Genomic DNA, 57671 nt, shown 5'->3' on the forward strand with positions numbered 1-57671 from the left:
TTGGCGCTGGACTAAACAAAGGCCCCCTTTTAGGGGGCTCACACAAAGCCACCTTCTTTAGAAGGTGGTAATTTACTGTGAAGAGTGTTTTCCAATAATTGCTTACTGAGTAAAGTCTTTTTCCTATTGTGAATCAATTCACTCTTTATTCATTCACTTTCCTAGTCATATTTTCCTTCCTATAAATAGCTTCAAACCAGCACGTAACACTTAGAAAACCAAATTCCAACAATACAATCTAACGAAATTATTTATTAAATTATTATTTGTCTCAGATCATGCAAGCCCCATATTTGTCTCGTGCCACAGCTAAGAATTCTGTAAATTCCTTGTCATAAACTGAAACAGTTTCTTTCTTTTTTACATAACATTCGGAGATCCCTATGTTAGAGCTCTTAATTGGCTTAGTGGTTACCATTGCGGTGGGTTACTTTATTGTCAAAGGCTATAAAGCTGCAGGCGTGTTACTGACAGCTGGTATTGCTTTACTTCTTATGACTGGCGTTTTGGGGCACGACGTGCTGCCGTCAAAAATCACCTCAACTGGTAACATGGTGACAGATGCGCTTGAATACGTGAAATACATGCTTCAATACCGCGGTGGCGGTCTTGGTATGCAAATCATGCTGCTTTGTGGTTTTGCGTCATACATGACTCATATCGGCGCGAACAACGTGGTAGTGAAACAGTTCTCTAAACCGCTTTCTGTCATCAAGTCTCCTTACGTCCTTTTGGTAGCGGCTTACATTGTGGCGTGTTTAATGTCTCTTGCGGTAAGTTCTGCAACAGGCCTTGGCGTACTATTAATGGCGACATTATTCCCAATGATGGTCGCGATGGGCATTTCTCGTCCAGCAGCCGTTGCAGTGTGTGCCTCTCCAGCGGCAATCATCCTTTCTCCTACTTCTGGTGATGTTGTTATCGCAGCAGAAAAGTCTGGTTTAGAGCTTGATGTGTTTGCGGTACAAACTGTGTTGCCTGTTTCTATTTGCGCAATCATCGTCATGGCAGCGGCAGCGTTCTTCTGGAACAAATACTTAGATAAGAAAGAAAATACACCAATGGAAAAAATTGATGTATCAGAGATCAAAGCTGACGCACCAGCGTTTTATGCAGCTCTTCCTTTTCTACCTATCATCGGCGTTTTCCTATTCAACGGTCGTACCATTCCAGGACTTAGTCTAGACATCTACACTATTGTGGTTGGTTCGATTTTCCTTGGAGCTCTGATCCATTATGTTGTAAATAAGTTCGATGGTAAGAAATCACTAGAAGATTTAGATTCTTGCTACGCAGGCATGGCTGACGCGTTCAAAGGCGTTGTGATGCTTTTGGTTGCCGCTGGGGTTTTTGCACAAGGTCTGATGTCTATCGGTGCTATCGATAACCTACTTCATCTAGCAGATAATGCTGGTGCAGGCGGCGTTGCTTTAATGCTTATTCTAACTGCATTGACAGTTGCAGCAGCAATTGCAACGGGTTCGGGTAACGCGCCTTTTTATGCGTTCGTGGAGTTAGCACCATCTTTGGCTGCGAAAATGGGATTAAACCCTGCTTTCCTAATTATCCCGATGCTTCAAGCATCAAACCTAGGCCGTACTATCTCACCAGTATCTGGCGTAATCGTTGCGACATCAGGTATGGCAAACATCAGCCCGTTTGAGGTTGTAAAACGCACATCCGTTCCAGTTCTAGCAGGCCTTATCACGGTGATTATTGGTACTATGGTGCTTGTTCCAATGAGTGCCTAACGGTATTGCCACGATCAAACTAAAAGCAATATCCGAACAAAATTACGTTTAATTAAAAACGCCAGCAAATGTGCTGGCGTTTTTTTTATTCTAATGTGTTGATTTACGCTGACTTAAATCGGTCAGGAATCTTAGTGATGCTCTCTCTGTAGCTAAACCATAAGTAGGTAACGGCAAGCGAAAAGAATAAATATGAAAGTGCGAATACGATTGGAGACGTGATTAATTCCGCGGACATTCCCCACATCACACCGACTACGGTTATCGTCAACTTAGAAAGCATACCGCAAATGAGTAGGAATAAAGCAAGCTGTGGAAAGCGCGAGCTGCGAAATGCGAAGAAATAACAGCTACCTACCGCTAAAGAAGCAATAGATAAGCCCAACATAAATGAATGGATGTGGTCTGCTGATGCGATACCAGCGGATACCGAAGCCATGAGTAATAGGAACAGTTTCATAAGTCACCTCACAACAAATCTAAAAAGCATCCCTTCATAAATGAAAACTCATTTTTCACTATATTCTGCGCCTAAAATCAGCAATTACAAGTTACTTTTTTGCTCACTTAATGAACACAAAAGCTAATCAGCTTCAATTATTACAAAAGGTTAACAATTAAAAATTAAGAAACCCTTTGCATCTGATACTTACGACAGTTAGATGATAAATTCGCCATTTTTGTTACAGATGGTTAACATGGAAACATTTTGAAATTTTTTATTTGAAATGTGAACTGTGCACTCAACAGCGTAAAACCTCTCTGTCTTGACTCATCATTCGTTATTAGCGAACAAAAAATATCACTTTTTTACAACGTTCTTACTACATACAAAACCATGAATTCACATCCACTTTTAATGTTGCAAATTATTTTATCAGTAACCGTAAAAAGAGATTCCAATCACATATTTATTGGTTATAATCCGCGCTCATTGCGTTAAACGTTGAAAAACGCAAACTAATTTTGAGAAAAAACATCTTTAAACCAACCTTCTTTGCGGCATTGCCAATAAGAGGAAAAACTGAGAATAAAAATGAGCAAGATTGATAAAGCTATGCGCATCCTGTTAGCAGGGTTCTGTATCAACCTTTGTCTTGGCATCCTGTATGCTTGGAGTGTATTCAACAAGGCACTGGTAACTGAATCAGGCTGGAGTGCTGCAGAAGCTTCTGCACCTTACGCAACTGCAACCATCACTTTCTCTATCTGTCTTCTTATTGCAGGTATTCTTCAAGACCGCATGGGCCCTCGAATGATCCTTATCCTAGGTACTGTTCTTACAGGTCTGGGCATGATCGCTTCTGGCTTTGTTGACACTCCACTCATGCTGAACATTACCTTCGGTGTGATCACAGGTGCAGGTATCGGTTTTGGTTACGCATGCCTATCACCTTCTGCGATGAAGTGGTTCCACGCTTCCAAGAAAGGTATGGTTAACGGCATTATTGCGGCAGGTTTTGGTCTAGCGGCTATTTACCTTGCGCCAGTAACTTCTGCGCTAATAGACAGCATGGGCATTCAAACTAGCTTTATGGTTCTTGGTGTTGGTATCCTAGCGATTGCAGTTCCTCTTGCAGCAACCATCAACAACCCACCAGCAGACTACACACCTGCGGAGCCTAAAGTAAAAGAAGGCCAAGCACCTAAAGCGGTGAAAAAGTCAGATGACTTAACTTGGAAAGCAATGTTGAAAACGCCACAGTTCTACTCTCTATGGATCATGTACGCGTTTGCAGCTTCTGTTGGTCTAATGATCATCGGTAACATCACGACAATCGCAAGCGTTCAAGCAAACTTGCCAAACGCGGTTTACCTAGCGTCTATTCTTGCTGTATTTAACTCTGGCGGTCGTGTTGCCGCGGGTATGCTTGCAGATAAAATCGGCGGTGTTCGTACGCTTCTACTTGCGTTCGTTCTACAAGGCGTAAACATGGTGCTGTTCGCGACGTTCGACTCTGAGTTTACACTGATCATCGGTACAGCAATCGCAGCGGTAGGTTACGGCACACTTCTAGCGGTATTCCCTACTCTAACGGCTGAGTTCTACGGTCTGAAAAACTACGGCACTAACTACGGCGTGCTTTACACAGCATGGGGTATCGGTGGTGCAATCGGCGCAGCGGTTGTTGGTTGCTCGATGACAAATGGCGACGGCTACACCTTGGCTTACACAATTTCTTCAGCAATGATGGCAGTATGTATCGTACTAGCGTTCATCACTAAGCCATTGTCTGAAGCGAAAGTAGCACAGCTAAAAAACGCATAATTGCGAATTGATTTGATAGCAAAAAGGCTTAACCTATGGGTTAAGCCTTTTTTGTTATCGGTCGTTTATGGAAAGCCCTATCGAACTTGCACCAGACTACTATCTAGAGAACTTCTTTAAGCTGACTCATCACGCAGTAACTTGGTACAGCAATTTACTGACCAAGGAAGAACACGCATGGCTTTGCTCGTTTGATTCTTTGAGCAAACACGCCCAGTGCCTTTTGGTACGTTTATACAGCCGAAAGGGATGTTGGTTTCGAAGTGATAAGCTGAGTTATCCAGAAATACCTTCTATCAATGAAGCACTGGCAGAATTGAGTCAACATGAGTTTGTAGCCCTTTCCCCACCCCTTTCTCATCAAGGGTTAGCGGCTAATTTACTGACCAAGCCAGAAATCTCCACGCTTTATCCCGAACTGCCGAAATCACTCAAGAAAGACGCCCTTGTCGAACGTTTGAGTAATGCGGAATTTGATCGTATAGAGCGGCTTGAGTTTACGATCGTCAAACTCAATTCTGCTCATATGATTGACGTGTTACTCACTCTGTTTTTTGCCAACACCCATCAAGACTTAAGTCAGTTTGTGCTTGATGACTTAGGTTTGCATCAGTTCGAGCAATATCAATTGAGTAAAGTGCGCCGTTTCTTTGATTCACGTGAGCAAATAGACCGCTTAATTGAACTGAGCCAGTTGGCCAACCTGTACTGGCAATTTGACCGAAAAGACAAAGCCAATCTCGACTTATTAATTGAGGCAATGCCTCAGCCCGTTAAACACCGTTACGTAGATCGTAAACGCGAGCACATGTTGAATGACATAGCACGTGATTACGAACGGCTTAATGATCTAGAGACCGCCCTATCTCTATTTGGCCAAACTCAACTCACACCGAGCCGAGAACGACGCGCACGTATCTATGACAAATTAAACCATGATGATTTATTTTGTGACATTGTCACAGATATGCTTAACTCACCGATCGATGTGTCTGAGCTCGAAGTTGCACAAAAACTTGAGCAACGGTTAAAACGAAAACAAGGCGAGAAAGTGCCAAGAGTGACGAAGCCAACCTGTACGGAATACCGCCTTGAACTGGATTTATCTCAACAGAGAGTCGAACTCGCCAGCAAAACGTATTTTGAGTCCTTAGGCTGGACTGTATTTTACGCCGAAAATGCACTGCTTAATGCATTACTTGGTCTCACTTTTTGGGATGCGATTTTTGCTCCTATTGAAGGGGCATTCATTAACGCTTATCAACACCGTCCTTTAGATTTATATCACTCGGATTTTGTTACCAAGCGCCAAGCTTTGATAGACACCGCTTTTGCCGAACTAGAAGCGGGCAACACCCAGATGTTATTGACAAAATACGATGAGAAGTTTGGCATCAGTAATCCATTTGTACATTGGAACTTAATAAGTAAAGAGCTACTCGAAACAGCACTCAACACTATCCCAACTAACATGTTGATGGCGCTATTTAAAATACAATTGAGTGACCTAAAGCTTTACCGCAATGGGATGCCGGATCTGATTGCTTTTAAAGGAAACGAGTTCGAATGGATTGAAGTGAAAGGCCCTGGCGATAAACTCCAAGACAACCAATGGCGTTGGATTAAAGAGTTTACTCGCCTTAATGTCCCGTTTGCGGTGTGTTACGTCGCAGCAACTTAACTTACTCTATATAAAGAGCTTGGTGTTTGTTCACTCAAACCGCCCCTCGGTTATCGCCCCTTGCTCTTTTTTCTAAACATTTTTTCGTTTCTTCACGATCGCTTCACGCTTCTTCACACAAAATGCGCTTCTACTCACTAAGTTGATTTGAAGAGGCAAAATAAAATGAACAAAACACTTCTTGCGTTACTTGTTACCTGCTCAGTTTCGGTATCTGCGGCTCCTTATGTAGGTCTGGAATATGGACTAGGCACCACTGACCATGATTTGGAACCTCACTTTTCAACTGACAACGTAACACTCAACCCTGAGCTTGAAGACGGTATTTTCTCAGGCTTTGTCGGTTACGCATTTAATGACAACTGGGCATTGGAACTGGGTTACAGCCAGTTTGACCTTGATGATAGTCGTTCAAAAAACCTAGGTATCAAGTCAATCGATGGCAAAGATTACCATCATGAAATGGATTGGGATGCGTCAATCAAAGCCAAGCAAGTGTCGTTGGCTCCTGTGTTTAACTATGCATTAAATGATAAATGGACAACAAAATTCAAAGCGGGTTTAACTTACACGCAATACGATGCCAAGGTTTCTAAACATCAAGAATACGAACTTGTCACGAACGACGATGTGGAAATGACCAACACGCTTTTCCATAGCGCGGAGAAAAACAACGAGTTAGGCGCAATGTTCTCTGTGGGCGCGGAATACCAAGTGTTGCCAAAGCTCACCATTGGCGCAAACGCTAAATACCAACTAGACAGCTACGCAAACACTGCATCCTTTAACGTAGGCACAACTTATTACTTCTAATATAAGGAGATGATAATGAAAAGAGTATTGTTAACATCCATGCTTGCCCTACTTTCAAGCTCGGCTTTCGCAGCGTTTAATGGTCCAGAAGTCAGTGCAATCAATACGGTGAAAGAGGCGCGCAACGCAACCGACGACAGCGCTGTAGTGCTAACCGGGCATATTGTTCAATCATTTGGTAACGAGACTTACTTGTTCAGAGACAACACTGGTGAGATCGAAGTAGAGATCGACAACGAAGATTGGATGGGTCAAGAAGTGACACCAAAAGATACCGTAATGATTCGAGGAGAGGTTGACTCAGATTGGACAACTACGCAGATAGACGTTGAGACCATTCAAAAACGTTAAGAAGTTGACGATACCTCAACACAAGCAACACAGCCACATTTTAGTGGCTGTGTTAAGCAATAATCATGGAGAACGCTCGTTTAGCTAGTCAAGCAAGGACAATCTTGCGGTACGACTAATCGTATACTCTTAGGCTGAACATCAAATCTAATGGTTCTCGAATGATAGGGTTCTCCATCTAAATTAAGAGGTAATGGATTCGGGAAGTCTATCTCCAACCAGCTTGCTCTTGTGTACTTCACAAACTCTCCTTTCTCACTCGGGTTATTGATCTCGTCGATTACTTTAGGCAGCTCATGAGGTAAAAATGGGCGCACCAATGTTAGATCCATCAGCCCATCATTAATCATCGCTTTTGGAGCTAACTCTTGCCCACCTCCAGCAAGGCGCCCATTACAAAACGCACCGAGCAACATTTCTCCCTGATACGCACCACCTTCAATCGTTATTGTTCCGTCATATGGTTTAAAGCCAAGTGCTTTTACAACACCAGTTAGCGTGTAAGCTCCACCGCCAAGAAAGTTTTTGAGTTCAACAGGCGTTTCTGCTGTAACTTCTGCGCCAAACCCTGCTGTTGCCACGTTAATAAAGCAGCGATCGTTCGCTTTGACGCAATCGACCAAAGCGGACTGCCCCTCAACAGCAAGAGATAAAGACGCCTTAATGGAATTAGGTACTTGAATAGCGGTAGCAAAGTCATTGGCAGTACCAAGGGGAATAATGGCTAACTCAGGGCGTTTTACTTCGTCAATTTGAATAATCGCAGAAGCCGCCTCATTGACAGTCCCATCGCCACCAGCGACAACAATACGTTCAATGCCTTCAGCAACCGCTTCTTTCACTAGCCGCGGCATGTCTTGAGATTCCCACGTCACACGCACCTGTACGTCGATGCCTTTTTCTCTCATTTTCATGATTGCATCTCTTAACTCTGAATTCCCAGCTTTTTTTCCGTTAAGGATGGCACGTATTGTCTTTTTCATTGCACTTCCTATTGGTTGATGACTTTTCCTGCTTGCTTAATCTGTGAACGCAACCACTGATGGGCGCTGTCGTTTGTGCGACTAGGATGCCAGATTGTGCAAAGCTCATACATTTGTTCATCAAATGGCATTGATAAAGATTTAACATGATAGGTGTTATTGAACAAGTTGATCATCGACTCTGGCATTAAACCAATGTATTCACTACCACAAATAATTGGGAGCATTTCTAGTACGCCTGAGGCTCGATACTTAATCTTTCTCTTATCCAAGTCGACAATGTCATCGGCGTTTAACAAGCTCTTACGACTCTGCCACTGCGAAACCACTACGTGTTCTTCTTCAAAAAATTGTTCAGCCGTAATCTCGTCATTCAGGCGTGGATGCGCTTCGCTACATACCACCACCAAACGCTCCGTAAGTACAGTTTCCAGTTTTAGCACCGTTCTTGCTCTTGGTGTGATATCAATGATCAAATCGTATCGTTGTAACCGCAGATCACTTTCAAAATCTTCCGTAAAAAGCGGATGTACTTCTAATGCAACATTTGGCGCCGACACACGGATTTGTTTCATGACTTGAGGTAGCAACTCAAAACTTGCAACGGACACACAGGCAATAGAAAACACTCTATTCGACACTTTAGGGTCAAACTCACTAGAGGCCGATAATGTCGAAGTGAAATTTTGTACTGAAGCTAGAAGAGCAGGATAAATATCCATCGCAAACGAGGTAGGCTCGACACCTTTAACGCAACGATGAAACAATGGATCATCGTAGATATCACGTAGCCTTGCTAGCGCTTTACTCACCGCAGGCTGGGTGATGTTTAAACGCGCCGCCGCCCGAGACAAGTTACGCTCTTCATAGATGGCAGTGAAAATGGGAATAAGATTAAGGTCGGTCGGTTTCATGCTATTAAATTTTTCAAAAGTCACTTTCTCTATTTTAATCTAACAGCATGATCCTTCACGTAGCCAAGTGCAATAAATGGGCGGTATCGCTTGTTTTAATGAGTTTTAACTCAATTTTGACGCACTTCATTCACCACATAAACTGGCACCATAGTGCAACGTAAAGCTTGGATTAGGCTTTGCCTAGGTAAGGGGTAAGAAACTCGCTGACTTCCTCGCCGCATAAACCAGTTTCTACCTCTATACCTGCTTGTTTTAGAATCTCGATACCTCGACCACTGTTGCGTGGGTCGGGGTCCAATATGGCTACGACGACTTTGCTTATGCCGGATTTGACTAATGTCACCGCGCAAGCTGGCGTGCGACCAACAAACGAACACGGTTCCAGCGTAACGTATGCCGTCACCGATTCTAACGAGCCTTGATACGCATTCAGCGCTTCCACTTCCGCGTGATTGCCACCAATCGCTTGAGTATGACCTTCAGAAACGATTTGATTGTCTTTCACTAACACGCAGCCAACCGGCGGGTTGGGTTGACATTCAGGAAGCGCATTTTTGGACACTTCCAATGCGCGGCGCATAAACTCTTGGCTCATTTGAACTCTATTCTCTAATAAAAACGAGGCGCTATATTAGCGCCCCGTTTTATTCATTGCCATCTCTTCCAATGACTTTGTCCAGTTCTGGTAACGCTCGCGGAATACGGAATTTAAAGCGTTTTTGTTTGGTCTGGATTTTGCGCCACATCGACTTCAGTAAATGAGCGCTATTTTCACCATTTTGCATTCGCGACGCACTTTTTTGCCACGATTCACTCGTATCGGCTTTGGTCATTTCTAGCTCGGCCGTATTTAAACGCAATTGTTTGTACAATATGGTCCTTGCTTCAGACCAACGTTTAGCCTTTAACAAACGGTGAAACGTCAGCCATGCTGGTGTCGGTCTGTTGCGGTAGTAACGTTTAATGGCTACCAATGAAATAATCACAAAACCCAGCAACACAAGCGTGGAAACAATCCATTCAAAGTACGTTCTGATGAAGGACTTCAACGTGTGCTTCGCGGCAAAAGTTTTGCCCTCTAACATCACCGTTTCCACTTGCTGAGTCTTACTGTTCCACCAACGGAACTCATAATCCGGCAGGGTTAATTCACCACCTTGTTGAATCACGTACACGCTCTCTTCTGTGCGTGTTGACTGGTAATCACCACGTGTTTGCGTATCTGTCAAACGGTGGGGTTGAGGATATGCTTGATAACGGGTTGTTGATTCTCCTTTCAACAAGTCTGGTAGCAATACAGATAGTGAATCTTGAGCCAAAATGGTGATTTTACGCGTGATTGCATCCCCAACTTTGAGTGACTCAGTGGAGGTTTCCCACTCTTGTTTTACGTCTACGTGCGTTGCAGAAAACCAAGGCGTATCACCGCTCAACAATCCCGATGGCAAGACAGTTTTGAACTTAATCGGCTGCGTATAAAGTGTGCCTGACACCTTCTCGCCATCCGGCGCCGACACCTGAACGCCCACAGCGACAGGTGGAATCACAAAATCACCAGATGCTTGTGGATACAAAGTCACTTCCCAGCGTTGACGCGACCAAGTTTGTCCCTCTTTTTGCTCAGTAAAGTTGGTTGCTAGTTGATTACGTTGTTTGGCGATAACATTGGGTATTTCAATATTGCCAATTCTCGTACCACCCGTAAACCAACGCGGCGTTGCCACTTCGATGGTTAAAATAACTTGCTCATTGACGCTAAAACTTGGTGTTTTACGCTTCTCTCCAGCCGTTGGTTGTTTACCAACCCACGCTTGTAACTCAACACCATGCTTTCGTTGAACGTCACGAATATCTTGAGCCAACACACTACTGCTCAGGAGGAAACCGAAACAGATAACTAACCACAAGGGTAAAGCAAAGTGCGTAAAACGGTGGCTTTTCATCATTGCACCGCCTCCTCTGTATTTTCGTTCGCAGTAGAGGTTGATTCTCCGGTTTCTATTGAACGCAATTGAATCTGAAACTTCGCATTTAAGAAGTATTTAGGATCCGCTTCGACTCGCTTTAACCATTTGTCGGCTAATTCTTGGCTACCTAAGATGTCGTCTGCACTTAACGTCTCTTTAATCATCAACTCCGCTGACGTTTTTTCATCCGCCCCTTCTGCGGTTTGAGGGTTATCGCCTAGCTCGGTTGATGCTTCTTGCTCCGTTCCTACCTGACTCTCACTCATCCGGTTGATGTCCTCTACAATACCACCAATCACTTTCAAGTTATGCTCAACATCCGGTCTTAGCCTCTCGCTCAACGTTGGCTTGTTGGCTAGGGATTTTAACAAGTCACGTGCAGCCAAATATTCACGCTGACGCGCCAATGCACTCGCCGCATTATAAAGACCGTAATCTCGAACCTCTTCGGACGGGTCGTTTTGCATTTCCAAAAACGCGCTGTGCGCGAGCTCAAACTCGCTTGCGTAGTAGTACGCCGTGCCTTTGCGTAATGGATCGACAAAGTGTTTTGCAGCTTCTAAATACGCTTGTTGGTTGAACAAACGCTGTCCTTGTTGGTCTGGCGTCAGCCACAAATCCCACCACCATTGCGCCACCTTGTCGAAAGCCGTCACTTTTTGCACAACTTGTGGCTGCTCGGCTTTAACAGAAATGTTCTCCGCCATTGCACTGGTCGGCATCAACAGTGTACCGCTCATCATTACAATCACGCACCACTGCACTAACCACCCTTTTCTAAACCACAGCATCATGATCAACGCGATTGGAAACAGAAGTTGATAACCCATGTCTTTCCAAGGCATTGAAGATTCGCCATTAAGCTGCATATTGCGCTCAACGTATCGGTTCAGTTGCTCGATATCACTGTTATCGACGGTCACTTCCACCAATCGACCGTTGGTCTGGCTGGCCAGTTTTTGTAGAGAATCCAAATCCATTGGGTTGTTACTCACAATGTCAGCGTTCCCTGCCGCAAGAATTAACAGTTGATAAGGTTTGCCCGAGAAATACGCTTGGTATTGCTCAATCGTGGCCGGGTTCACGCCGTCGCTCACCAACAGAACGGTGGAGCCTGGTTGACCTTGCAATTGCAGATCAATTAACGGCAAGGCTTTTTCGGCAAGCTTACCTTGCACGGGCATAATTTCTGGCGTAATGGCCGCCAAAAATGGGTCAAATACTTTGCTGTCTTGAGTTATAGGCATCGCCACATGAGCACTGCCCGCGAACACGACTAAACCCGTTTTTCCGCCTTTTCGCGCGGCTAATAAATCGCGTATTTTCTGTTTGGAACGCTCAAGGCGGCTTGGTGGGAGATCTTTTTGCAGCATCGAGTCGCTGTTATCAAGCACCACAAGCATAGAGGCTTTATCTTCGCCAAAGGGAGAAGATTCTCGTTGCCACGTTGGGCCTGCACAAACCACAATGGCGATGAACACAATCAGCATCAAGAGCTTAAGCGGCAGTTGCTTACGCCAGCCTCGCTCACCTATCGTCAAAGCATTGCGTAAATGTTCGGGCAGAATATCCTTCCAGCTTGGCTTGCTTTCTTCTCGCCAGCGTAACCACACCAAGAAAAACATGGGGATCAAAGCCAGTAACCACAGTGGTCGAATAAAATGAAACTGCGTAAAGAATTGCGTCCAACTAAGAGAATCAAACATCGCTATCTCCTAATGATGATCGTGTAACAGCCCTTCTTTTGAGTGTTGCGACGCTGAACGCGAGCAAATGCATGATGACCACTAACGCCATCAAGTAATGATGAAGGCTTTGTTTTGGGCGGTATGTGGTGCTTTCGTAAAGTTGAGGTTCCAGTTTGCCAATTTCGTCGTAGGCAGCCGATAGTTCATCACGGTTGAGTGCTTCAAACGCTTCACCGCCGGATTCTTTCGCAATGCGATGAATTGTGTCCATATCCAACGCGGTTTCACCTATCGTTTCCGGATCACCCATCGCAATCACGTGCACTCTCACGCCTTTGGCTTTCGCAACTTTCGCCGCATCAATCGGTTCAACAAAACTGCCCGTGTCGTTACCATCGGTTAATACAATCGCGACTTTTTCACGGTTTTGGTCTTGTTCTAAAGCACCACGCGACTTATCGCTTTGCTCAAAAACTTTAATCGCTAAGCCAATCGCATCACCAAGATGGGTACTCTGCCCTGCCATTGCCACATCGGTTTGGTTAAGCAGTTCGAGCCACACTTTTTGGTCTGCGGTAAATGGCGTTTGCACGAAAGCAGCATCACCAAAAAGCACCAAGCCTAATCGGTCACCTTTACGAGACTGAACAAACTCCGACAGCACTTCTTTTGCCGCATCAAGACGAGAAATTTTTTCGCCTGTACGTGAGGTGAAATCTGGCTCGGCCATGGAGCCCGAAAGATCCACCACCACCATCACATCGCGACCTAAACTCTCGCGAACTTGAGGCTCGCCTAACACGGTGGGTTTTGCCATCGCACACACCACCAAAAGCCATGAGAGAATTAACGTTGCTCGTTGCCACCAACTCGGGGTCAACTGGCTTGCACCTTCTGATGGCGTCTCACCAATCGCTTCCACCAGCTGACTAAAAAACGGCACTTTGATCGCCATTTGCTTAGTGCGATATGCAGGCACCAAGTAGTACACCACCAACGGCAAGGGCAAAACCAGAAACCACATTGGGTGAGCAAATTCAAAACCAGACAAACCAGTTATCGATGCAAGAAGATCATTCATGTTGACCTCCCTGATGTGATTTGCGTTTCAATCGTGGTGATTTCTTTGCCGCGCTTTTTTGAGCATCACCACGGTGTTCACTCACCCAGTTTTTCGCACGAGCAATTAGCGTTACACGATCTTCGTTGGTTAGCGTAACGCTTGGGTCGACAATACTTTGTAGCCAGCGCTTTGAAAGCTCATCGTTAAAGACCACAAGCGAGTTTGCTTGAGAATCTTCGGTTTGCGGATACAGCGCATCGAGCTTGCGCAGAAAGGCGGTATCAAACAATTTCGCGTTGCGGCTATCAATATGAATCAGCACTACTTTAAGCACAGAGAACAATACTTTTGGCATGTCTTTGTCGCTCGATTTGATTTGCGAAATCGCCAGTAGAGCTTCTTTTCGGTAACGATTATGCCACCATTGCCGAGCCAATCGATATACGACATACACCAATGCAATGAGCACAACCGCCGCTAAAATTTTCCAGCCAATAGTTTGCGGGTACCAACTCACGCTGGGTGGTACAGCCACATCATGCAGCTCTCTGAGTATGTAGGTACTCGGAGGCGTAGGAAGATCACTCATTTAACGCCCTCCTACCAGTTTTTGGAATTGTTTAATGTGCTCACCTGTCGTATCGAGTTCGATGTGCGGAAGGTGTTTCATCGCCATAAGTTGAGAGAGTGATTGACGCTGTAAGCTAGTTCGAGCCTCAAGCTTTGCGCTCGCAGCTTCTACCTTTGCTTTGCTATCTAAATTGAGTTGATACTGCCCATCACCAACCACCCATTTCGATTTTGCCAAATCGTCTGGTAGCGCTTGTTCTAATGGGTCACTGACCATCACTGCAAGAACATCGTTGTGCTGTTGTAGCTGTTTAAGGTGATCAAGGTGGTGCTCCTCGCAGTCGCTCCAGTCGCTGATAAAAATCAAAGTGGATTGCTTGAGCTTCATGCGTTTAATAAGCTCAATCCATTGACTGAACGTTACTTTTTCGGAATTGCGGGAGTCCACATTGAGCGATTGATTGGCTTTAGCGAGACGTTTAAGTTGCGCCAGAAGATCGTTTTGCGAACGCTGTGCCTTGCTGTGAAACAACGCCTGCTGGGATGCGATGACAAAACCGACTCGGTCGCCATCTTTTAATACTCGCCACCCACACATCGCTGCGATCTCTGCCGCGACAACTGATTTCATTACTTGCGTCGAAGCAAAAAACATTGTGCTTCTCTGGTCGACACACACGATTACGTTGCGATCTTTTTCTTCTGTATAACTGCGTACATGCGGCTTACCCGTACGCATCGTAACTTTCCAATCAAGGTTACGAATATCGTCACCCAATTGGTAATGGCGCAGCTCTTCGAAGTTCAATCCACGACCGCGAAACAACGAATTGTGTCGGCCAGAGAGTACGCTACCCGTCTTTAGGTGAGGAAGTAAACTGAATGATTCTGCTTGTGCTTGCAGACGTACTAAACGAGCGTAATCGCAGTACAAACGGGGATCCATCCCCTGTGATTTTGGCGCAAGAGTTGGCTTAGCCATAATGCCTCCCACTTACCCAATTTCTACACAATCTAGCAGCTCTTGTACGACTCGTTGATGATCGACCCCATCTGCCAGTGCATCGTAGGTCAAAGAAAAACGGTGGCCCAATACAGACGGAACCATGGCACGCACATCGTCAGGAGTCACATGGTCACGTCCTTGCATCCACGCATACGCACGAGCGCATTTGTCGAGTGCGATGGAAGCACGAGGACTAGAGCCAATCTCAATCCATTTTGCTAAGTTTGAATCGGCATAACGCTCTGGCTTACGAGTCGCCATCACTAACGCAACGATGTAGTTTTCCACTAGGTCCGATACCACGATGTTTGGTAACTGACGGCGCGCTTCTAGCACCACGTCTGGCTCGATGTGTTTTGGCGTAATAATTTCGCTGCTGGTTTCCGCACCCAATTCTTCACTGCGCACCAAACGAATGATGTCACGTTCGGCGTCATCTTCTGGATAATCGACGGTAACCTTCATGATAAAGCGGTCCATTTGCGCTTCTGGCAGCGGGTACGTGCCCTCTTGCTCTACAGGGTTTTGCGTTGCAAGCACCATAAATAAGTCTGGCAATACGTGAGTTTTATCGCCTACCGTTATTGTGCCTTCGGCCATGGCTTCAAGCAGTGCCGCTTGTACTTTGGCTGGTGCACGGTTGACCTCATCAGCAAGTACAATGCTGTTAAAAATTGGCCCTGGCTGAAAATGGAGTTGCGGCTTACCATCCAGCTCTTGATAAACCTCAGTACCCGTCACGTCAGATGGTAAAAGATCCGGCGTAAACTGGATTCGACCAAAACTGGTGTTTAACAAGTTCGCCAAAGATTTTACGGAACGTGTTTTTGCCGTTCCCGGTAAACCTTCTAGCAGAATATGCCCATTTGTTAATAACCCGATGACTAAAGCTCGAACCACGTGGCTTTGTCCAATGACGCTTTTTTCTGTTTGTTCGATGAGTTCTTTTATCGCTTGTTGTGCGTGGTTCATAGGATACCTTTTCAATGGTTTAAGCCGTCTTTTCGATAGTTAAGTATAAGAACAAATGAAATAACTTAAGGTTATATTCACTATGTTATCTTTGCGGTTCTTGAGATTGGAGAAGTTGTGCAAGACCAACCAACATCGGTAACGCATAATCAAAGAACATTTTGATTCCCGAACACAAATAGTTTAGACCACTCTCACCATTCGGCGTTTTGATCAAACGGTTTTTTGGGCACTCACCCCAACAATAAGGCAAGTAAGGGCATTGCTTACAATACGTCGGCAATGAATCGCGTTTTGCCATGCCAAAAGTATATTGTCTTGTAGAGAAGGCCATTTCATTCAGTGAGTGTTCATGAATGTTGGCGAGTTTGTATTCTGGATACACATAGTGGTCGCAACTGAACACGTCGCCATTGTGCTCAATCGCCAACCCTTTGCCACAAAACTCCGCCGTCACGCAAAGCTGAGACGGTTTCCCCATTACTTGCGCCACCGCGGTTTCAAACAGATTAACCAGCACACGGCCAAGATCGTTATTCACCCACTCTTCAAAGGTCGCCATTAAAAAGCGTCCCCAGTCTTCAGGATCGACTGACCAATCCGTTACAATCGACATTGGATGCCCCGGTTTAGCCAGATCACTGCCTTTGGTTGGGATCATCTGTTCGTTCCAAAACTGCGGCGCGGTTGTTTGGAAGTTGTTGGCTTCTACCACCGGCGCAAACTGAATATAAGTCACACCCAATTCTTGGGTTAAAAATCGATATACTTCGAGCGGGTATTTCGCATTGTGACGATTCACCGTGACCAACGCGTTGAATTTCACGCCATGCGCTTTGAGCTTATCTACCGCTTTCATCACGAGATCAAACGTTGGCTTACCGCTGCGGGTTTTGCGATATTTGTCGTGCAGTTCTCGTGGTCCATCAATCGACAAGCCAACTAGGAAGTTGTGCTCTTTTAAAAACGCACACCACTCATCGTTTAGCAAAATGCCGTTGGTCTGAAGGTCGTTTTCAATGCGAACGCCTTTCGGCTGATATTTCTTTTGCAAAGCTACGACATTGCGGAAATAGTCCAACCCAAGCAGCGTCGGCTCCCCGCCCTGCCATGAGAATACAATTTCTTCGCCATCCTGACTTTCGATATAGCTTTTCACGAACGCTTCCAGTGTTGCGTCGTCCATTTTTGGCTGCTTTTCTTGGTGCAGTAGATTTTCTTTATGCAGATAAAAGCAGTACTGACAATCGATGTTGCACTTTGCTCCGCCTGGCTTTGCCATCACATGGAATCGACGGTCATACGCGCCCAGAACAGGCGCTTTAGACGCCGTTTTAAGAGGAACAATAGGCATAGTAGTAGAATGGCGAGGGGAAATCTTACTCATACGTTTCTCACTATTACATATACCCAAATAACCTCGTGAGCGCTGTACAGCAAAAGTGAAGCTATTTGGGTATATAGCGCTCCAAAAAGCGCTATATAATCTTAATTTACTTAGAAGACTTAGGTACGAACGAACCTGCTTCCATACGAGGCGGGAATTCTTTGAATGTACCCATCACCTCTTTCACTGTATCCATTGCTGGCATCATTAAGAATGAACGCTCGTACATCCAACGAGAATAACCCATGCCTTGATCGCCTCGTTCAAATGGATCAATGCTCAAGTCAAAGATCAGTGGCACACGAAGTTTAGTGAACGGCTTACGCCATACATCCATACCCGTTTCATTCTCTTGAATCATAAAGTGGAACTTGTACTTTCCTTGGCGCAATGCCACAAGATCGCCGTCGTCGCTCCAGTAAACGAACTCATTTCGTGCGGATTTGTCTGACTTACCCGTTAAATATGGCAGTTGGTTGTAACCGTCTAGGTGAACTTTGTAGTCCATATCGCCAACTTTTTTGCCTTTTAGTAATTCGTCTTTAACTTTGGTATCACCTGCCGCAGCAACTAGTGTCGGGAAAAAGTCCTCTAATGACATCATGCCGTTGAATGTTTTACCTGCCTCAATTTTTCCAGGCCATTTAATTAACATTGGCACACGGAAACTCCCTTCCCAACCAGTGTTTTTCTCTGAGCGGAACGGTGTCATCCCTGCATCCGGCCACAAATCAACCATAGGGCCGTTGTCAGTGGTGTAAACAATGATTGTATTGTCATCCACACCTAACTCTTTGATCTTGTTAAGTAGCTGACCGATTTGGTCATCGTGCTGCTTAACACCATCCGCGTAGAAACCGGCACCTGTTTTACCTTGGTATTCTTCAGGAACATGCGTGAAGTTGTGCATGCGAGTGGTGTTAAACCAAGTAAAGAACGGCTTGTCCGCTTTTACTTGTTTTTCTATGAAGCTTTTTGCGGCATCAAGAAACTCACCATCAACATTTTCCATACGCTTACGCGTAAGTGGACCGGTATCTTCGATTTTGCCGTCAGCGTAAGAATGGATAACGCCACGAGGGCCAAATTTCTTCTTGAACTCCGGATCTTTAGGGTAATCCACGTTCTCTGGCTCTTCTTCTGCGTTCAAGTGGTATAGGTTGCCGAAGAATTCATCAAAACCGTGGTTGGTAGGAAGATGCTCGTCTCGGTCACCTAAATGGTTCTTACCAAATTGTCCGGTTGCGTAACCCATTTGCTTAAGCACGGTTGCAATCGTCGGATCTTTTTCCGAGATACCTTCCGGAGCGCCTGGTAAGCCCACTTTTGATAGACCTGTACGTTTTGGCATTTGACCAGTGATGAATGCAGAACGGCCTGCTGTCGAGCTTTGCTGTGCGTAGAAGTTAGTGAACTTCGCACCCTCTTTAGCAATGCTATCGATGTTTGGCGTGTTGTACGCCATCATGCCTTGGTTGTAGGTACTAAGGTTCCAGTAACCAACATCATCACCAAAGATGACAAGAATGTTGGGTTTGTCCGCTGCATGTGCAACTGCAGATGCAGCGCCCAAAGCTAACGTACATGCGTTAAGTACGAGTTTTTTACTGCTCGTTTTGGTCGCATTTTTCATATTATCTCCAAGAGTTCGCTAGTGCGTAAAAATGGTATTCGCTTTTCAATACCATTGTTGATATAAGATAAAGCACTAATTTCAGGCGATAAATGCAGTCAAAATTAGTTAACCTATAAATTAAATTTATGAGTGACGTTATGGACTTGAATTTGATCCAAACTTTTCTTGTTGTTGCGGAGTTTCAATCTTATACAAAAGCCGCGGAACAATTAGGGCTTACACAACCTGCTGTGAGCGCTGCAATAAAGCGTTTAGAGCAAGTCGTAGATAAGCAATTATTCGTTAAAAAAGGACGAGGGATCGCACTAACCTCCACCGCTTATCAATTACTGCCGCAATTCCAGCAAGCGGTTAATATTATTGACAATGCGATATCTGATAAAAATCATTTTGAAGTGTGTTGTTCGGAAATTTTGTTGCACATTATGGACCCGATAAAGAACACTATTTTTTATGAATCACCACCCGAAAAATTCCTATTATTTGAGCTGTTAAGACAACAAAAAGTCGATCTAGTAATCGATACGGTGATCACAAAAGATGCAGCGTTTATTATTGAAGATGCCTATGAGGAAGAAGCCGTGGTTATCTGTCGTGAGAACCATCCCCGTGTACACGGCACGCTCACAAAAGAGCAATTTTATGAGGAAACTCACTGTTTATTTTCAGGAAAATGGAACAACATGTCGGGGTTCGAGCAACTAGCAAAGGAAACAATTCAAGAAAGAAAAGTCGACTTGATCACATCTTCGCTAGCGGGCATGGCGCTGTATGTCGCCCAAAGAGACAGTTTAGGGATCGTGTCTCAATCTTTTGCAAACAAGTGGAGCAAAGCGCTCAAACTTCAAATTTTGCCCTGCCCCATTTCGATACGCTCTATCCCTTACAAGTTCGTCTACCATAAGCGAGAGGTAAACAACCCAGCCCACATCGCTCTACGTGAAAAAATCAAAGCCAACTTAACGGCAGCCCGCTACGAACCAATTTGTTTATAACTCTTGTCAATTGAAGCGTTAGGCGTTTTCGTCATCAAGCTTTCTACAAACCTGAATAGATAGAGTTTTACAGATAAAAAAGAGGCTCATTTTAATGAGCCTCTTTCTATATGTGATACTTCACTTAGCTTTTCCTACTTATTTGGGTTCTCTTTTAGTTTCTCCATCACTTGATCGAGCGAGAAGCTTGCTGCTTTTTGCCTTGGTGGGAACTCTTTAAACGTTTCAAGGAATCTGCCTACGTAAGCTTGCGCAGGAACAAGCATGTAAGCACGGTCTAGCATCCAATCGTAGTAAGTGTTAGAAGTGATATCAGCCACTTCGTAAGGATCCATACGCAAGTTGAAGATCTTAGGAACACGAAGTGTGGTGAATGGTTCAGCCCAAATACGCAACGTACCTTTTGCTCGTTGCTCCATAAAGACCAGCTTCCATTTGTTATAGCGAAGTGCAGTTAAGTCTCCATCATCTGAGAAGTAAAAAATTTCTTCTCGTGGGGCCTTATCCTCTTTACCAGTCAAATATGGTAGGAAGTTATAGCCGTCTAGGTGAACTTTGAATTTCTTACCATTCGCACTATAACCTTTGAGCAATTTCTCTTTGATATTGTCATCACCCGCGGCAGCAACGAACGTTGGCATCCAGTCCATGTGATGCATGATATCATTCGAAACAGAGCCAGCTTTAATTTTACCCGGCCAACGTACCATCGCAGGAACTCGGTACGCACCTTCCCAGTTGGTATTTTTCTCTCCACGGAATGGCGTTGTACCTGCATCTGGCCACGAGTTCATGTGTGGGCCATTATCGGTGGAGTAAAAGACGATTGTGTTGTCTTTAATACCCAAATCATCCACTTTTTTCAGTAGCTGACCTACATGGTTATCATGCTCGACCATACCATCTGCATACTCGCTGATACCTGTTTTTCCAGAGTTCTCTTCTTTCACATGAGTACGGAAGTGCATACGAGTTGCGTTCCACCAGACAAAGAAAGGTTTTTCAGCCTTGACGGCACGATCCATAAAGTCGAGTGCCGCATCTAACGTCTCTTCATCCACGGTTTCCATGCGCTTGCGAGTTAGAGGCCCTGTATCTTCAATTTTGCCATCAGCGTACGAACGGATAACGCCGCGCGGACCGAACTTTTTACGAAACTCAGGATCTTTAGGATAATCGACGTTTTCTGGCTCCTCCTCGGCGTTCAAGTGATAAAGGTTGCCAAAAAATTCATCGAAGCCGTGATTAGTAGGAAGGTGCTCATCTTTATCACCTAAGTGGTTTTTACCAAATTGCCCTGTCATATAGCCCATCGGCTTCAGCATTTCGGCAATGGTTGCGTCCTCTTCCTTCAAGCCAAGATCAGCACCTGGAAGCCCCACTTTACTCAAACCTGTTCTAAGAACGGTTTGGCCCGTAATGAAAGTAGAACGGCCCGCTGTACAAGATTGCTCACCGTAATAGTCAGTGAACATCATGCCTTCTTTGGCGATACTGTCTATATTTGGTGTTTTGTACCCCATCAAGCCAAACGTGTAAGCACTGAGATTGGACTGGCCAATATCATCACCCCAAATGACGAGAATATTTGGTTTCTCTGCTGCGATACTGCTACTTGTCGCACCGATTAAAGCGGCGGCAAGAATCGCTAATCGGCGTTTAACGCCATATTTCGCTGTCATATAAACCTCTGTGTGTATTAGAAAAGTGCTTCCTGCAACAGAATGTATAGTTCACAAATAGCGGATAAGCGAATTTACTAAATGAGAATTCTTTCTATCTTCGCCTAACATTACACCGTTATTTGTAGCTAATACGCACTCCAATAGCACTTTAGTTCAGAGCGCCATCGCACCATTCATCACTACTATTAATCTCAAATATTAAGATTGTCTACGCATATCACAGTGCTCATAAAGTACCTGATTGCTTTTATATAAATATTAATGATAATACGTTTTACTACTATTAATAATTAAGGTACCCGTGTGCTTGACTCCAAGGTTTCAAATGGAAAAACTTCCCAATGCCAACACAACGGCGTTCACCATAATGATGAGGAGCTATTACTAGATAAGCGCACTCACTCTGTGGTACTCAATTACCTGCCAAACAAGAAATCTGTTCAGTTAACAAGCATTCAATTTAAGCTGCTGCAAACTCTCACTCACCATCAAGATCAAGTACTTAGTAAGCATTTTCTTTACGAAACAGTACTAAAACGTGAATTTACTGAACATGATCGAGCACTCGATATGCACATGAGCAGAATGAGAAAGCGTCTAGTTCACGAAGGCGTTCCAACAGACAGAATTCAGACAGTCCACCGCCAGGGTTACATTTTCAAGCGCTCAGACAATCAACAGAAAAATTAACGCTAATTGACCCAACTTTTGGTAATTGACCGCTTATTTTGCTTTAATTAATGCAAATTCTAATCACGTAAAATAACTCAATGAATTTGCGCTTAATTTTTACACTTTGCATTGCTACTTTGTTTGCCGGCTGTGCAACCTATGCTGGTCTTAACTATGACCAACTGTTTGGTCCACAGCTCGTGCGTGAACGCACAGTTGACGTGGAAACCCCTCAAGCAAACTTCTTCCAAAGCGAAGTTAAACCCATTATGGATAACCGCTGTGTCGTCTGCCACGCGTGCTACGATGCACCATGTCAACTTAAGCTCTCTTCTGTTGAGGGCATTGACCGTGGTGCGAGTAAAGCACTGGTATATGAAGGAACAAGACTCACAGCCGCAGCACCAACACGCTTATTCGAAGATGCAGAAACAACCCAAGAGTGGCGCGATGCGGGTTTTCATCCGGTTCTCAACGAACGTGATCAAAGCATGGCAGCCAACATTGATGCAGGCCTTATCGCACGTTTGCTACAACAAAAAGAGCGCCACCCATTGCCTGACCAAGTCCAGTTAGAAGGCTTTGACTTTTCGATAGACCGAGAGCAAACCTGTCCGACGATTGAAGAATACGAGCAATACGAAAAGGATAACCCGACCTGGGGAATGCCTTTTGGTATGCCAAACCTATCAAACAGTGAATACCACACACTCATGACTTGGTTGGAAAACGGCGCAATAATGAACGTTCACCGACCTGTTAGTGAGAAAGAGCAAGCGCAAATAGATAAGTACGAAGCATTACTTAACCACTCTGATTTGAAAAATCAGCTGATGGCTAGGTATATATATGAGCATTTATTTTTATCTCATCTCTACTTTTCGGAACTCGATGAAGATCCCCGATTCTTCACGCTCGTCCGCTCTGCTACACCACCAGGACAGCCCGTCAAACGTATTTCAACGCGTCGCCCGTACGATGATCCAGGGGTTGAACGTGTGTTTTATCGAATTATTCCAGAGCAAGGGACCATAGTAGATAAAACTCACATGCCATTCGCGTTAAACAAGCAACGCATAGAGAACTGGAAAACTTGGTTTATTGATGCTGATTACATGGTTAGTCAGCTACCGAGTTATGAACCAGAAGTTGCTGCAAACCCGATGACATCATTCATCGACCTTCCAGTGAAGTCGCGCTTTAAGTTCATGCTAGATAATGCACAAAATACAATAATGGCATACATCAAAGGCCCAGTTTGTCGTGGCCAACTGGCATTGAATGTTATCAATGATCGCTTTTGGGTGTTTTTCCTTGATCCAGATAAAGCAGACATCCCAGAAGTAAATGAGTTTTACCGATCTCAGGCTGATAATCTAAAACTGCCGGCAGAGCAAGAAAGTAACACGCTACCTGTTACCAACTGGGTCAAGTACGCGCGTCAACAAGCTCGCTACCTAGAGGCTAAATCTGAGTTCACTAATAACTGGTTTAAAGAAGGTGAAAACCTATCCACCGATGTAATTTGGGATGGTAATGGCACCAACCATAATGCGGCATTAACGATATTCCGCCATTTTGATAGTGCTTCTGTTGTTCAAGGGTTAGTTGGTGAGCAGCCTAAAACAGTGTGGATTCTTGACTACGCGCTACTAGAGCGTATCCACTATTTGCTTGTTGCTGGGTTTGACGTTTACGGTAACTTCGGCCATCAGCTCATGACACGAATGTTTATGGACTTCTTGCGTCTAGAAGGCGAAAGTAACTTTATCTCTTTGTTACCCGCCGATATGCGCCATGAACTTCAATCTAGCTGGTATAAAGATCAAAGCCCGCAGTTGAGTGACTTTTTACAACGAAATGTGAAGCCGTTTAACCAACCAACCAGCGTTCAGTATAAGAGTGACGATCCAAAAACGGAGTTGGTGGAGTTGTTGAGAGAACATGTCTCAGGTGTGCTTCTGCCTCGCTACGAAATTCAAGATACGGCTCTTTCTGCGAGTAATGAAAAACAACTAAAACGCATTGACCACGTTCGTGGTGAAGGCCTGAAAACCGTTCCGCAAATCACTATGCTTATGGTGAGAAGTCAATCAGGGGAAGATGAACTGTTCACCTTACTTCACAACAATGCACACACAAACATCTCTAGCTTGTTTGATGAAGAAAGTAACCGTGACTTTGCTAACGATGACATGACCATTGTACGCGGCGTTGTGGGAAGCTACCCTGCGGCATTTTTCTCGATCAACGAAAACCAAGTAAAAGATTTTGTCGATCAATTTAGTGCCATCCAAAACGAGTCCGATTACGTTAAGTTATTGGATAATTTTGCGATTCGTAGAAGCTCAGAAAAATTCTGGTCATTTAGCGATCGTTTACACAATTGGTACCGTACAAAACAACCGATCGAATTTGGATTACTTGACTATAATCGTTTTGAGAATCGATGATGATTTAAGGGGGTTCTCATGGGTATCCGAGATAACATTGCCGCTCTTGAACAACAGATTTACGTTGCTTGTTCTGAGGGAGACTACGAAACGGTCAATATGCTTGAGCATCAACTCGAATACTTGCGTGGCAAAGTGGAACATCCTTTTGATGATGACCCTTATGCCCTAGACACTCGATTCGAGTGGGAAGATGACATGACCGAATAGAAAAAACCTCCGGAAAGCCGGAGGTTTTTTTATTTTCAATGCTCGATGGATTACTTCGCCATTAACTCATCCAGAGCTTGAATTGATGCAGACACTTGAGAAACTAAATCATCTTTAGTCGCATTATAGGTATCTAAAGGTTGAGCCGCGGCTTCAATTGCTTGGCAAGCGTTCATTAATGCAGTTAGTCCTAAACTTCCCGCGCTGCCCTTTAATTTATGGGCAAGGTTCTTTACTTCTTTACTATCATTGTCCTCAGCAGACGCTTGCAGTTTGCTTAATACATCAGTGCTGGTGGATCTAAACAGATTAATAATGTGCAACATCTTATCTCTGCCCAAGATTTTCATATCGGACTCAATCACGCTCGGATTAATGATAACCACATCGGGTTCCTTTGTTTTAGGTGCTTGAACGACCTTTAATTGTAGCTCTTGTTCTTGAGGCGAAATTTGATCAAACGGGGTACAGTCGGCATTTTGTGGCAACAACAACGGCTTTCCGTCTAGCGCATCCTGAATCAATGCCGCGAGTGCCTCTTTTGCCAATGGCTTAGGCAAGTATCCGTCAAAACCAGCGGCTAGATAGCGCTCAACTTCTTCCGCAAAAACGTGCGCAGACACTGCAATCATTGGCGTGACGGCAAGCGCTTTATTGGCCGGCTTATCACACTCAATCCGCTTTAAGCGTTGGATCAACTCAGTTCCATCACAATCAGGGAGGTTGATGTCGACCAAAGCGATATCAAAATCTTGTGTGCTGATCAGTTGCTCTGCTTGTGAGCCGTTTTCTGCCATCACGACTTGGTGCCCCATGCTTTCTAGAAAGCCTTCCGCGACCACTCGGTTGACTTCATTATCTTCTACTAGCAAGACCTTTGCTTTCACTTTGCAACGTGCGGTTGCCACGGTTCCTGTTTCAATAGGTTCGCTTTCCTCTAACGGAATAGAGAACCAGAATCGGCTACCATTTCCCTCTTCGGAATCGACTTCTAAAACACCGCCCATCGCTTCAATGATTCGCTTACTGATGGCAAGTCCAAGCCCCGTGCCTCCAGTTTGGCTCATCCCACCTTCAGCTTGCGTGAAGGCATCAAACAACGTTCTCTGGTATTTTTTGGCAATTCCTATTCCAGTGTCTGATACTTCAAACAGGACTTGCGACTCGTCCTCAGGGTTCAGGCTAACGTAGATATCAATTTCTCCTTCGTCAGTGAACTTAATCGCGTTACCAACGAGATTGTTCAGCACCTGACTGATTCTGGTGACATCCCCTTTCCAGTAGCGACTAACATCACTTTCAATATGGTAGGAGAACAGCAGCTTCTTCTCTTGTGCTCGACTGTTCATTAACTGGAAAGTGTCCTCCACCATTTGGTGTAAATCAAAGCCCATGTGACGAATTTCTAAATGCCCCGCTTCAATCTTGGAGTAATCCAGTACATCATTAAGGATCGCGAGCAACGTTTTACCACTACGATTAATGATTTCCGCATAACGCTTTTGAATTGGGTTGAGGCCTGAGTCAATCAACAAGCGTGCTGTCCCCAACACTCCGTTCATTGGCGTTCTTATCTCATGGCTCATCGTCGCCAAGAATGCCGATTTTGCTCGGCTCGCTTGCTCTGCTTGCTTGCGAGCTTTAGCGTGATTCAAAACCTCTTCATTCAAACGGCGGTTTGCTTGTTTTAACTGCGAAGTGCGCTGCTCAACGAGCTCTTCTAAATGCTCTTTATGCTCCTCAAGCTCTCGCTTGGCTTGAGCTTCACCCTCTGCTACCACTTTTAGTGCTTGCGCGGTATTACGAGCCGTGATGATGGCCTGCCCCATATGCGCCAACTCATCTTTGCCTTTCACTTCCAACTCAACCGCTAAGTTACCCTGCGCCACAGACAGCAACGCAGCGGAATATTCAGCTAACCGCTTCACAACAGAAAGGTACACCACACGCCATAAAATCAGCACCAATACAATCAAACCAACAATTGAAATAACGGTTAAAGACCACTGAGCGAATTTCAGTGTGCTGGTCAATTGGTCTACAGCGACGGTAGTGGTTTTGTTTGAATCATCAACCAATTTGTTGACCGTGCCATTAAGCTCTGAGAACAACTCTAATGTCTTTTGCATCAGTTGTTGTGACTGTTCGTTATTCTCGTATTGCTGCATCAGTATAGAAAATACGACCTGACGCTTACCAAGCTCTATGAGCAGTTGGCTCATTTGCTTAGAGCGCGTAGGATCTTCCACAGCGAGTACACGGCGTTGCATGATTTTGAGGTTGCTATCGAAATCACTTTGAACCTGTTGAATTCGCTCAATATTCGTTAATGTCCGAGCCTCTTCAATCTGATTCAACATTTTAAAGGCCAACAAGTGCAGTTCATGTAATCGCTCAGTCAGATCAAGATCGACCTCCACCAGTGCATCTAGCGCCTGATAAACTTGCGATTTTTTATTCGATTCTAATAAGTCATAAATATGCGTGACGTTAGCAACAGCAATGGTGCTTGTATTCTGAACTTGCGTACGAGTTAGTTGTTCTAGCTCTTCACTGAGCAGACGCATTTCTTCAACACGAGTATCTATCTCTTTTGCAAGCCACAGCTTTTTTTCAACCGAAACACCGAGTTCTGCCAAATTGTCGATAACGTTCTGGACGTTATTCTCTAAAGCTTCTAACAATTGAGAATCGAACGACTCACTCCCGAGCTCCTTGATGTGAGTGAGTAAAGACTCGAGCTGTTCGAACAGCACTCGCCCTGACTCCTTTCTTTCCTGCTCGTTTCTTGCGTTCGACAACATTTGTACAGACGAAATAATACGAGTACTCAACTCAGAGACTTGCCTCGCCTCAATCATGGCGGGAATCGCAGAATCCACGACATTTCTTTCGGTTTTGGCAACCAAAGAAAATCCAGACACACCAATAAGTGCCGATAACATGACCAGTATTGCCATCGCAATGAAAGACAACAAAAGTTTACGACCGATGCTTGCAGTTGCTAGCAGCATATTTTCATGACCTTAATGTTCGTGTTCAGCGACATATTACGTTATATTTTGCAGTGTTTACTTAATCTATGCCAACGAACTTCATTTCATGGTTAAAAATCAACACGCATTTCGCACATTTTTCAAACATTCTGCAGCCACTTTAACCCTCGTTGCTTCTTTGCCAGCGGTTGCCGCAGAGAAAATATGTGCAATATACCCTCACCTAAAGGATTCATACTGGTTGTCAGTAAACTATGGAATGGTGTCCGAAGCGAAAAGAGAAGGTGTCGAGCTACGAGTTCTTGAAGCGGGCGGCTACCCAAACAAAACCCGTCAAGAACAACAACTCGCACTGTGTAACCAATGGGGAGCAGATGCAGTTATCCTTGGGACCGTGGACCCACAGGCTTACGAGCATTCACTTAAAAATTGGGTAGGGAATACTCCCGTTTTTGCTACTGTGAACCAACTCGACTTGGATGAAGAACAAAGTGAGTTGCTAAAAGGGACTGTCGGTGTTGACTGGCATTGGATGGGATACGAAGCGGGTCAATATTTGGCAGCTCGTCATCCAAAGGGGTCAGGAAAGACCAACATTGCCTTACTTTTGGGGCCGCGAACTCGTGGTGGTACGAAACCCGTTACTGCCGGATTTTATGAAGCGATACAAGGAAGTGATATCAACATTGTTGACTCATTTTGGGCAGACAACGACAAGGAGTTACAACGTAACCTAGTTCAACGTGTGATCGATATGGGAAATATAGATTACATTGTTGGCAGTGCAGTGGCGATTGAAGCGGCCATCAGTGAGCTGCGCAGTGCCGGCAAAGCTGAGGAGATCGGTTTAGTTTCTGTGTACTTAAGTCATGGTGTATATCGAGGCCTGTTACGTAACAAAGTGCTCTTCGCACCAACAGATAAAATGGTGCAGCAAGGTCGGCTTTCCGTGATGCAAGCAACGCATTACTTAAGGGGTGAAGCTTATGACAAACATGCCTCACCAACCATCAAACCACTGACTCCGAAGACGCTTCATGACGACACGATCGAAGAATCGTTATCTCCGTCAGAATATAGGCCGACATTCCGTGTTAAGGCTGTTGATTGAAAGACCAAAAACGTGTTCTATTGAGTCACAACAATTTTAAAATCATACAAACGGAAACATCTTGATGCAAAAAACCATTCGTACCATGCCAACCCATAAACATGTGGCTTTGGTTGCTCACGACAACTGCAAACCTGAGCTACTTCGCTGGGTAAAAGAAAACAAAGAAAAGCTACAGAGTCACTTCCTTTACGCAACTGGCACGACAGGACACATGCTAAGTAAAGAAACTGGACTTGCGATCAAGAGCATGATCAGTGGTCCGATGGGCGGTGATCAACAACTAGGCGCTCTTATTTCAGAAGGCAAAATCGACGTTCTCGTTTTCTTTTGGGATCCACTGAATGCCGTACCTCACGACCCAGACGTTAAAGCGCTTCTTCGTATTGCTAGTGTTTGGAATATTCCTGTAGCAACGAACCGAGCCACCGCTAAGTTCCTGTTTAACTCCCCTCTTCTTGAGCAAGAAGTAGACATCGAAGTGCCGGATTACGAAGCCTATCTTGCTGAGCGCATGTAAGCTTTGATGCTAACCAAATAAAGCAAAGGCGATACCAAGTATCGCCTTTACTGTTTTTAACATTCTAAACGTTGCATTTAACGAGAAGTCACGATGGGATAGTCACCATTAACGAGCTCTTGAACGAATGCAGATCCCGCACCAGTATGCGTAATCCAAACCTTCTCTTTCGCACGTGTAATCGCCACGTAAAATAGCCTGCGCTCTTCTGCGTAAGGGAATTTGTCTTTGGACTCCGTCAACGCACCATCAATGTGAATTTGCTTCTTCTTAGCGGGGAATTGCCCCTCATCCACAGAAAGAATAATCACAAAGTCAGCTTCGCGTCCTTTACTCGCATGGCAAGTCATAAAGCGAATATCGAGATTAGGGAAACGTCGCAACCAATCGTCGAACAAATCGGGCTTATGATAATGGTTACGTCCTAGCAATAAAACTGACTTGGTTTGCTTGGCTTGTTGATTCAAGTGGTCCAAGATCTTTTCCACTTGATTGCTCGGCGCGGTATGTACGCTCTTCTGCTTGCGTTGTTTGTGGCTGTTTAGTGTTTTCGGCAACTGCGATGGGTTTTGCTGCACGAATGTATTCGCTACATCACCAATCTGATTGTTGAAACGATAAGTTGTATCTAAGTGATGAACGGTTGAGTGAGCAAAGCGTTCTTTAAAACCAGTGATAAGATCGACATCCGCTCCTGCAAACTGATAGATCGCTTGCCAATCGTCGCCAACAGCAAATAACGTGGCACCTGCTTGTTTCTGAGTGGATTCACACAGTGCTTCAATCAATGCCAGACGATCTGGAGAGATATCTTGATACTCATCGACCATAATAAAGCGCCATGGCGAGACAAACTTCCCTTTATTCACATAATCTGTCGCACGACTGATCATGGTTGGGAAATCCACTTGGTTGCTTTCTTTAAGCATTTTCTGCCACGCTGTAAAACATGGCCAGCATAAGGCGAGTTCACTATTTAAACGCGTATAGTCTTGGTGGTTTACGAGCTTTTCTTGTACTTGCTTTTTGGTCAAGCCCACCGCCGCTAAATGAGACAGCTGCGAATCTAGCCAAGCGATCAGTTTTGGATTTTCTGAATGGCTTCCTAACTCATCATCCCCTTTTAGGTACGCAATCGGCCATTTGTCTAAATGTTTTTGCCAACGTTTAAAGTTGGTGGGTGTCATCCAATGTTTTTTCAACCAGTCTACACACCATGCTGTTCGTTGATTTTCGTCCAACGCTAAAGGACTAATTTCGACAGGTTGCTGTTCGACTTGTTTAAGAATATACAAGCCCAACTGATGGAATGTGTTGACGCGCACACCGTCTGCCGCCATGCCCACTTTATCTACTAAGCGTTCTTTCATTTCAGTCGCCGCATCACGACCGAACGCTAACATGAGAAGCTCTTCTGCTTGAGCTTGATGGCTTTGCAACAAATAGGCAACTCGTGCGGTTAAAACGCTGGTTTTGCCCGAGCCGGCCCCAGCAAGAACTAAGTTGTGGTCGTCGTTGAGCAATACCGCATATTGCTGGGATAAATTCAAAGGAGAGGATTCAATTTGATTAAACAGCACTTCCCAATTTGGACGTTCTGCTTCTAGCCAATCGCGATTACGCTCACCAAGCGCCTCAGAGGTATCAATGAGCCAAGGCTCTATTTGCGACATACGATTCGGCATTCGCATTTTGGCTTCTTCTAGGGTGGTTTTCATCTCGCTTAACTCTTGGTTAAGGCTTTCAACCCAGGAGACCACTTGAGAATGCGATAAGTAAGCAGGCAAGTGCTTTAGTTTGTAAAGCTCTTCTTCCCACTTAGGTAGATACTCAGCCAGTTTTCGGCACTGAGTGTTGTGCCACTCTTGATATTGACGAACGGCCTCAAGCGCAAACTTTCGGCATTGCGGCCACGGTAAACCTTGGACTAGCCAGCTTTGTTGTTTGCCTTCGTGTTCATGAGCAAAAAACTGTAAAGAGCTCCATAATAACCCACGCTTTACGCTAACTTTGCCATTCCAGATCGTAAAAGGAATATGTTCTTCACTGCCTATCGAGCTTAATAAAACACTGTTCTCTTTTATTTCGACGTGATGGTACTCATTTTGAATAAAAAACTGTGCTTTGCTAGTGGCAGTAAGCTGCATGAAACGTGCGCCTTTTAGTTTAGAAGTTGTCGATTTATATCATTTTAAGGCGCTAAATTGTAGCAACGGCGAGCACCTAAGTAAGCTTCTTCTTCTATTCTTTAATAAAATTCACATTACTGTCGATTTAATAACCTAAAGCTGAGGTTATTTGAAGCTGGCTTTACAATCCTCAATACATGACCTGGCAGTTTTAATATAAGTCAATGACATCCCTGCTGATTTTATCAGCAACCACGAATTTTTCTTAAAGTAAATCATAAACGCGCTATAGTGGGTCTGGTAGTATTCCCCCTGTTCTTCATCGGAAACATAAGGCGCATTGTGCAAGCAACTTCTAAATTTCGGCTCTATTGGGCAAACAAGACGATAAATTACAGCGTTCTTATCCTTATTACCTTACTGGGTGTGGTTATCCCAACTTGGTACTTCGAGCAAAACACGCTGATAACGCCATTAATATTAGGCGTTATTGCTGCTGCTTTGGCTGAAAGTGATGACAGTTTCACTGGACGCATCAAGGCTCTGATTCTCACCTTTCTCTGTTTTGCGCTTGCTGCTTTTTCAATTGAAATCTTGTTCGATACCCCTTGGGCTTTTGCGTTGGGATTATTTATCTCAACCTTCGGCTTCATCATTCTTGGAGCGATAGGTCCTAAGTACGCGAGTATTGCTTTTGGTTCGTTGCTGATCGCTATTTATACTATGCTTGGCGCACATGAAAGCACCAACATTTGGTTTCAGCCACTACTGCTTTTGACTGGTGCCGCATGGTATTACTTCATGTCCATGATTTGGCAGATATTTTGGCCTCTTCAACCGGTGCAACAAAGCTTAGCCAATGTGTTCTTCCAAATGGCGAATTATCTTGATGCGAAAGCCAAGCTTTTTCACCCTGTGACCAACTTGACGCCACAACCGCTACGGATTGAAGCTGCAAAATGCAATGCTGCCACGGTTACGGCACTAAACGCTTGTAAAACCACATTACTTAACCGATCGAAACGGGGTCACATTGATGGGCCTAGTGACCGATTTTTAAATATTTATTTCATCGCTCAAGACATTCACGAACGCGTCAGTTCTAGCCATTATCGCTATCAGGATTTAGCGACCGAATTTGAACGTTCTGATGTGCTGTTTCGTTTTAAATATCTTTTGGAGTCTCAAGCCCAAGCGTGTCGTGATATTGCACTAGCCATTCAGCTAGGAAATGAATACTCCCATACCGATCAATCTATTCTGGCATTAGCTGAAGTACAAAACTCTCTTGCTTATCTAGAAGAACAAAAGCAAGGGCACTGGAAACGTCTGCTGATGCAGTTAACATATTTATTCAATAACTTAGCGACGGTAGAAAAACAACTTAATAACATTAACAACCCAGATGTTGAAGGCCTCGAAGAAGATACCCTCGCCGATACCAACCCACACACGCTAAAGGCGATGTGGCAGCGTATATCAGCAAATTTACACAAAGATTCGATGCTGTTTCGGCATGCATTACGTATGTCAATTGCCTTAACGATTGGCTATGGAATCATTCAAATATTCAACATCGACCGAGGTTACTGGATACTCTTAACCACTTTATTCGTATGCCAACCGAACTACAGTGCCACTCGCCAAAAATTGACGGCGCGAGTAATAGGTACATTAGCTGGTTTGTTGATTGGTGTACCATTGCTGACTTTTTTCCCTTCTCAAGAAAGCCAGTTAGTATTTATCGTTATCTCTGGAGTGATGTTTTTCGCCTTCCGGATGAACAACTATGGGTACGCGACTGGTTTTATTACACTGCTCGTCCTCTTCTTATTTAATCAACTAGGTGAAGGTTACGCAGTTGTCCTTCCTCGACTAGCAGATACCCTCATCGGGTGTGTGCTTGCAGTAGGAGCTGTATTAGTTATTTTGCCCGACTGGCAGTCGAGAAGGCTTCACAAAGTTATGTCGGATGCGATAGAGGCGAACAAGCAGTATCTCGATCAGATCATTGGTCAGTATAGAATCGGCAAGAAAGACAATTTGAGCTACCGTATCGCTCGCCGCCAGGCCCACAATAATGATGCCTCACTCTCTTCTGCGATTAGTACGATGCTGGCGGAGCCTGGCAAATATCGCGCAGCTGTTGATGAAAGTTTTCGCTTCCTAACGTTAAATCACGCAATGTTGAACTATATTTCTGCATTAGGCGCGCACAGAACTCGCATCGAAGATGAGTCAATTCATAAACTCGTTTTAGATGCTCACCGTTGTATTCATCAACATCTGGATGTACTTCATAAACAGCTTCACCAGCATTGTGAGGAGTGTGACCTATCTAATATTGATGATGCTGGACTCGAGCAACGCTTAAATGAATGGCGCGATGAAGACGACAGCTCTGCCCGCATGGTATTGCAACAACTCCATCTTATCTATCGCATGCTCCCAGAGCTTCATTCACTTGCTAGCAAGTTTGCCGTCAGAGTAAGTTAGTAACATTCAAACCATATGTAAGAGGGAAGCGCTATATCGCTTCCCTTTTTATTTTTACGTTTCCACCTACCCCAAAGTGGGTAATTATGTACCTTCTTAGGAAAAATCTGACGTATCACTTAACACACCTTGACAATATTCGGACAAAAAGCAATCGATCAAATTCTAATCTATTTTGGTTGAATAAATATGTTGTATCCAAAGGATGAAGAATTTCGGGCAACGACGGATAAACCGAATCACGACGAAGGTATTGAGATGAACGCACAACAATTTAATGAACTTAAACAAAAGCTCAGTGATTTAACGGCAAGTCAGTTAAAGTCATTACAAGGTGAGATCAGCGTGAAACTAAATAAAGCGCAAAAACCGGTTCTATCTGGTGAAGAAAGAGAAATGCTTGCCAAACTGTTTGCCTAATCAAGTCATTGATATAAAACACTTGAACGTTTTATAAAGTCCACCTATGCTCTCACTATCATAATGTTGGGAGTAGTGATATGCCTGTATCGGGAATTCAATCTGGACACCACATCGTTCAGATGTCACAACAAATAGCCGAGAAAGCTGCACATGGCATTAGCAATAATGTAAGTAAGGTTAAAGAAGAGCTTTCTGATCACAACATCGATTTAGCTGCGGTTGCGGATGTCGCAATAACAGCCTCAACACCTAGCCTTCCCTCTCAAAAAGTTGAATCTCTCATCAACCTAGCACAAGCCGCTGGTTATAACCGAGTTGGCGCGTCTGTCATAGAGAAAAACAATGAAATCATTGGCAGCTTGCTAGACATCCACGTTTAGGCGATTTAACGTCAAATTATCGCTATTTTAATTTCCAACTATCACTATAACGTCGTAACAAGATAACCCCTTTGCTTCGTTCTTGCTTTCTATTTCGATTCAAATATCTCCTGTTTAAAATCAAGCTTTCCCGAAAAAAATGGGCGGCTTATCAGAACCGCCCATTTTTATGTTGCATACAGGTTTATCCGTTATCAATAACACCGTTGTTGAGCAATGACTCTACAATCTCGTTGGAGCTGAGACCGTTGAAGTCGATTGAAGTACCTAAGTTTTCCACGACAATAGTCTGTTGAACATTTGCATCCGTCGTAATGTTCAGAGAAACACTTTCCGTCGATGCATCGTAGTCTGCCGAAATGTGACCAAGCAGATCATCCATGTCGATCATTGAGTTATTGAGATCAGAGATAACTTCACGTAAATCGATACTGTCTTCGTTAACAGTGAAGTCAGTAATGGTATCCACTGCCCCTTCATCAACGGAATCTACCGTCCACTTGAAGATATCGCTGCCGTCTCCACCCGTTAAGATATCTGAACCTAAGCCACCGATAAGCACGTCATCGCCATCGCCACCCAGAATAACGTCGTCACCGTCGCCACCAATCAAGTTGATACCTGTGTCTCCACCGACTAAATAGCTGTCGTCCACTGCGGTTGACTGGTCAATATCGTCGCTATCACTACTCACATCCAAACTAATTTGGACAGGTGAAGACTGCGCTTCATCGCCATTAGATTCCGTTGATATCGCCGTAAGCGAAATATCGTAAGAACCGACATCAATACCACTGTTAGTATCTGTTGCGACAATTTCTAGCGTATCAATTTCATCGCTTGGTACTGTCCAAGTGGTACCATCGAAGCTAATGCCTGATGGAGAAACGCCACTTGTTACCTCAGCACTAGCTGGTACGCCCGTTAGCTCCAAAGACAGCACCTCGTCAATATCAGTAAGCGCCGCCATGATTCCGACAATCGCTAAACCTTGACTGCTCGCGGTTTGGCTAGCCGCAATTTGACGAATGTAATTAAACTGAGGATTTATACTCAATGTAGGTGCATCAGCTACAGGTGTCACATTGATAGTGAAATCTTGATTCGCTTCCAATGCGGTACCCGCATTTTCGAAGTACACGCCGTTGTCTTCGACTTTCACCGATAAAGTGATTGAAGCTGCGTTGACATCTCCTGCATCCACAAATACACCCTCAGAAGCGTCTGTTGCTCCAAGAACGGAGTTAATATTATCTGGTGTGCCCATTAGGGTTATTTCACCAGCCATCCCCGCCCCAACAGTCACACCACTACCTGCTGGCGGCTCGACACGAAGGTCGCCCTCGGTAACTGTAAGAGTCACCGTCATGATTTCATTCGCCTGCGCACCAGTGAAGTCGATGTCACTTACACTAATACCCGTTATTTTCTGGCCATCGGCTTCGTTGATCGTATCCGTTACCGATGCTGCAGTGATTTCAGGTGCGTCATTGGTCGCTTCAACATTCAACACTGCTGTGCCCGCGATTGTAATTGGGTCTGGAGCGCCGTTAGTGGTTCCGTCATCTGTGATTTCATAAGTGAAATTAACGTCACCAAAGAAATCTGCTGCGGGTTCAAACGTCCACTCTGTCGCACTCACTTGAGTCAACGTGCCGGAAGCTGGGTCCACTAACGCAACATTATCGACGGTCAAGTTGTCTGACTCAGGATCACTTGCGTTGCTCAGCAACTCAGTAGCCGTAATAGTTACCGAACCACCATCTTCTTCGGTACTACTCAACGTTACCTCTGATGTTACCGGTGCATCGTTCACCTCAGTGACTTCGAAGGTCGCCGTTCCTGACACCGTTTGAGGATCTGAAACACCGTTCGTTGTACCGTTGTCGGTAATGTTGTAGGTCAGATCGACCTTGCCGTTGTAGCCAGGCGCAGGAGTAAATGACCATGTACCTGTTACGTTGTCGAAATCCAATGTGCCGCTGCTTGGATCAACCAACTGGACATTGCTCACCATCAAGGTGTCGTTTTCAATATCAGACGCATTCGCCAACAAATCAGCTTGGGTAATATCAACCGCCGTACTGTCTTCTGCGATATCAGAAAGTGTCACTTCAGACGTCGTTGGAGCATCATTGACTTCCGTTACGTTGAACGATGCGCTGCCGTTAACCGATTTAGGATCGGATGCACCATTTGTCGTGCCATCATCTGTAATGGTGTACGTGATTTCAACTGGACCGTTGTAATCTGGTGCTGGGGTAAATTCCCACTCTCCCGTGCCACTGTTGAAAATAATGCTGCCCGAATTCGGATCCGTTAACTGAACATTGCTAACCGTGAGATTATCGTTCTCTACGTCTGTCGCATTCGCAATAAGATCCGCTTCAGAGATGGAGAACACACCACTATCTTCTTCAATATCCGGTAGCGTCACTGGCGTAGTTTCTGGGGTATCATTCACCGCTGTCACTTCAATATTGAAGCTGCTGCTGTTGGTATTTAGGGTGTCATCTACCCCACCAATTACGATACCTTCATTACCTTGGTCATCGACTGTCACGTCCACCTGAACGTCACCAAAGAAGTTCAGCTCTGGATTAAACTCAATCAGACCGTCTGCAATGGCATTGTTTAGATCGGCCACTGTACCTTTCAGTTCAACGGAGTCCGTACCATCACCGCTCACTGTTAGGTTGTAAGTAGCGATGAGCGTTGGATTAAGCTCCAAGATACCGCTGTCGACGTTCACATTGAGTACATATTCAGCATTCGGATCATCGAGTACGGCATCAATATCGGTAATGCTGAAACCATCAAGCAGCATTGGCGTATCTTCTGGTGTTTCCACATCCACGGTATTGACGAACTCTGGACGATCGTTCACTGCTTCAACATCAACAGTGACATCAAACTCCTCTGCGGAGCCCAAGCTTTGACTGCCATCGAGCCCAGTATCAACGGCTTGCACTTTGAAATGCAGCGAACCATCCCATGAGTTATCGTTGCGATCACCAGAATTAAACACCACTTGATCCAAGTCTTGAGCATTGATTTCTAAGACAAAAACGCCGCCGCCTTGGTCAGTAAATACTGTCCCATCAGGTAATGAAACGCTCGCCCCATCAGGGACATTTGAGACCTCAACTCTCAGCGTCTCTGGATCATTTTCCTGGTAGTTTGCACCATCTCCGATGGACTCTTTGTTATCAACCACTAACGCATTTACATTAATAACAATGTCTTCGCCCTCATTACCTGCAGCCGAAGTGTCGGGGTTCACATCAACATCATCACCAATAGGATTGACAATAAGCGTAAAGTTATTGTTTCGTTCCGTTGGTACTTGTAGCAACTCCTCTTGAATGAAGACCGTAATACCTATCTCAGCCTCGCCACTAAAGTGTTTTGGCGGTTTAATTTGGATGTCACTCAGGTCAATGGACGTCTGAGTGAGATCTTTTAGTTGAATACTCCATTCGCCCCCACCGTTATTCTTAACAACATAATCAGAGGAATTGGATTTAACGATAAAGTCATCAGGAAGCCCCGTTAACTTGAGTGAAACGAAACTCTCAGAACCGTCATTATCGTTCAGGCTGATCGAAACACCAGAGCCCGATTGATTCAGCGAAATTAAAGTATCTTCGTCACCAATCACCGTGATTGGCTGCGTCGGATCGGCACCTGTAATGGTAATGTCATCAACGACTGGCGTAACTTCAAATGTGACATCGTCAGTGAAGGTTCTTACATCTATATTATCGCCAGAGTTATTCAAGATAGACTGATCAAACACAGCTTCATCAGTAATTTCTCCCTCGATATTAATCTTGACGGTATTTTGGCCACCACCTACGGGGTAATTTTCTTTTGGCTTAAACAGAACATTGTCAAGCGCACCAGCTAAAATCTCAGCTTCATTAAACTCAATACTGGTTCCTAAGCTGTTACCATTGGCATCAACAAACTCACCTAATGTTGTGTCATCAAGCTCTAACTTGATGTTCGTTAGTGTTTCTCGACCACCTTGAGTGTTGTTAAATTGATCGGCAAAATCAACACTCAAGTTAAGTTGGATTAAGCCATCTTCGTAACCAACACCATCCGCCGTGGGAACGTCGTTATTTAGATCAGTCACAGGTTGTTTGTTTGCATCCAAGCCGAAAGTACCGACGATATCTACTCTTACATTTGGTGTGACATCGCTATCCAACGGCTGATCCCCGGCTGAACTCGGAACGTCTGCAACCGGTAAAACCTGAACTGGAAACTGGACATTATTTTCTTTTTCATCACCGGACTCAGTGTCTTTAGTGACAAACCGAATTGGCAATTCGAAATCACCTGCGTAATCTTCTGCCAAGTGCATCGTCAAACCATCAAGGCCAGTAATATTTCCACTCGCATCGATATGGGCTTGGAACACGTATTTACCATTGACAAAATCAACATCCGTCCCCGTGATCACCAAACCAGGAGGAATGCCAGGAGCTGTCGGGTCGACGATAATAGTCAAGACATCCTCCACACCATCTGCATTAATCGCATCGACTTTCGACGTCAACTGAGCACCAAGGTTAATAGAATTGTCTTCCAACGCTTGAATTTGAACATCATCAGCCACCTGAATCTCTGCCGCTACACTCATTTTCGGTGTGAGGACGGTTGGAAACTCTAGTGTCACATCCGTTTGACGCACGACCGTCGCATCTTTTTCGTTGCCCAAATCTTCGCCCAAATCATTCACTTCTGCGTAAATGGTTAAGCCAATTTGAGAGAGACCACCGTTATCGCCATCGTCGCTGTCATCGTTTGGTGTTAAATCAAGTCCAGACGGCGCTTTAATTGAGAAGTTGTCTTCATTAGTTACTGTCCAACGACCTCCACCTTCATTTAGTGCACCGACGATAACCAATTGGTTGAGGATCTCAGGGTCCACATTGTGAAATTGAACAACAAGTTGAGTCACCACTTCATCTGAAGACGCATCAAACTCTTGGTATTTAATGATATGAGCGCCAGATTCGCCCCCCATAGAAGTGTTGATCGTAAAGTCAATGTTACCTTGATCGTCTGACTTCACGATATCGGTAGCACCACCACCACTTTCAGTGACAAGCAGACGGGTTTGGTCGTCTATTGCCCCCGTCTTATCCTCTGGCTCAACGATTGGATTAACTTGGACATTCACCGTACCATTGATGGTTTTCTCAGCGATACCTTCACCGGGATTCGAAGCGTCAACATATTCATGGTCAATCTCTTTCACAGTGACGGTTGTGGTCAAGTCAAAGTCAGTACTTGAATCCTGCTCCAACTGAACTTGAACATAGCCACTTTGAGAGATTTTAGCGGAAAAATCTTGTTCTGATTCACCGGCTTGCGGTGAAAGCGTTAGTGTTCCAGAAACAAGCGTTTGTGCCACACCATCTACATAGACCGTGCTGCCTGGAGGAAATCCAGAGATGGTTACATCACTAAAGAATTCATCGGTATCAGGGCTTTGTACGAGCGTCGGTTTCCAATCGATGTCAAAGCGCGTATCTTCATCTCCCTCCGATCGGACAACGTAGTTATCTTGAGCGTCAATAACGGGTTCGACCTTGATCCTTACCTCTCTTTCAATCACACGACTATGACCATCATTCTCGGTAACAATGATCGTCCCTGTAATCGCAATGTTTTCAGTTGAAGAGGCTTCCGGAATAATTTGAATACCGGAATTAAAATTCAGCCCAGTGATGTTTGCTTCGTAAATCGGTTGACCGTTACCATCATAGCCAACAAAGGTGAGGTCAACGCTTGAACCGTCTGAATCTACGACACGAACACCGTCGGGGATGTTGGACAGGATAACAGTAATGGCTTCTGAATCATCCTGTGGTCTATCGGCAACTTCACCTGATACAACCGAGAAGTTGAGGTTTACAACACCATTCTCTTCAATAGTCGTCTCTATCCCGGCCACATCTCCGTCTACGAATCGGTTCCAAACGTTCCCCGCGTCAATTAATACCGTGTCTGGTATGTCAGCAACACCTTTTACACCAACGATGACGGTCTTACTGCCCAGTGACAACACATCTTCTGTCGTACCGGTAGACAATGATGCTGTGTCTTTCACAATTCCTTCGACATTGAAAGTAAAGTCATCATTGCTGTGCAAAGGAGGAAGAACTTCGACGTTCGCTAATTCAGACTCTGGCACTTCGTAATAAAGTACATTGCCGCCTGAATCGGTCACTTCTACTATCTGACTTGGGTTTGCTGAGTCCAGCCACACCAAAGTAACCCCATCAATTGAGAAGTTAGAAATGCGCACAAATAACGCTTCAGAACCATCTAAGTCCGCTGATGGTTTCATGGTGATCACTTCACTTAATTGGAGTGGGTCGTGATCAGTGACAGGGTCTACCGTATTTTGAGTTCGAGCATTATCCTCAAACACATTAATTCGGTTTACAGCAAAACTACCTTTATCCGCAACTGGGTTTACATCAATAATGATGGTTTCGGTTTCTGAGCGAGCGGTATCTTTCCCAAGCAGTGGATTGTTGTTTTCCGTCGTAATAGCGGTGACATCAATTCTGATTTCGCCCGAGAAGTTATCTATCGGATCAACTTGAACTTCATCAATTCGGCTTGCATCCACCAGATAAACACCACCGGATTTTGGTATCGCACTACCATCTGAATAGACTAACTCTGCGTTACCTTCTCCTTGTGTAAAGACAAGCTCGTACACAATGCCTTCTGGGTTACTAGTGTCTTGGGTTTCAGCCGTGATGTTAAGTGCGACATTGTTTCCATCTTCATCAACCGAGTAGTTAAATTCGCTGCTTGCCGTCCACGTTGCAATATCTGCGACGGCAGCAACTTCAATGTCTAAACGACCATTAATCGTATGATCTGGCGTACCATTGTTAAGAATTTCCACGCGGATACGAGGATCGATACCAGAAGCATCGGTTGATGTATGACGATCTGGTACGAAGTACAAGTTATCTAACGAGACAAGCTCACCATTGAATGACTGCTCAACATTTGATGCGTCGAGAACAACCGTATTGCCCACAGATGTTAATTCAATGTAGTTGCCACTGCCGTCTCTGTAGTAGAACGTACCGTTGTGAGTATCAGCATCTCGAATAGTGATGTCACCTAAGCTCTCGTTACGGTCGATATCGTGTAAATTGATAACCAAGTCGACTTTCGCAGGGCTAACATCCAGCGTCGACAAGTTGTCCTGAGTATTTGCAGAGTCAACGCCCACAACGACACCATCACGCCCTTGGTCTTCGAACGCAGTAACGGTAGACGTGTCAATTTGCGCATTGCGGTCTCTTATCGAGATATCCACATCGGCATCTGCGATATCGCCATCACCATCGGTTGCAACAACGTTGATGGTGAAATCAATCGAGTCGGTTTCGGTATGGTCAAGGTCGTCATTCGGACGGAATGACACACTGCCATCGGTTCGAACAACCAAACGACCGATTTCAGTATCCACTCCGTCAAGAACCTTGTGAACAAATACGACTTGGTCGCTGCCGTTCAAATCGACAGAATCAGAATCAACACCATTTTGCTTAAAGTAAATGCCTGAATCATCAGCCGAGAATGAAGTCACTTGTGCGCCGTCAGCACCAAGGTCATCATCCCCCTCTACAGGGTCTCGGAATAAACGAACCGTGCGGCTGCCTTGCCCCTCAACACGCGAAATAGATGCATCGTGCAAGGTTGGAACATCATCGGTAATCGTCACTGGTAAGTTAATACCTGCCGTATCACCATCGACATCGGTCGCAAAGACTGGGAGATCAAGTATGAGTGTATCTTCGCCTTGAGTTGAGTGATCTAGCGCACCCTCAAGCGTAAACTTGTAAGAGCCGTCAGCGTTCAAAACTAGTGTGAACACTGAGTTACCATCAGGTGTTTGACCTTGATAAGTAAAGTTGTTGTTGCTTACCGCGGTTTGAACTAACGTCACCGCAAAACCACCTGAAGTTACTCCTGGTATCGGGTTAGAAGTAAGATCCAGCTGATAAGAGACAACGGTATCTGCCCCTTCCACCGTATCGAAATTGCCCGTTGCTTCTAGGCTGTCTTTGTTGGTTGCCTGAGAGCCGTTGGCAAGGTCATCCTCATCAACAGCCAAAGCATCTGCTGATTTAATTTCGGGAATGTCATCAACTACGGTAATTGGAAGATTCAGTGATGATGACGTGTCACCATCAAAGTCTGTTACTGTAATTGGAATATCAATGACAAGGTTGTTTTCACCTTGAACAGCGTCATGGTCGATTGGTCCCAACAGCTCAAATTGGTAGCTGTCATTATTCGCATCAAGAGACAGCGTGAAGATCTTAGTTGATGTGCCAGTAATAACCGCTTCGTAACTGGTTACTCCACCATTCGTGCTTACTAGATTCAACTCGATGCTGCTGCCGTTCGACGTTAAACCAGACACGACTGCATCGAGGTCTGAAACTTGGTAGCTGACAATCTTGTCTGCACCAGCAACGACCTCAAATCCGCCGTTCAATACCGTTGAATCACTACTTGTCGTGTCAGAGCCACCGGAAAGATCATCTTCATCAACGGTTTGTTGGCTAGAGTCTGTCACTTTCACAATAGCTGGGACATCGTCCACCACGGTGATCGGCAAGGTGATGTTATTGGACACATCGCCATCAAAATCAGTCGCGTTGACTGGGAAGTTAATGACCAACGAGTTTTCATCGTTACCCGCAGGATGATCAAGTGCACCCAACAGTTCAAATTCATAACTGTCTGCTGAACCATTTAGCGTCAGTTTAAAGACGGTGTCCGTCGTACCTTGTACATAAGCTCGGTACTCAATCACACCGTTTGAATTTGAAAACTCAACCAACTCAAGCGGTTGACCACCTGAGGTAAGGCCAGAAACAGGCGATGTTAAACTATCCAACTGGAAGCTAACGATAGAGTCGGCACCATCAGTAACGTCAAAGTTGCCACCAATGATATTGGATTCTGGCGTGTCGTCCGAACCTTGGCTTGGAATATCATCCTCATCCACAGACAAGGTACTACCAGAGCTAATAGCATCAATGGTTGGTTTGTCATCTACGATCGTAACTGGCAAGGTCGCAGTGATGGTATCGTTGTCGCCATCCGTGATCTTCACAGGTAGATTCAACAAAATCTCATCAGAGTTAACCGCGTGATCTAACTGACCAGATAACTCAAAGTCGTATTTACCATCTTGATGAAGTGTCAACGTGAAGACCGTCACTCCACCCGGTGTTTGTCCCACGTAAACAAGCGCGTCAGCAGTTGAAGCGCCAACGTCTTGAGAAAGTGTTACCTCTTCTCCACCCGATTTCAGATTCGGGATAGGATTTGAGCTTAGATCCAATTCGAAAGCATCAATACCATCTGCGCTAGTGACTTCGAACTCACCTGATACCGTTAATGGCTCTTTCGTTCCATCAGAACCAAGAGGTAAGTCATCTTCGTCGACACGTAGACTTTCAATATTGGTAACAACTGGAACATCGTCCACAACGGTAATTGGCAATGTGAAGGCTGGTGAAGTATCACCATCATTATCTGTCGCCGTCACAGGGAGGTTAATAACAATCTCGTTTTGCTGATTACCATCGGGATGATCAAGCGGCTTCTGTAAATCGAACTCGTAGGTGTTGTTCGTTGCATCCAACGTCAGTTCGAACACCACTTCAGCAGGATTGCCTGCGACACCTTGGTATACGTTCACGCCGTTTGCGCTAGAAGACAGAACTAAGGTGATAGCTTCACCATCTGAAGTCAGTGACGCAACAGGCGTGGTCAGGTCACTCAGCTGAATAGAAGCAACTTGGTCAGCACCTTCGGTGATATCAAAAGTACCTGAAATAACAGTATCTTCTGCACTTGCAGCATCCGTACCTGCTGGTAGGTCATCTTCATCAACGGTTTGTTCGCTGCCTGCTAGTAAACCGTCAATGGTCGGAACATCATCCACAACCGTAATTGGTAAGGTGATGTTGTTCGACACGTCTCCATCAAAGTCAGTCGCGTTTATCGGTAAATTGATGACCAGTTCATTTTGGCCATCAGCATTTGGATGATCGAGAGGAGCAAGCAAATCGAACGTGTAGCTATCATCAGAAGCATCGAGAGTCACACGGAATACTGGTGTCGTCGTGCCATCAATACGAGCTTCGTAAACTGAAACGCCACCTGCGTTTGATACTTCAACCATAACCAGAGATTGACCACCAGAGGTCAGGCCTTGTACTGGCGTGGTTAGGTCAGAAACGCTGTACTCCACAATGCCATCAGAGCCATCAGTCGCGATGAAGTTACCTGCAATGCTGTTCGACTGCGTACCATCAGATCCGACTGTTGGGATATCGTCCTCGTCAACCGTTTGCACACTTGTTGCTTCGATGCCACCAAGTGTCGGTTTGTCATCAACGATCTTGACAGGAATTGTCTCAGCAGACGTGTCGCCATCAAAGTCGGTTGCGATGATTGGGAAGTTCAGTGTCAGCTCGTCACTATCTACCGCGTGGTCGATTGGACCTTCTAGCGTGAAGTTATAAGAGCCATCGGTATTCACTGTCAGCGTAAAGACCGCTTCAGTCCCCGCTGCCGCTTGGTAAGTAAAGCTACCATCGCCGTTTGCGGTTTCCGTCAGTGTGACTGCCACGCCTTGTGATGTGAGTCCAGCTACAGGTGTTGCAGAAGCATCGAGCTGATAGCTCACCACTCGGTCCGAGCCTTGTGTGGTGGTAAAGTTACCATCGATTGAAATCGGGTCAGTTTGGTCTGAGCCAATCGTACTTAAGTCATCTTCATCAACGGTAATTGCATCGACATCAGTAATGGTCGGTTTATCATCCACGATGGTGACTGGGATCGTTTCTGTGGTGGTATCACCATCAAAATCCGTTGCGATGATTGGGAAGTTCAGCGTCAGCTCATCACTGTCTACCGCATGGTCGATTGGCCCTTGCAGCGTGAAGTTGTATGAGCCATCCGTGTTTACTGTTAGCGTAAATACGGCTTCAGTTCCTGCTGTCGCTTCATAAGTGTAGCTACCGTCGCCGTTTGCGGTTTCAGTCAGCGTGACGGCCACACCTTGTGATGTTAGACCGTCAACAGGCGTTGCAGCAGCATCCAATTGGTAGCTTACTACCCCATCAGAGCCTTGCGTTGTAGTGAAGTTGCCATCGATTGAAATTGGATCTGAGCCGTCGGAGCCAATCGTCGCTAAGTCATCTTCATCCACGCGGATTGCGTCTACGTCAGTGATGGTTGGTTTATCATCAACGATGGTGACAGGTAACGTCTTCGATGAGGTGTCGCCATCAAAGTCTGTTGCGATAATCGGGAAGTCGATTTGCAGACTGTCGCTATTCACCGCATGGTCTAGTGGGCCCTGCAGAGTAAAGGTGTAGCTGCCATCTGGCTTCACCACCAGTTCAAATACGGCATTGCCATCTGCTGTGGCAGTGTAAGTAAAGCTGCCATCACCATTTGTTGTCTCAGCAAGTACGACAGGCTCACCATGAGAGGTTAACCCTGCTACTGGATCTGCTGTTGCATCAAGCTGGTATTTAACAACGCTGTCCGAGCCTTCAGTTGTGCTGAAAGACCCCGACATAAACGCATCATCGTTTTGGTCTGAGCCAATTGAAGCGAGATCATCTTCGTCCACCGTGAGTGGAACAACGTTGTCAATGGTTGGAACGTCATCAGTAATCGTAACTGGAATGGTCGCGGTCGTCGTATCGCCATCAAAGTCTGTTGCAATGATTAGGAAGTTCAGTACTAGCTCATCGTTGTTTAACGCGTGATCGATTGGCCCTTCTAGACGGAAGTTGTATGTGCCGTCTGCATTCACATTCATGGTGAAAACCGGATTGCCATCCGCGGTAGCCACGTAAGTGAAGCTGCCATCGGCATTCGCAGTCTCTACCAAAGTAACAGGCTCACCTTGAGAAGTTAAACCTGAAACAGGATCAGCCGTTGAATCAAGTTGGTAGCTCACCACACGGTCTGAACCTTGAGTGGTCGTGAACGCGCCTTCAACATAAACAGCGTCAGTTTGGTCTGAGCCAATACCTGATAAATCATCTTCGTCTACTGCAAGAGGCACAACATTATCTATGATTGGTGCATCATCCGTGATCGTGACTGGAATGGTTGCCGAAGTCGTATCACCATCAAAATCGGTGGCAATAATTGGGAAATCAATCGTCAGGCTGTCACTGTTAGCTGCATGGTCAATCGGGCCTTGCAGCGTAAAATCGTAAGTGCCATCTGTTGCTACGTTTAACGTGAATACCGGATTGCCGTCTGCGGTCGCCACATAAGTAAAGCTGCCATCACCGTTGGCGGTTTCCACCAAGGTAATCGCCTCACCTTGAGACGTTAGCCCCGCAACAGGATCAGCCGTTGAATCCAGTTGATAGCTCACCACTCGGTCAGAGCCTTGAGTGGTCGTAAACGCGCCTTCAACGAACAGATCGCCGCCAGGGTCGGAACCCACACCGCTAAGGTCGTCTTCATCGACACTTAACGCATCCACCGCTGTGATGGTCGGTACATCATCAACAATCGTGACTGGAATGGTTTCAGTGACAGTGTCGCCATCAAAGTCGGTTGCGATAATTGGGAAGTTTAGTGTCAACTCGTCACTATCAACCGCGTGATCAATCGGCCCTTCTAGCGTGAAGTTATAAGAGCCATCAGTATTCACAGTCAGCGTAAAGACCGCTTCAGAGCCCGCTGTTGCTTCGTAGGTAAAACTGCCATCACCATTTGCAGTTTCTGTTAGCGTGACAGCCACACCTTGCGAGGTTAAACCGTCAACTGGTGTTGATGTGCCATCGAGTTGGTAGCTCACCACTCGGTCTGAACCTTGCGTGGTGGTGAAGTTACCATCAATAGAAATCGGGTTGCTTTGGTCTGAGCCAATTGACGCTAGATCATCTTCATCAACCGTAATGGAATCCACGTCAGTAATAACTGGCTTATCGTCTACGATCGTCACTGGGATAGTGGCATTTGTGGTGTCGCCATCAAAGTCGGTCGCGATGATTGGGAAGTTCAGTATCAACTCATCACTATCTACTGCGTGGTCGATTGGACCTTCAAGCGTGAAGTTATAGCTACCATCAGTATTCACTGTCAGCGTAAAGACCGCTTCAGTACCCGCTGTCGCCTCGTAAGTAAAGCTGCCATCACCGTTTGCGGTTTCAGTCAGCGTGACGGCCACGCCTTGTGATGTAAGGCCGTCAACTGGTGTTGCAGAAGCATCAAGCTGATAGCTCACCACTCGGTCCGAGCCTTGTGTGGTGGTGAAGTTGCCATCGATTGAAATCGGGTCAGTTTGATCTGAGCCAATCGTGCCTAAATCATCTTCATCAACGGTAATCGCATCGACATCGGTAATGGTCGGCTTATCATCCACGATGGTGACTGGGATCGTTTCTGTGGTGGTATCACCATCAAAATCCGTCGCGATGATTGGGAAGTTCAGTGTCAGCTCATCACTGTCTGTCGCATGGTCAATTGGCCCCTGAAGCGTGAAGTTGTATGAACCATCCGTATTCACGGTCAGCGTAAATACGGCTTCAGTTCCTGCTGTCGCTTCATAAGTGTAGCTACCGTCGCCGTTTGCAGTTTCCGTCAGCGTCACTGCCACACCTTGCGATGTTAGGCCATCAACTGGCGTTGCAGCAGTATCTAATTGGTAGCTTACTACCCCATCAGAACCTTGCGTTGTAGTGAAGTTGCCATCGATTGAAATTGGATCTGAGCCGTCAGAGCCAATCGTCGCTAGGTCATCTTCATCCACACGGATTGCGTCTACGTCAGTGATGGTTGGTTTATCATCAACGATAGTGACAGGTAACGTCTCCGATGAGGTGTCGCCATCAAAGTCTGTTGCGATAATCGGGAAGTCGATTTGCAGACTGTCGCTATTCACCGCATGGTCTAGTGGACCTTGCAGTGTAAAGTTGTAGCTGCCATCTGGCTTCACAATCAATTCAAATACGGCATTGCCATCTGCCGTGGCTGTGTAAGTAAAACTACCGTCGCCGTTAGCAGTTTCAGCAAGCACGACAGGCTCACCATGAGAGGTCAACCCAGATACTGGATCTGCTGTTGCATCAAGCTGGTATTTAACAACGCTGTCTGAGCCTTCAGTTGTGGTGAAAGAACCCGACATAAACGCATCATCGTTTTGGTCTGAGCCAATTGAGGCGAGATCATCTTCGTCCACCGTGAGTGGAACAACGTTGTCGATAGTTGGAACGTCATCAGTAATCGTGACGGGAATGGTCGCGGTCGTCGTATCGCCGTCAAAGTCTGTTGCAATGATTGGGAAGTTCAGTACTAATTCATCGCTGTTTAACGCGTGATCGACCGGCCCTTCCAGACGGAAATTGTATGTGCCATCAGCATTCACGTTCATGGTGAAAACCGGATTGCCATCCGCGGTAGCCACGTAAGTAAAGCTGCCATCAGCATTCGCAGTCTCTACCAGAGTAACTGGCTCACCTTGGGAGGTTAGCCCCGAAACAGGATCAGAAGTTGAATCAAGTTGGTAGCTCACCACACGGTCTGAACCTTGGGTAGTGGTGAACGCGCCTTCAACAAACACAGCGTCAGTTTGGTCTGAGCCAATACCTGATAAATCATCTTCGTCTACAGCCAGAGGCAAAACATTATCGATGATTGGTGCATCATCCGTAATCGTGACTGGAATGGTTGCCGAAGTCGTATCACCATCAAAATCGGTGGCAATAATTGGGAAATCAATCGTCAGGCTGTCACTGTTAGCTGCATGGTCAATCGGGCCTTGCAGCGTAAAATCGTAAGTGCCATCTGTTGCTACGTTTAACGTGAATACCGGATTGCCGTCTGCGGTCGCCACATAAGTAAAGCTGCCATCACCGTTGGCGGTTTCCACCAAGGTAATCGCCTCACCTTGAGACGTTAGCCCCGCAACAGGATCAGCCGTTGAATCCAGTTGATAGCTCACCACTCGGTCAGAGCCTTGAATAGTGGTAAACGCGCCTTCAACGAACACAGCGTCAGTTTGGTCTGAGCCCACGCCGCTAAGGTCATCTTCATCGACACTCAACGCATCCACCGCTGTGATGGTCGGTACATCATCAACAATCGTGACTGGAATGGTTTCAGTAACGGTGTCGCCATCGAAGTCGGTTGCGATAATTGGGAAGTTGAGTGTCAGCTCATCACTATCCACCGCGTGATCAATTGGCCCTTCTAGCGTGAAGTTGTAAGAGCCATCAGTATCTACTGTCAGAGTAAATACTGGGTTGCCACCCGCAGTCGCTTCATAAGTGAAACTACCATCACCATTTGCGGTTTCTGTTAGCGTGACCGCTAAACCTTGCGAGGTTAAACCGTCCACTGGTGTTGCTGAAGCATCGAGTTGGTAGCTCACCACTCGGTCAGAGCCTTGTGTGGTAGTAAAGTTGCCATCAATAGAAATTGGATTGCTTTGGTCTGAGCCAATTGACGCTAGATCATCTTCATCAACCGTAATGGTGTCGACGTCGGTAATAACAGGCTTATCGTCCACGATTGTCACTGGGATAGTGGCATTTGTGGTGTCGCCATCAAAGTCTGTTGCGATGATTGGGAAGTTGAGTGTCAGCTCATCGCTATCTACCGCGTGGTCGATTGGACCTTCAAGCGTGAAGTTATAGCTACCATCAGTATTCACCGTCAGCGTAAAGACCGCTTCACTACCCGCTGTCGCCTCGTAAGTAAAGCTGCCATCAGCGTTTGCGGTTTCAGTCAGCGTAACTGCCACGCCTTGTGATGTAAGGCCGTCAACTGGTGTTGCAGAAGCATCAAGCTGATAACTTACCACTCGGTCAGAGCCTTGTGTGGTGGTGAAGCTACCATCAATAGAAATCGGGTCAGTCTGGTCCGAACCAATCGTGCCTAAATCATCTTCATCAACAGTAATCGCATCAACATCGGTAATAGTTGGCTTATCATCCACGATGGTAACAGGCAATACGATTTGGCTTGTGTCACCATCGAAGTCTGTAGCAATAACGCTAAAATCAAGGGTTAAGCTGTCGCTATTTGCCGCATGGTCAATTGGACCTTGCAGCTCAAAACTGTACGAGCCGTCGGTATTCAAAATTAATGTGAAAACTGCACTGCCATTTGCCGTTGCGCTGTAGGTGTAACTGCCATCTGCATTTTGCGTTTCGGCAATGGAAACGGTTTGACCTTGAGATTGCAGGCCATTTAAAGAATCAGCGTTTACATCCAACTGATACTGTACGACGCCATCAGAACCTTGAGTTGTCGTAAACTGACCTTCGACCAGCGTTGACTGTGATTGGTCAGAGCCTACCAAACTTAAGTCATCTTCATCGACGGTAAGAGCGACAACGTCATTAATGGTTGGCACATCATCGGCAATGGTTACCGGTAGAACAAGTGAACTGGTGTCACCGTCAAAGTCCGTTGCGACAATAGTGAAGTCTAGAGTTAAGCTATCGCTACCCACAGCATGATCGATTGGACCTTCAAGGGTAAATGAATAAGAACCGTCAGGGTTCACTTGTAAGGTGAAGATAGCGTCCCCTTCTGCCGTTGCAGAATAGGTAAAGCTGCCATCTGAATTGGTTGTTTCCGTCAGAGAGATAGATCGCCCCTGCGATTCCAACCCATTGAGTGGATCAGTGCCGCTCTCTAATTGATAACTTACAACACGGTCTGAGCCCTGAGTCGTCGTGAAGCTACCTTGCGCGAACACAGAGTCGCTTTGATCGGAGCCAATGCTTGATAAATCGTCTTCATCGACGGCTAGCGCATCAACGCCATCAATCGAAGGAACGTCATCTTGAACTTGAATGACAATTTGCGCAGCTTCTGGTGTGTTCGAACCTTCGGTAATAGAGGAGCGGTCACCATCCGCATCTACCGCGTAAACTGGCAGTGAGAAAGTGAGCGAGTCATCGTTAGCACCCGTATGGTCAAGTTGTTCATACAAGTTGAATTGGTATTCGCCCAATGCAGGTGCATCAATCGCCACATCAAATACGGTAATACGCACACCATCCAGCTCGATGAAGCCTTCGTAAGTACGTACGCCGTTACTCTCGGACGCTAGTTCTAGTTGAACAACCTGCCCTTGAGATTGGAGTTCTCCACCAACATTGAACTCTGTAGGTTCCAACTCATAGTGATCAATGATGTCACTTCCGACCGCTGTCGTGATCGACCCAGTACCACTTGTTACTGCCGCGCCTTCCTGTGAACCTTGGTCAACCCCCGCCTCATCTAAAGACAAGCCCGTCACGTTCTCAATCACTGGGTTATCGCCATCGAGGATGGTCATCGTAAAGGTGTTGCTTGCCGTATCTTGGTCATAGTCGACGATTGTGGTTGGTAAAGAGAGCTCAATCGTATCTTCACCGTTTGTTTGTTCTAACGGCTTAAATTGCTCAAATTGGTAGGTACCATCAGTATTCAGACTGATGGTTAAGACGGTTTCATTCGAGCCAGCAATGGACAAGGTGATAGTACTGCCGTCTTCAGAGAGTACCGCTTCTGTCGCCTGATTATCACTCAGTAGGCCATCGAACTGACTAAGTCCTTCTTGATTAAACGTGACCGTTGCCAATTGATCACTACCAATATCAACAAAGGTGCCAGTAATGGGTGTAGAAGAAGATTCAACGTTTTCAAAAGTAACGTTTTGCGGCGCAGGATCATCGCCATCAATAACGGTTGTCGTAAAATCGATAGGCGCTTGAATGCTGTTACCACCAATATCTGCACCTGTAATATCAAAAGCAATATTGATTTGATCACCGACGATCGATACTTGGCCATCAGCAACAGACGCAACATGGTCAACGCCCTGGCTAATCGTGGTAACGACTTCTAACTCTAAATCACGGCCTACAGATGTCGCTTCGATCTCGATACGAAGCACTTCGTTACCTTCTTGAGTACCGATAATGGCATTTTGCGCTTCGTCATAAACGAACGCCACTGGCTGACCACCAGAGGTAATATCACTGTTAAGCTCAGTCAACAAAGACTCTAAAGAAGACGTTTCGGGTACAAATGAAGCAGTATCAAGTGCGAGATCCCCTGCTTCAACCAGCACACTAGACGAAATGGTTTGCGGGTAGCTTGATAGAGAAATTGAGCCTTCTGTTACGCTAGATTGCAGTGACTGCCCACCATCAGCAAAAATCGTGACATTCAAACCGTCATCTTCGTCGCGATCATCTTCTCCGCTGCGAGTCGCAGACGTTTCAAAAAAAGTAGAAGCGAGTACTTCCGGGTTATTATATTCAACCGTCACGTAGCCAGCATTAGCCGAGCCTTCAGCACCTGCGCCAGCAGCTGTTGCTTCTAAGATAGCGGTAGGGTCAGCTCCGTCTAAAATAGCTTGCTGGATAGCGGCAATATCGTTGGCGTCGAAGTCAGCACTTCCAATAGCCGTTGGGTCAAAAGTCACCAAGCCATTAACTGGAGATTGTACCAATACTGGTTCTAACGGTTCAGAAGAAGGCACAGGAAGACAAGCAACACAATTTGCATCGACCAGATAAAGCTCATTATTTATCTGTACGTCGAGAGAAGCATTATTTTCTGTGATAATAATCTCGCCAGGTCTTAACTCATCCCCCGCTTTTATGACCTTAACGTTTCCATCCAGGCCCAAAACCAAAACTTCACCTTTGACAGCATTTACAATCGCGCTCTGCGGTACCGTGTGCGTACTCATCTGACCTCCGCTAATGGCTTACGTTTCCCATTAACCTTTTTAGATAATTTCTTATTAATTTAGTGCGGCATACTGCACACCTTTATACGATTAAACTAAGTATTGAATCATTAAACAATCGATAAATACCCTACTACCAAGCAACATAAGTAAAACTTACTCGTAGTCACAGAAATGTGACACATGTGCTGACGCGTAGATATCGAATAATTATATGAAATTGATACCTTATTCTGATTAAGTGTAGTTGTTTTAAGAAAAGAAGAGAGATGAAATCATTCAGCTAAACGCCAGACTGCCGGTTGCGATCAATAATGGAAGAAAAGCAATGAGAATGTTGTATACACCGGAGCGTGATGACAGCTTAATCAATATCGGTGACGAAAAAAACGTAACGATTAAATATTGAACAACATAAATTGCAGGACAAAATGCAACGATAAAAAAGTGGCTTACGATATGAATCCCCGCACACCACGAGTTCGGTTTTGTTCTGATATACAGCAAAAAAAACACGAGCAAGCTAATAATAAAATACATAAACACAGCACTTGAAAATAATTATCATTTTCAATGATATGTAAATATTCCCTTACTTTCAATGGTGTTTGAGCTATTAATGTCATCGTTATTATCAATCAACACAATAAGTAAAATTATCAGTAATTCCAGTCCTAAACGTTTGCGTAATCGCTAACCTTCTCTTAACCTTGATTTGAGGCTTTTATCACGGTTTTTCCATTGATATAGTGCGTCCATACAACAAAAAAAGACCATTCGAGGCATGGAGCTTCCTCATTAATCTCAAGATGAGAAGAATTGGTACCGACAAAATTCGGCAGATTTTAAGAGGGTCAAAAAATGGACATGAATATGGTTGAGATTTTAGGTTATGCAGCTTCAATCATGGTCGCTATTTCGCTAACTATGAAAGATATTGTTAAGCTTCGTATCCTTAACTTTATTGGTTGTGCGCTATTTACCGCTTACGGACTAATGATTGATTCTTGGCCTGTAGTATTAACTAACGGTTTTATTGCTTGCGTTAACATCTACTTCCTAGCAAAAATGCAGCAGGAAAAAAAAAGCCTAGAGCCTGAGAAAGCGCAATAGCATTCAAACAATAAAAGCCCGCAAATCATAAGATTGCGGGCTTTTGCTTTTAATATTCCACTTCTATCACAGCATCCCTAAACGAGCGCTAACGAACCCAGCTAAGTGCTAATGTTTCTCGACGAGAAAACATGTCCACATGCGATGAAATGATCGCCTTAACCGTATTCAGTTTCTCTTCTGAATCCGCCTCACAGGTTATAGTTAGGCTAGATGCACAAAGGTTAAACTCCGCTTTTCCCGTCGGAAATGTCACCAAACCGCTATTTTCATTCCAAGTAGCAGGAACCTTTCGTCCAAAATGCCGACAAAGCGTCACTAAGTATTTGTCAGCGTGTTCACTATCTATTCGGGTGCTTTCTTTAATCATGAACTTACTCGTTACTTTGAAACGTCCTATGAAGAACCTTGTTAGAATTGATAAGCTGCAGAGAGCTTGAAGTTGCGACCCGGCTCGTAGTCATCAAGCGTGAAGCCACGTGCAGTACCCGAACGAGACGCATGAGAGCTGTACAACTCGTCAAATACATTATCAATACCAAAGGTCACCGACAGTCCATCAATATCAGACGGCACCCATTGAGCGTATAGATTATGCACATCATAACTTGCTTTCTTTGGCTGACCATCAAAGACGTTGTCTTCCTCTAGAACAAACATTGAGTTCCACCCGAAGATCGTTTCTAAAGCGTCTGACTGGTAATCCAAAGTTAGAGCAATGCTATCACCCATATCAATGCTACGCCCATTGCCCCCAGCAACAGGACCACCAGTATTCTTGTTTTTGGTGTCCGACTTAGAGTAAGAAAGTTTGCTGTTAAACTTGTCGTAACCATAAGAAGCACTTGCCTCAAAGCCTTTAATCTCAACATCACCTAAGTTGTAAATCAGGTAAGTTTGAGTCGCGTTTTGGTACTGGTCTGCAATGTAATCATCAATTTCCGTTTGGAATATCGTAATATTCGCCCCAAAGAAATGCTTATCAAAGGTTTTATCAAAACGAACACCACCCTGCGTGTTCAATCCCGTTTCTGGCTTTAACCCATCCTCTAAAAATGCAACGTCTTGGTAAGCAATAAAGGTTTCCATTAGCTCTGGACCTTTAAATAGAGAGCGTGCACTCGCAAACAACGTCCAATCTTGCGTCACCGCCCATTCTGCTGCTAGAGCCCAAGTTACATCATCATAATTACTGGTTCCTGTCTCAGCTTTGCGTTTGTAATCATCAAAGCGCATACCTGCAGTAATAAAGAAGGCATCAGAGAAGAAGAACTGATCTTCTACAAACAGTGCGGTTGAAATCGCCGATTCGTCCATAAACTTACGACTACCGTAGTAACTCGAAGACGTTTTATCCATGTAGTCGAAGCCATAAGTGACTCGATTATCAAACTCACCTAACATAACATCTGACTGGAATTTGCCATTCAAACCAAAGTTTTGGTTTTTGGCGGTGTTCTTTGATAAACGGTTCGAGGGCCAACGAGGGGCCATCACCGTTTCGTCACGTTTAATTTCTGTCTCGGTATTATAAAGAGTGACGTTTCCTTGGTGTTGTTCGCCTCGCAACTCGTAACTCAAGGTAACGGTATCGCGGTCATAATCCGTAGGGATAAGTAACTTGCTCGACAGGCTATTATTTGCACTACCAGACATATCAGGACGCGGACTGTAATCTCCACTGTCTCGGTACATGTCATAAGAGAGCTCAAAACGATGGATGTCATTTAGTTCATACCCCAGCTTAGCCAGAATGTTGTAAACATCACCTGCAGCACCATAGGTTTTATTGCCATCACCATCTTCAAAATCATCACGCGTAACGTAATGGCCATAGACCATCGCATCAATGTTTTCGGACAAAAGTCCGTACAGTGTCAACGAACCTTGTTGGTTGTCGTTGGATGCATAGCCGCCATAAACACGCGCACCAAACTTTTCATCGTAACGAAGTAAGTCACGAGCGTCTTTCGTTTCAAAGTAGACCGAACCGCCTAACCCGTTTTGAGTCACAGAGTTATTACCTACCTGAATGTCCGCAGATTTGAGAATGTCAGGGTTCAACGTCAAGTTACCAATATGATGGAACATGCTCGCATGCTGAGAAGCACCGTCAAGACGAATGTCCAAATCGGTTTCGCTCAAACCACGAATCGTAATACGTTGATTCACAGAGTGTGTTCCACCAACATCTACACCGGGAATATCGCGCAGTAAATCAGACATATGATCCGCTTGCTTCAGTGACATGTCGTCCGCAAACATCGACTCAGTGTTGCTGGAAACTTTCGTTCCCCATACAACGACCTCTTCAAAATGTGACTCAGTATCTTGAGCTAAAACAGGGGTTGATAGCGCCATTCCCACTGCAAGGCAAAGGCTTGAAAGCTTGATAGGTGAACAAGCAGGGCTTTCCATAACTTCATTCCTAAATATTAATGATAATAATTCTCAGGTATAATAAGCATGAGTTTTATAAATACAAAGGCGATTTGGTTATGCGAAATCGCACAAGTGTTATGAGGAAGTGTCAAATGCAGGAAGTCACAACAAAACGAACTAAAATTGCCAAGATAGCTTTAACCCAAAGACTAAAGGCGACAGAGAAACAATGGATTGTCACGCAAGGCCA

The 57671-nt window shown here is 45.1% G+C and carries 34 protein-coding genes (1 of these 34 running past the window's edge); 16 read left to right on the plus strand and 18 right to left on the minus strand.

The genetic code is table 11. From position 1 onward, the window contains the following. Positions 1–383: 383 nt before the first annotated feature. Positions 384–1751, plus strand: a complete 1368-nt coding sequence (gene dcuC, locus R7190_RS07175; RefSeq protein ID WP_005376528.1) for an anaerobic C4-dicarboxylate transporter DcuC — start codon at positions 384–386, stop codon at positions 1749–1751. Between the two features lie 103 nt (positions 1752–1854). On the opposite strand, the gene R7190_RS07180 is transcribed toward dcuC, so the two are convergent. Continuing rightward, positions 1855–2211 carry a hypothetical protein gene (locus tag R7190_RS07180; protein ID WP_005376535.1) on the minus strand — a complete coding sequence of 119 codons (357 nt, stop codon included), beginning with the start codon at positions 2209–2211 and terminating at the stop codon, positions 1855–1857. Positions 2212–2787: 576 nt separating this feature from the next. Between R7190_RS07180 and R7190_RS07185 the strand changes: the two genes are divergently transcribed. The 4 genes from R7190_RS07185 (at position 2788) to R7190_RS07200 (ending at position 6865) form a co-directional block, all read left to right on the plus strand. After that, positions 2788–4020 (plus strand): OFA family MFS transporter, encoded by a 1233-nt coding sequence (locus R7190_RS07185; protein ID WP_186585364.1) that lies wholly within the window; start codon positions 2788–2790, stop codon positions 4018–4020. A gap of 67 nt (positions 4021–4087) precedes the next feature. Continuing rightward, positions 4088–5701 carry a VRR-NUC domain-containing protein gene (locus R7190_RS07190; protein ID WP_186585366.1) on the plus strand — a complete coding sequence of 538 codons (1614 nt, stop codon included), beginning with the start codon at positions 4088–4090 and terminating at the stop codon, positions 5699–5701. A gap of 165 nt (positions 5702–5866) precedes the next feature. Further along, positions 5867–6514 carry an AcfA family outer membrane beta-barrel protein gene (locus R7190_RS07195; RefSeq protein ID WP_186585368.1) on the plus strand — a complete coding sequence of 216 codons (648 nt, stop codon included), beginning with the start codon at positions 5867–5869 and terminating at the stop codon, positions 6512–6514. 15 nt (positions 6515–6529) lie between these two features. Further along, on the plus strand, positions 6530–6865 hold the full coding sequence (locus R7190_RS07200; RefSeq protein ID WP_186585370.1) for a YgiW/YdeI family stress tolerance OB fold protein: 336 nt from the start codon (positions 6530–6532) through the stop codon (positions 6863–6865). 80 nt (positions 6866–6945) lie between these two features. Here the strand turns inward: R7190_RS07200 and yegS are convergent, their stop codons facing one another. The 11 genes from yegS to R7190_RS07255 all read right to left on the minus strand — a co-directional run bounded on the left by yegS (position 6946) and on the right by R7190_RS07255 (position 19051). Further along, entirely contained in the window at positions 6946–7848 is a 903-nt protein-coding gene (yegS, locus tag R7190_RS07205; protein WP_186585371.1) for a lipid kinase YegS, read from the minus strand. A gap of 8 nt (positions 7849–7856) precedes the next feature. Continuing rightward, positions 7857–8762, minus strand: a complete 906-nt coding sequence (locus tag R7190_RS07210) for a LysR family transcriptional regulator (RefSeq protein WP_005376541.1) — start codon at positions 8760–8762, stop codon at positions 7857–7859. A gap of 172 nt (positions 8763–8934) precedes the next feature. Next, the gene (locus R7190_RS07215; protein ID WP_005376542.1) at positions 8935–9360 is read right to left on the minus strand and encodes a bifunctional diaminohydroxyphosphoribosylaminopyrimidine deaminase/5-amino-6-(5-phosphoribosylamino)uracil reductase RibD; all 426 of its coding nucleotides are present in this window, start codon (positions 9358–9360) and stop codon (positions 8935–8937) included. A gap of 49 nt (positions 9361–9409) precedes the next feature. Next, positions 9410–10711, minus strand: a complete 1302-nt coding sequence (locus R7190_RS07220) for a BatD family protein (RefSeq protein ID WP_033906485.1) — start codon at positions 10709–10711, stop codon at positions 9410–9412. Further along, the gene (locus tag R7190_RS07225; protein WP_186585373.1) at positions 10708–12438 is read right to left on the minus strand and encodes a VWA domain-containing protein; all 1731 of its coding nucleotides are present in this window, start codon (positions 12436–12438) and stop codon (positions 10708–10710) included. The genes R7190_RS07220 and R7190_RS07225 overlap by 4 nt, the downstream gene beginning before the upstream one ends. Further along, on the minus strand, positions 12431–13501 hold the full coding sequence (locus tag R7190_RS07230) for a vWA domain-containing protein (protein ID WP_104976150.1): 1071 nt from the start codon (positions 13499–13501) through the stop codon (positions 12431–12433). Before R7190_RS07230 ends, R7190_RS07225 begins: the two co-directional genes overlap by 8 nt. Next, positions 13494–14072: a DUF4381 domain-containing protein gene (locus tag R7190_RS07235; RefSeq protein WP_186585375.1), complete on the minus strand. Its 579-nt coding sequence runs from the start codon at positions 14070–14072 to the stop codon at positions 13494–13496. Before R7190_RS07235 ends, R7190_RS07230 begins: the two co-directional genes overlap by 8 nt. After that, positions 14073–15035 (minus strand): DUF58 domain-containing protein, encoded by a 963-nt coding sequence (locus R7190_RS07240; RefSeq protein WP_318137533.1) that lies wholly within the window; start codon positions 15033–15035, stop codon positions 14073–14075. It lies immediately after the preceding gene. 12 nt (positions 15036–15047) lie between these two features. Beyond that, the gene (locus R7190_RS07245; protein WP_005376549.1) at positions 15048–16031 is read right to left on the minus strand and encodes an AAA family ATPase; all 984 of its coding nucleotides are present in this window, start codon (positions 16029–16031) and stop codon (positions 15048–15050) included. Between the two features lie 85 nt (positions 16032–16116). After that, positions 16117–17418 (minus strand): anaerobic sulfatase maturase, encoded by a 1302-nt coding sequence (locus R7190_RS07250; RefSeq protein ID WP_033906479.1) that lies wholly within the window; start codon positions 17416–17418, stop codon positions 16117–16119. Between the two features lie 106 nt (positions 17419–17524). Beyond that, positions 17525–19051, minus strand: coding sequence for an arylsulfatase (locus tag R7190_RS07255; protein WP_186585377.1), 1527 nt, complete (start codon positions 19049–19051; stop codon positions 17525–17527). Between the two features lie 140 nt (positions 19052–19191). Between R7190_RS07255 and R7190_RS07260 the strand changes: the two genes are divergently transcribed. After that, positions 19192–20049, plus strand: a complete 858-nt coding sequence (locus R7190_RS07260) for a LysR family transcriptional regulator (RefSeq protein ID WP_186585379.1) — start codon at positions 19192–19194, stop codon at positions 20047–20049. 134 nt (positions 20050–20183) lie between these two features. Here the strand turns inward: R7190_RS07260 and R7190_RS07265 are convergent, their stop codons facing one another. Next, the gene (locus R7190_RS07265) at positions 20184–21731 is read right to left on the minus strand and encodes an arylsulfatase (protein WP_005376560.1); all 1548 of its coding nucleotides are present in this window, start codon (positions 21729–21731) and stop codon (positions 20184–20186) included. 306 nt (positions 21732–22037) lie between these two features. Here R7190_RS07265 and R7190_RS07270 point away from each other — a divergent pair, with 306 nt between their 5' ends. The 3 genes from R7190_RS07270 to R7190_RS07280 all read left to right on the plus strand — a co-directional run bounded on the left by R7190_RS07270 (position 22038) and on the right by R7190_RS07280 (position 25069). After that, positions 22038–22424 (plus strand): winged helix-turn-helix domain-containing protein, encoded by a 387-nt coding sequence (locus R7190_RS07270; RefSeq protein ID WP_005376561.1) that lies wholly within the window; start codon positions 22038–22040, stop codon positions 22422–22424. 80 nt (positions 22425–22504) lie between these two features. Next, positions 22505–24859, plus strand: a complete 2355-nt coding sequence (locus R7190_RS07275) for a fatty acid cis/trans isomerase (protein ID WP_042520719.1) — start codon at positions 22505–22507, stop codon at positions 24857–24859. An 18-nt stretch (positions 24860–24877) separates the two neighbouring features. Continuing rightward, entirely contained in the window at positions 24878–25069 is a 192-nt protein-coding gene (locus R7190_RS07280) for a hypothetical protein (RefSeq protein ID WP_005376565.1), read from the plus strand. A 50-nt stretch (positions 25070–25119) separates the two neighbouring features. Here R7190_RS07280 and torS read toward each other — a convergent pair whose 3' ends face one another. Next, the gene (torS, locus tag R7190_RS07285; RefSeq protein ID WP_186585381.1) at positions 25120–28083 is read right to left on the minus strand and encodes a TMAO reductase system sensor histidine kinase/response regulator TorS; all 2964 of its coding nucleotides are present in this window, start codon (positions 28081–28083) and stop codon (positions 25120–25122) included. A 43-nt stretch (positions 28084–28126) separates the two neighbouring features. Here torS and torT point away from each other — a divergent pair, with 43 nt between their 5' ends. Together torT and R7190_RS07295 are read left to right on the plus strand one after the other, a co-directional pair. Further along, positions 28127–29176: a TMAO reductase system periplasmic protein TorT gene (gene torT / locus R7190_RS07290; RefSeq protein WP_080960073.1), complete on the plus strand. Its 1050-nt coding sequence runs from the start codon at positions 28127–28129 to the stop codon at positions 29174–29176. A gap of 64 nt (positions 29177–29240) precedes the next feature. Next, on the plus strand, positions 29241–29696 hold the full coding sequence (locus tag R7190_RS07295) for a methylglyoxal synthase (RefSeq protein WP_005376571.1): 456 nt from the start codon (positions 29241–29243) through the stop codon (positions 29694–29696). A gap of 77 nt (positions 29697–29773) precedes the next feature. Here the strand turns inward: R7190_RS07295 and helD are convergent, their stop codons facing one another. Then, positions 29774–31843, minus strand: coding sequence for a DNA helicase IV (gene helD, locus R7190_RS07300; RefSeq protein ID WP_005376572.1), 2070 nt, complete (start codon positions 31841–31843; stop codon positions 29774–29776). Between the two features lie 324 nt (positions 31844–32167). Here helD and yccS point away from each other — a divergent pair, with 324 nt between their 5' ends. The 3 genes from yccS to R7190_RS07315 all read left to right on the plus strand — a co-directional run bounded on the left by yccS (position 32168) and on the right by R7190_RS07315 (position 35124). Next, positions 32168–34321, plus strand: coding sequence for a YccS family putative transporter (yccS, locus tag R7190_RS07305; RefSeq protein WP_005376573.1), 2154 nt, complete (start codon positions 32168–32170; stop codon positions 34319–34321). Between the two features lie 189 nt (positions 34322–34510). Then, positions 34511–34741 carry a hypothetical protein gene (locus R7190_RS07310; RefSeq protein ID WP_005376575.1) on the plus strand — a complete coding sequence of 77 codons (231 nt, stop codon included), beginning with the start codon at positions 34511–34513 and terminating at the stop codon, positions 34739–34741. A gap of 80 nt (positions 34742–34821) precedes the next feature. Beyond that, a complete protein-coding gene (locus R7190_RS07315) occupies positions 34822–35124 on the plus strand; it encodes a hypothetical protein (protein ID WP_171342898.1) in 303 nt (100 codons plus the stop codon). A gap of 184 nt (positions 35125–35308) precedes the next feature. Here the strand turns inward: R7190_RS07315 and R7190_RS07320 are convergent, their stop codons facing one another. Next, entirely contained in the window at positions 35309–53926 is an 18618-nt protein-coding gene (locus R7190_RS07320; protein WP_318137534.1) for a retention module-containing protein, read from the minus strand. 861 nt (positions 53927–54787) lie between these two features. Between R7190_RS07320 and R7190_RS07325 the strand changes: the two genes are divergently transcribed. After that, positions 54788–55039 (plus strand): YgjV family protein, encoded by a 252-nt coding sequence (locus R7190_RS07325; protein WP_005376619.1) that lies wholly within the window; start codon positions 54788–54790, stop codon positions 55037–55039. 88 nt (positions 55040–55127) lie between these two features. Here the strand turns inward: R7190_RS07325 and R7190_RS07330 are convergent, their stop codons facing one another. Continuing rightward, a complete protein-coding gene (locus tag R7190_RS07330) occupies positions 55128–55409 on the minus strand; it encodes a DUF2218 domain-containing protein (RefSeq protein ID WP_005376622.1) in 282 nt (93 codons plus the stop codon). Positions 55410–55450: 41 nt separating this feature from the next. Then, positions 55451–57457, minus strand: a complete 2007-nt coding sequence (locus R7190_RS07335) for a TonB-dependent siderophore receptor (protein WP_065275235.1) — start codon at positions 57455–57457, stop codon at positions 55451–55453. Positions 57458–57573: 116 nt separating this feature from the next. Between R7190_RS07335 and R7190_RS07340 the strand changes: the two genes are divergently transcribed. Continuing rightward, on the plus strand, positions 57574–57671 hold the start of the coding sequence (locus R7190_RS07340) for a helix-turn-helix domain-containing protein (protein ID WP_053349178.1). Its footprint extends 871 nt past the window's final position; 98 of the gene's 969 nt are visible here — the first part of the coding sequence; its start codon is at positions 57574–57576; its stop codon lies beyond the right edge, outside the window.

The organism is Vibrio sp. 1078-1, from assembly GCF_033340475.1.

What these genes read in the sequence shown, in the direction of transcription:
- dcuC (WP_005376528.1), top strand. Translation starts at nt 384, where the DNA reads ATGTTAGAGCTCTTAATTGGCTTAGTGGTTACCATTGCGGTGGGTTAC.
- R7190_RS07180 (WP_005376535.1), bottom strand. Translation starts at nt 2,211, where the DNA reads ATGAAACTGTTCCTATTACTCATGGCTTCGGTATCCGCTGGTATCGCA.
- R7190_RS07185 (WP_186585364.1), top strand. Translation starts at nt 2,788, where the DNA reads ATGAGCAAGATTGATAAAGCTATGCGCATCCTGTTAGCAGGGTTCTGT.
- R7190_RS07190 (WP_186585366.1), top strand. Translation starts at nt 4,088, where the DNA reads ATGGAAAGCCCTATCGAACTTGCACCAGACTACTATCTAGAGAACTTC.
- R7190_RS07195 (WP_186585368.1), top strand. Translation starts at nt 5,867, where the DNA reads ATGAACAAAACACTTCTTGCGTTACTTGTTACCTGCTCAGTTTCGGTA.
- R7190_RS07200 (WP_186585370.1), top strand. Translation starts at nt 6,530, where the DNA reads ATGAAAAGAGTATTGTTAACATCCATGCTTGCCCTACTTTCAAGCTCG.
- yegS (WP_186585371.1), bottom strand. Translation starts at nt 7,848, where the DNA reads ATGAAAAAGACAATACGTGCCATCCTTAACGGAAAAAAAGCTGGGAAT.
- R7190_RS07210 (WP_005376541.1), bottom strand. Translation starts at nt 8,762, where the DNA reads ATGAAACCGACCGACCTTAATCTTATTCCCATTTTCACTGCCATCTAT.
- R7190_RS07215 (WP_005376542.1), bottom strand. Translation starts at nt 9,360, where the DNA reads ATGAGCCAAGAGTTTATGCGCCGCGCATTGGAAGTGTCCAAAAATGCG.
- R7190_RS07220 (WP_033906485.1), bottom strand. Translation starts at nt 10,711, where the DNA reads ATGATGAAAAGCCACCGTTTTACGCACTTTGCTTTACCCTTGTGGTTA.
- R7190_RS07225 (WP_186585373.1), bottom strand. Translation starts at nt 12,438, where the DNA reads ATGTTTGATTCTCTTAGTTGGACGCAATTCTTTACGCAGTTTCATTTT.
- R7190_RS07230 (WP_104976150.1), bottom strand. Translation starts at nt 13,501, where the DNA reads ATGAATGATCTTCTTGCATCGATAACTGGTTTGTCTGGTTTTGAATTT.
- R7190_RS07235 (WP_186585375.1), bottom strand. Translation starts at nt 14,072, where the DNA reads ATGAGTGATCTTCCTACGCCTCCGAGTACCTACATACTCAGAGAGCTG.
- R7190_RS07240 (WP_318137533.1), bottom strand. Translation starts at nt 15,035, where the DNA reads ATGGCTAAGCCAACTCTTGCGCCAAAATCACAGGGGATGGATCCCCGT.
- R7190_RS07245 (WP_005376549.1), bottom strand. Translation starts at nt 16,031, where the DNA reads ATGAACCACGCACAACAAGCGATAAAAGAACTCATCGAACAAACAGAA.
- R7190_RS07250 (WP_033906479.1), bottom strand. Translation starts at nt 17,418, where the DNA reads ATGAGTAAGATTTCCCCTCGCCATTCTACTACTATGCCTATTGTTCCT.
- R7190_RS07255 (WP_186585377.1), bottom strand. Translation starts at nt 19,051, where the DNA reads ATGAAAAATGCGACCAAAACGAGCAGTAAAAAACTCGTACTTAACGCA.
- R7190_RS07260 (WP_186585379.1), top strand. Translation starts at nt 19,192, where the DNA reads ATGGACTTGAATTTGATCCAAACTTTTCTTGTTGTTGCGGAGTTTCAA.
- R7190_RS07265 (WP_005376560.1), bottom strand. Translation starts at nt 21,731, where the DNA reads ATGACAGCGAAATATGGCGTTAAACGCCGATTAGCGATTCTTGCCGCC.
- R7190_RS07275 (WP_042520719.1), top strand. Translation starts at nt 22,505, where the DNA reads ATGAATTTGCGCTTAATTTTTACACTTTGCATTGCTACTTTGTTTGCC.
- R7190_RS07280 (WP_005376565.1), top strand. Translation starts at nt 24,878, where the DNA reads ATGGGTATCCGAGATAACATTGCCGCTCTTGAACAACAGATTTACGTT.
- torS (WP_186585381.1), bottom strand. Translation starts at nt 28,083, where the DNA reads ATGCTGCTAGCAACTGCAAGCATCGGTCGTAAACTTTTGTTGTCTTTC.
- R7190_RS07295 (WP_005376571.1), top strand. Translation starts at nt 29,241, where the DNA reads ATGCAAAAAACCATTCGTACCATGCCAACCCATAAACATGTGGCTTTG.
- helD (WP_005376572.1), bottom strand. Translation starts at nt 31,843, where the DNA reads ATGCAGCTTACTGCCACTAGCAAAGCACAGTTTTTTATTCAAAATGAG.
- R7190_RS07310 (WP_005376575.1), top strand. Translation starts at nt 34,511, where the DNA reads ATGTTGTATCCAAAGGATGAAGAATTTCGGGCAACGACGGATAAACCG.
- R7190_RS07315 (WP_171342898.1), top strand. Translation starts at nt 34,822, where the DNA reads ATGCCTGTATCGGGAATTCAATCTGGACACCACATCGTTCAGATGTCA.
- R7190_RS07320 (WP_318137534.1), bottom strand. Translation starts at nt 53,926, where the DNA reads ATGAGTACGCACACGGTACCGCAGAGCGCGATTGTAAATGCTGTCAAA.
- R7190_RS07325 (WP_005376619.1), top strand. Translation starts at nt 54,788, where the DNA reads ATGGACATGAATATGGTTGAGATTTTAGGTTATGCAGCTTCAATCATG.
- R7190_RS07330 (WP_005376622.1), bottom strand. Translation starts at nt 55,409, where the DNA reads ATGATTAAAGAAAGCACCCGAATAGATAGTGAACACGCTGACAAATAC.
- R7190_RS07335 (WP_065275235.1), bottom strand. Translation starts at nt 57,457, where the DNA reads ATGGAAAGCCCTGCTTGTTCACCTATCAAGCTTTCAAGCCTTTGCCTT.